This is a genomic window from Pseudomonas sp. TH39(2020), from assembly GCF_016650715.1.
GTDB lineage: Bacteria > Pseudomonadota > Gammaproteobacteria > Pseudomonadales > Pseudomonadaceae > Aquipseudomonas > Aquipseudomonas mandelii_C.
Map to the genome: position 1 here is coordinate 288,623 of NZ_JAEKFF010000007.1, position 51,378 is coordinate 340,000.

A 51,378-nucleotide genomic window follows, 5' to 3' on the forward strand; every position below is an offset into this window, starting at 1 on the left:
GGACCGGGTCAATACCGGTTTGCTGCCGGTGCAATCTGACGGGCGCGCGGCGAATGATTACAGCCGACTGGAAGGCGCGTTGAAGGTGCGCGTCTCCAAAACCGAACTGAAGGTGGGCGAGTTGCAACCCAACGTGCCAGTGCTGGCCTTCAGTGATATCCGATTGCTGCCGCCCAGTTATCAGGGTGCAAGTATCAGCTCGAACGAGATCAATGGCCTGACTGTGCAGGGCGGCCACTTGAGTTCAACCAGCCTGCGCAACGAGGCTGGCGACGAAAAGATGCAAGCCATGCTCGGTCATGTACCGCAGCGTCAGGTCAGCAGTGATGGTTTCAACTTTGCCGGCGCCGATTACGCCTTCAACGATAAACGCAGCTCGGTCAGCGCCTGGTTCGGGCAACTGGAAGATATCTACAACCAGCGTTTTCTCGGCCTCAAACACAGCGAGCCACTAGGTGACTGGATCCTGGGCGCCAACCTTGGGTATTACGATTCGCGCGAAGACGGCAAAAAATTGCTGGGCAACATCGACAACCGGGCGTTCTTCTCCTTGCTGTCGGCCAAGCGTGGCGGCCACACGTTCTATGTCGGCTATCAGGGCATGTTCGGCGACAGCGCCTTCCCGCGAGTGTTTGCCAACATCAGCCCACTGGGTAACGAGGTGCCGACCTACGAGTTCGCCTACACCGATGAGCGCTCCTGGCAGGCGCGTTACGACTACGATTTTGCGGCCCTTGGCGTGCCGGGCCTGACCAGCACCGTGCGCTACATCACCGGCAGCAATGTCGATACCGGCAAAGGGTTCGAGGGCAAGGACCGCGAGCGTGACCTGGACATTGGCTATGTGCTGCAGAGCGGCAGCCTCAAAGGCCTCGGGATCCGCGTGCGCAACGCGATGGCTCGCTCCAACTACCGCAGTGATATCGACGAAAACCGCCTGATCCTCAGCTACACATGGACGCTGCTATGAACCCTGAAAAAGAACAGCCACCGCACAAAATCGGCTTGCAGGTCACGCTGGAGCAATTGACCGAGTCCGTGCTGCAAACCGAGGAAGACATGCGCTTTGCCAATCAACTGGCGCGCACGGCAGGTGAACGGGTGAAGGCGAGTGCGCTGAGCATGCAGTCTTCGGCCGGTGTGCTGGAAGATCTGAACCTCTACATGCAGCGTCTGGATCAAGTGTTCGACGAGCTCGGCAGTCAGTCGATGCGCATCGGCGCGATTGTCGGCAGCATCCAGAACATTTCCCGTCAGACCAACCTGTTGGCGTTGAACGCAGCCATTGAGGCGGCGAGGGCGGGCAGCCATGGCCGCGGGTTTGCGGTGGTGGCCGATGAGGTGCGCAATCTCTCGCGTCAGGCTGCGGACTCCAGTGCGCAGATCCGGCAAATCGCTACGGGGCTGGAGCAGTCCGCTGAACAGGCACGCCAAGGTCTTCAGCAGTTGTCCGGCTCTACACGTCTGGGCCTGGAAAAGGCCGGCGTAGCCCTGCACTCGATGGGCGAACTGCAAAGCGGTGCGGTGGCCAGGGTCGAGGTGGTCGAACGCATCATGGCGCGCTTGGCCGGCCTGCATGATCTGGCCTTGCAGGCGAAACGAATGATCGTGTGAGTCGTGCGGTTTGCCAGTGATTACAGATTACTCGTGCAATCACCCATGACCTCGTACGTCACGCGATGGGTCTGACCTTGATGATCGACATACTCCATGGCCGCCGGCACAACCCCGCAGGCGGTCGCGGTGTTCGACACTGAAACGACCTTGGCGATGTCCAGCGGCTGTGCCGGGTTGTAGGTACCGGCGGGTTCGTTGCCGGCGGCCATGGCCGAGGTGGCGACAACGGTCAGAAACAGGCTGATCAGGGTTTTCATTTTTCCGTGCTCCGTGTTGATTCCGATACCTGAATTCTAGTCTTTGCCCGCGACGGATAAAGGGGCCAGCGTCTGATGCAGCCTTACATGAAACGTAACAGTCACCGCCCCTGGAGGGCTTATGGATCTGCTCAATAACTTGCGGGTGTTCGTCCGCGTGGTGGACTGCGCAAGTTTTACCGCCGCCGCCGATGCGCTGGACCTGTCGACCGCGCAAGTGTCGCGACTGGTGGCCGATCTGGAGCAGCACGTGCAAGCACGCTTGCTGCAACGCACCACGCGGCGACTGAGCCTGACCGAGGCCGGTGAACGCTTTTTGGTGCGCAGTCGGCAAATACTCGAAGAAATGGAGGTGGCAACGGCAGAGGCCCGCGGCGCCCATCTCAAACCGAGTGGACGGCTGCGGGTTCACAGCATGAACGCCCTGGGCGTGCTGATCACGCCATTGATCGCCCGTTACAGCGAGCTTTATCCCGATGTGGTGTTCGAGCTGACGCTGTCGCAGCGCAATCCCGATCCGCTGGAGGAAGGGCACGATGTGGTGATTTCAATTGCCCATGAACTGGCCGATTCGCAATTGGTCGCCCAGTCCATCGGGCAGATTTATAGCGTGCCCTGCGCCTCCCCGGAGTACCTGCAACGGCATGGCGTGCCGCACACACCGATGGCACTGAACGATCATCAGTGCCTGCGTATGCTCGACCCGTTGTACAGCGATGAATGGGTGTTCCGGGACGAAGAGGGCGAGCACGCCGTCAGCCCGGCCAGGACCTTTCAATGCAACGTCGCCGAGTCGATGGTCAAGGCGTCGGAATCCGGCATGGGGATCAGCCTGATTCCGTTCTATACCGCGACGCGCCCCTTGAGCGATGGCACCTTGTTGCGTTTGCTGCCGGCCTGGCGCCCTCGTGAGCGCAACGTGTATGCGGTGTACCCGTCGCGGCGTTTTCTTGATGCCAAGGTCCGGACCTGGGTGGACTTTCTCAAGGCCGAATTACCCAAGCTATTCGCTGAACACGAGACGGTGGTGAACGATCCACGGCATTGGGCCTGAAGTCGAAGGGCGTGCGAAGGGCGGTGTAGACTGAGGGCCTGTTCTCTTTCGGCAAGAAAAAGGAGTGTGCCCAGCCATGATCGGCGCCGAGTTGCTGTCACCTGAAACCCTCACGGCGGGGTGGTTGATCTATGTGCCGGTGCTGATCTGGGCCGTTGCGCGAGCACCGTGGGTCGAACTGTTCAGTGACAGTCGCCGCCAGCATCTGTTGTTCGGCACGGTGTTCGCGCTGTTCATGCTCTGGCTGGTGCGACGGGATTTCGATACCGGCGTGTCGTATCACTTCATCGGTATGACGGCAGTGACCTTACTGCTGGATTGGCCACTGGCGATCGTCGGCGCGCTGGTGGCGCAATTCGGCCTGGTGCTGCTCGGGCGGCAGGATCTGGCGGCGATGGGGGTCAACGGCGCGCTGCTGATTCTGCTGCCGGTACTGGTCACCGAATGCTGCGCCATCCTGGTGGAGCGAAAGCAGCCGCGTAATCCCTTTGTGTATATCTTCGTTTCCGGTTTCTTTGCTGCGGCGCTGTCGGCATTGCTGTGCCTGGTGTTGGCACTGTGGCTGCTGTGGTTCAACGAACGTTTTGCCATGCCCTATTGGCTGGAAGATTTTGTCGGTTATTTGTGGCTGCTGATTTTTCCGGAAGCGTTCATCAACGGCATGGTGGTCAGTGCACTGGTGGTGTTTTGCCCCGAGTGGCTGGAGACGTTCAATCGCACGCGCTACCTTTCGGCACCCTGGAAAGACGACGATCCCAAATCTTGATCCACATCAAAGGCAAAAATCACTCACGAATCCATGCTTTGGAAAACCTTCAGGAGCATCGAAATGAGTGTCTACGAATGGGCAAGGCAGGAGTTGCGTCAAAGTCTGGATGTGGCGCAGGAAGTGGGTTTTGATCCGGGGTTGAGCCTGCGTGCCTTGCTCAGTGCAGTGGTGCAACAGAGCAAGGCAGTGCGCAGCGCCGAAGACCTGGCCGATGAGTTGCGTTTTCTTGCGGAAAACCTCGATGACAGCCAGGACTACGGTTTTATGCGGCCTTGAAGATCAGTGACGCGGCTCGAAGTCTTCGCTGAACAGGTCGTCTTCGGCATCCGGGCTGACCGGAATCTTGTGTTCTTCCGACGCCCAGGCGCCCAGGTCAATCAGCTTGCAACGGTCCGAACAGAATGGCCGGAATTTGTTTTCTGGGCTCCATTCAACAGGGGCGCCGCAGGTTGGGCAATCGACGGTTGGGGTTTGGCTCATGACTGGCCTCCACGCAAAGTAAGGTAAAAGTGATGCAGGCGTTCGACCTCGCTGTGCAGCCAGGCGAGGTCGCGGTCGTTGACCACCACATCGTCGGCATGGCTCACGCGGTCCTGTCGGCTGGACTGGGCCTTGAGGATCGCCTGGACCTGTTGCTCGCTGGTCTGGTCACGCTGCAGGGTGCGCTCGATCTGTAGTTGTTCCGGGGCATCGATCACCAGAACCCGTTGGGTCATGGCGTACTGCCCGGACTCGATCAGCAGCGGCGAAACCAGAATCGCGTAAGACGATTGTGCCTTGGCCAGATGATCGGCGATTTCCTTGGCGATCAGCGGATGCAACAACGCTTCGAGCCAGCGGCGTTCCTCTGGCACTTCGAAGATCAGTTTGCGCAACGCCGCGCGATCCAGCTGCCCGTCGGCTTGCAATACGCCGGGACCGAAGTGTTCGGCGATCCTGGCCAGCGCCGGGCGCCCCGGCTCTACCACCCAACGCGCCGCGTGATCGGCGTCCACAACGTGTACGCCCAGGTCGATGAAGTGCTGGGCAGCCGCGCTTTTGCCGCTGCCGATGCCGCCGGTCAGGCCGAGAATCCAGGGTTTTTCCACAGGGGTATTCATTTCAAACCGACAAACTGCCAATAGAAGTCGGTTATTTGACCACCCCAGAGCAAGGCAATCCAGCCGGCAATTGCCAGAAAGGGTCCGAAGGGGATCGGCGTGGAGGTTTTCGCGTTGCGCAAACGCAGCAAAATCACGCCGACAACGGCGCCCACCATCGACGATAACAAGAGGGTCAGTGGCAAGATCTGCCAGCCACCCCAGGCGCCGAACATCGCTAACAACTTGAAATCACCGTGGCCCATGCCGTCCTTGCCGGTGATCAGCTTGAATAGCCAGAACACTGACCACAGCGCCATATAGCCGGCCACCGCGCCCCACAGCGCTTCATGCAAGGACACGAAAAGTCCGAAGCTGTTGATGATCAGGCCCAGCCATATCAGCGGCAGCACCAGCACATCCGGCAGCAGTTGGTGCTCGGCGTCGATCAGGCTCATCGTCAGCAACCCCCAGCTCAGGAGCAGCGCCATGCAGGCTTGCCAGCCGAAACCGAAATGCCAGGCGATGAACGCCGAGAGCAGACCGCAGGCCAGTTCGGTCAGCGGGTAGCGTTTGCTGATGGCTGCCGTGCAGTTCGAGCATCGACCCCGTAAGAACAGATAACTGAGCACCGGAATATTTTCCCAGGCGCGGATTCGATGGCCGCAATGTGGACACTGGGAATGGGGCAGCATCAGGTTGAAGGTCGGCAGCGGTGTTTCGCCCGGCAAGCCCAACACTTCACGAGCCTCCTCACGCCATTCGCGGTCAAGCATTTTTGGCAGGCGCCAGACCACCACGTTGAGAAAGCTGCCAATCAACAGACCGACCAACATGGCGGCGATCACGAAGGCCAAAGGATAGAGGGTCAGAATGTCGTTCAAGGGCATGTCAGATCGCTGAGCCGAGTTGGAAGATGGGCAGGTACATCGCAACCACCAGGCCACCGACGATAACACCCAGCACCACCATGATGAACGGCTCCATCAGGCTGGTGAGGTTATCGACCATGTTGTCCACTTCGTCCTCATAGAAACTCGCGACCTTGTCGAGCATATCGTCCAGTGCGCCGGACTCTTCGCCAATCGCGGTCATCTGGATCGCCATGTTCGGAAAGATACCGGAGGCACGCATGGAGAAGTTCAGTTGCATGCCAGTGGATACATCCTGCTTGATGCGCAGCACCGCGCGCTTGAACACGATGTTGCCGGTAGCGCCGGCCACCGAATCCAGGGCTTCCACCAGTGGCACACCTGCCGCAAAGGTAGTCGACAGCGTGCGGGCGTAACGGGCCACGGCGGACTTGTACATCAGCGTGCCAATCAGCGGCAGTTTCAGCAGCCAGGTGTCCATTCGGTCCCGAAAGCCTTGCGACGTTTTAAAGGCGCGGCGCACACCGAAGATTGTCGCGATCAGCACGCCAAGCATCGCCCACCACCAGTCCTGCATGAATTGCGAGAGGCCAATGACCATCACAGTGAAGGCTGGCAATTGGGCGCCAAACCCTTTGAACACCGATTCGAACTGCGGCACCACTTTGACCAGCAGAATCCCGGTCACAATGATCGCGACGAACACCACTGCCAGTGGGTAGGTCATGGCTTTCTTGATCTTGGCCTTGAGGCTTTCGCTCTTTTCCTTATAGGTCGCCACTCTATCCAGCAGGGTATCGAGGGCACCGGCCTGCTCGCCGGCATCGACCAGGTTGCAGTACAGCTCATCGAAATACTGAGGCTTTTTGCGCAGGGAAGCGGCGAAGCTGTTACCCGCCGCGACGTCCTGTTTTACCTCGTCAACCAGTGTGCGCATGGCCGGGTTATCGAAGCCTTCACCGATGATGTCGAAGGACTGCAACAGCGGTACCCCGGCTTTCATCATGGTTGCCATCTGCCGGGTGAACAGGGCGATGTCCTGGGCCTTGATGCGCTTGCCCAGGCTGAAAATCGAGGTGGATTTCTTGCGTACCTTGCCGGGGGTGATGCCCTGCTTGCGCAACTGGGCCTTGATCAACGCCGGATTCTGACCGCTCAATTCGCCCGTCATTTTGGTGCCTTTGCGGTCTGTGCCTTCCCAGGCATAGACGCTGATTTTTGCTGCTTTGACCGCCATATTCAGTCCTTGGTGACCCGGTTGATTTCTTCAAGGCTGGTGATGCCTTGCATGGCCTTGAGCAGGCCTGACGTGCGCAGGTCGTTGAAGCCGTCTTTACGCATCTGGATGTCGATTTCCAGTGAGTTGCCTTCGGCCATGATCAGCCGTTGCAGGTCCGGGGTGTTCTTCACCACTTCATAAATCCCTACTCGCCCTTTGTAACCGTTGTTGCAGTGATCGCAACCGACTGGCTCATAGATCGTGAATGAGCCGATGCGTTCCTCGGGGAAGCCTTCCTTGATCAGCGCTTCCCGGGGAATCTCGATGGGTTTCTTGCAATGGCTGCACAGCTTGCGCGCCAGGCGCTGGGCGATGATCAGGCTGACCGAGGTGGCAATGTTGAACCCCTGGATGCCCATGTTGTGCAGGCGTGTCAGGGTTTCAGCGGCGCTGTTGGTGTGCAGGGTCGACAGCACCAGGTGACCGGTCTGGGCGGCCTTGATGGCGATTTCGGCGGTTTCGAGGTCGCGGATCTCGCCGACCATGATCACGTCCGGATCCTGTCGCAGGAACGAGCGCAGCGCCTGGGCAAAGCCCAGTCCCTGCTTGGGATTGACGTTGACCTGGTTGATGCCTTCCATGTTGATCTCCACCGGGTCTTCGGCGGTGGAGATGTTGATGTCCACGGTGTTGAGAATGTTCAGCCCGGTGTAGAGCGACACGGTCTTGCCCGACCCGGTGGGCCCGGTCACCAGAATCATCCCCTGCGGCTGCTTGAGGGCGGCCATGTACAGTTCTTTCTGGTCGGGCTCATAGCCGAGGGCGTCGATGCCCATTTGAGCGCTGGACGGGTCGAGGATCCGGATCACCACTTTCTCGCCCCATAGGGTCGGCAGGGTATTGACCCGGAAGTCGATGGACTTGCTCTTGGACAGGCGCATCTTGATCCGCCCGTCCTGGGGTTTGCGCCGCTCGGAGATGTCGAGGCTGGCCATGACTTTCAGTCGCGAGGCGATGCGGTTGGCCAGTTGAATCGGTGGCTTGGCGACTTCACGCAGCATGCCGTCGGTGCGCATCCGCACTCGGTAGGTTTTTTCGTAGGGCTCGAAGTGCAGATCGGAAGAGCCGCTCTTGATCGCGTCGAGCAACATCTTGTGGACGAAGCGCACCACGGGCGCGTCGTCGGCGTCTTGTCCGCCAATGGAATCCTGCTTGTTGTCATCGATCGACTCGATGTCCACACCATCGAGGTCAACGTCGGCCATGTCTTCCAGGCCGGTACTATGGCTATCGAAGAATTTTTCGATGGCATCGGTGAGCTTGTCGTCCTCCACCAGAATGGCTTCGGTATTCAGCCCGGTGCTGAACTGGATGTCATTGATGGCTTGCTGATTGCTCGGGTCGGAAACGCCCACAAACAACTTGTTGCCGCGCCGCCAGAGGGGCAGGGCGTGGTGCTGGCGAATCAGCTTCTCGCTGACCAGACCCTTGGGTTGGGTTTCCTTGTCCAGACAGCTGAGGTCGAGCAAGGCCATGCCGAAATGTTCCGAAGCGATCTCGGCGACCTGGCGACTCTTCACCAGTTTGTTCTGCACCAGATAACTGACCAGGGAGATTTTGTTGCGTTGGGCTTGCTGATACGCCTGTTGCGCGCTTTTGTCAGTGAGCAGCTCGGCCAGGACCAATTGCTTGGCCAGACCGCTAAGGGCGATGTCATTCATTGGGATACCGGACGCAGACAGTTCATGACTTATAGCCTAGTCAAGGGAAGGAACCAAACCAGCGGCGTTCAGGTGACAAAAAGTGTCAGATAGTGCGGACCTTGGGTGCTGGCAAAAGCGCCGCGTTGTTCTCGCGCCCCGTTAACAGGGGATTAACGGATTGGCACGGGCTGTGCTGCGGCTAATTCAGATCATGAGATTTCGACTCATGCATGGAGCTTGTCTATGAATACTCAAAAAGGTTTTACGCTGATTGAATTGCTGATCGTGGTGGCGATCATCGGGATTCTGGCGACGTTTGCGTTGCCGGCTTATTCGAAGTATCAGGCGCGGGCCAAGGTTACGGCCGGGCTTGCTGAGATTTCTGCTTTAAAAGTGAATTTTGAAGATGTGCTGAATCAGGGGGTCAATCCGGATTTGACCAAAGTTGGCGGCACTGCAACGACCACCAATTGCACGATCTCTGCTTCGGGTACAGCCTCTGACGGCAAAGGCACCATCGGTTGCACGATTCTTAATGCGCCAGCGCCAGTTCTCAGCAAGACCATTACGCTGACCCGCGACCCGACAACCGGCTGGTCTTGTACGACCAAGGTCGCTGCCGATTATGCCCCAGGCGGCTGTGTTGCCAATTAAAAGCCTGTTCTACCACGCTTGAAATATGCCCCGTTTAAAAAACGGGGCATTTTTTTGTTAGTCCAAAGGAAAAAAGGAAAACCCCGACATTTCATGGCCTTAGGCCCACGCTGAAAACGGCAACTTGCATGTAGGAAATTTCAAACTCATGCAATTTGCATGATTTCGAAAATCAGGAGTTTTAATAACTGATTGATTTATAACGATTTATTGTCTGTCTCAAAGTTGGCACAGCGTTCGCAATATCTCCAGTAACCCTGCTGACAAGACACGCAGCAGACTTTATGAAAAACAGGAGTTACTCGTATGAAGAAGTTCGCTATCGCTGCCGCTACTGCTACCGCGCTGACCCTGACCATGGCCAACGCTGCATTTGCACAGACCACCACCACCCAAGCCCCGATGACTCTGGCGGCGGGTGAAATGACTAAGGCTAAAGAATCCACTTCCGATACCTGGATCACTACCAAAGTCAAAGCAGATCTGGTGACTGAAAAAGGCATTCCAGGCACCGACATTAAAGTCGAAACCAACAAAGGCGTAGTGTCCCTGTCATCCACCGTTGCGGTGACTGACGCTCAGAAAGCCACCGCAGTGGCTATCGCCAAGAAAATCAAAGGCGTCCAGGCGGTCTCAGCTGACGGCCTGAAAGCCGAGTAAGGCAAGACTTCTCGCCTGGACTGGGAGAAGGCGCGACAGACGGGTCGAGCAATACGTCTGCCGCTTCTGGAGAGTTCATGCGAAGGCCATAAGGATGTGGCCATTACAGGCCCCGGGCATTCGTGTCAGGGGCCTGTTCTATTTGGGAGACCTAAAACAACTGTGGGAGCGAGCCTGCTCGCGAAAGCGGACTTTCAGCCAACAGATGTGTTGAAAGTTAATCCGCCATCGCGAGCAGGCTCGCTCCCACATTGGGTTGTGGTGACTCAGTTGCCGCGCTTGCTGGTGATCTGCTTCAAACGATTACCTTCAAAACGCAGGTACTGATACATCCCGCCGTTGGGTCCATAGGTCCATTCCTCGACTTGAAACTCTTCCCGGCGGTTAGCGCTGCGCTTGTAGCCCAACAGATCACGGCTGACCGGTTCACCGCATTTCTGCAGCACTTCGCTGGACCTGTCCCCGACACTGACCAATTGACTGCCGCAGCGCAGGGTATCGGCTGCCGAGGCCTGACAGGCGGCCATCGCCAGAACCAGGCTCATCAGCCATTTCGCGCGCATCACTCGGCGTCCAGATGCAGCGGCGTAACCACTCGACCGTCACTTTCCGCTTCGCCGAGGTTGGCGTCGACGAAGTACACGCGGTCATCGGCCAACTGGCCCTTGTCGACCAGATAGTCCTTGATGCTGCTGGCGCGCTCCTGGCCCAGCTGGCGTAAGAGAACGTCGCTGGAACTCCAGAACTTGATCACGCCTTCGCGCATTTTTACCGTGCGTTCTTCCTTGCCCAGATCCTTCCACTCGGCGGGAGGCTGCGTCTTCAGGCGCGTGCGGTAGATCCCTTCCAGCAGCGAACCTTTCTCGTTATCCGGTACTTCCAGCAATGAAGCCTGAGCCGGCACCTTGTCACCGCGACGCTGGAGCATTTTGTAGTAGTTGTACTGGTATTCCCGTTCCAGACGTTGCTCGGCGATCAGCGGGCCATCGCTGCTTGCAGCAGCCGTGCCTTCGATTTCCAGGCGCAAGGCCGGACGTTCCTTGAGGGCCTGGGACAGTTTGACCAGTGAACCCTCGGCCTCCTTGCTCAGGTCGCTTGAACCCGGTGCAAACGAGACAGTGCCCAAATCTTCCGAACCCCCGCCACTGACCAGCCCGCCAATCATTTTGAACGGTGCTGCGGCGGCTTTGACGATCAGGTTGCGCAAGGTCTGCCAGACAATCGGCATGATGCTGAACTGCGGGTTGTTCAGGTCGCCAGTCACCGGCAGCTCGATGGAAATCTTGCCATCGACGTCCTTGAGCAACGCAATAGCCAGTTTCAGTGGCAGGCTCACGGCATCCGGACTGTCGACTTTCTCACCCAGTTGCAGCTGCTCGACCACCACTTTGTTTTCAGCCTTGAGCTGGCCCTTGGTGATCAGGTAATGCAGGTCGAGATTGAGCCGGCCCTTGCGGATGCGGTAACCGGCGAACTTGCCGGAGTAGGGCGTGAGCGTGGTCAGTTCAACACGTTTGAAACTGGTGGCGATGTCGAGGCTGGCCATCGGGTCGAACGGGTTGACCGAGCCCTTGATGGTAACTGGCGCATAGCGGTCGACTTTGCCTTTGATATCGACGCTGGCCGGTTTCGCCTGACGACTGTCGATGGTGCCAATTTGCCCATTGAGCTGTTGAATGGCCGTGGCGAAATTCGGGGTCAGGCTGAAGTCGGCGAAGTTGGCCGAGCCGTCGTTGATGGCAATGCCGCCAATGTGGATGCCCAGCGGTTTTTCCTTGCCGGCAGGTTTGGCTTCAGCCTTTTTGGCGCCGGAGTCGGGCGGTTGCGGAATTAGCAGATCATCGATGTTAGTGGTGCGGTCATCGTTGATCATGAAGCGCGCATAAGGCTGGAACAGGTTGACCTTGTCGATCGACAGGCTGTCGCCGTGCTGATAATTCAGGCCTTCAAGCACCAATTGTTGCCACTTGAGGAAGTCGCGGGTTTTGAGGGTGTCGAGGGTATGCAGTTGATCGACCTGAGCACGGCCGGTGACGTTGAACGCCAGCGGCTCGGTGCTTTTCAGATCGACCGCCAGATCACTGCCGAGCATGCCACTGCGCAGTTCCAGGCGAATGAACGGGTTGATATAGGACTGGGCGACGCGCAGGTCGATGTCCTTGGTTTGCACTTTTAACCTGGCACTGATTGGGGCGAGATTGACCACGCCGTCTGCCGTGAGCTTGCCTTGCTTGCCCACGCCCGTATCGAGCTTGAGGTTAAAAGGCGAGCCATTGAGGCTGTCGAAATTCTGCAGGTCCAGGTTCAGCGGGCCGATGTCCAGCGCCACGGCGGGTTGCGCCTTGCGGTCAGCCAGATGCACCTGGTAATCGCGCAGTTGCACGTCTTTGAGCAGCACCTGCCATGGCTTGCTCGGTGGCGCCGGGTCGGGTTTCGGTGAATCGGCGGCGGCCGGGGTGCTGGCCGGTTCGGCCTTGGCTTTGACGGCTTCTTTGGACGGTTGGCTGGCAAACAGTTTCTGCCAATCGAGTTGCCCGTCGGCTTCGAGGGCGGCCCAGGTTTCCAGTTTCTGGCTGCGGATCTTGCCGACCACCACTTGCTGCTTGGCCAGATCCACCGTGGTTTCGCTGATGTCCAGGCGTGCGAGCTTCGCCAGTGGTCGACCATCCGGGGCCTTGATGGCGAAGGGGGCGACGCTGACGGCGACGTTACTCATCAGCAGTTCGGTTTCCTTGCTCAGGTTGAGCTTGTAATCGGTGCTGAGGTTGAGGACGCCGTCTTCGAGATCCAGTGGCACAGCGTCACGCACATAGGGCCAAAAGGCTTTCATCTTGCCGTCGGTAATCTTCAACTTACCTTCGGAGGCAATCGGAATCAGGCTGAAGTTGCCGGTCCAGTCGATCTGGCCACCCGCCGGGCCGACAGCCACCAAGGTCATGTCGGCACTGTCTTCGGGCAGGGTGCTGAGGTTTTTCAGCTCGAAGTCGAGTTTGTCGTAGAGAAATTCGATGGGCTCGCTAGGTCGCGCATCCTGGAAGTGCACATAGCCGTCGGCCAGTTTGATGCGCTCCACGCGCAACGGGAACGGTTTGGCGTTCGGGTCGGCCGGGGTCGGTTCACTGGCGGGGATTTTGAACAGGTCAAGCAGATTGAGCTTGCCGTCCTTGCCGAAGAGTATTTCGGTCTTGGGTTTGTCGATTTCGATATCGGACAGGTGCAGCGCCTTGGTCCAGAGGCTGTCGATCTGCAGGTTGGCATACAGTCGCTCGAAGCCGACCTGTTCCTTGCCCGGCTCGCCGATGATCAGGCCCCACAGGGTGACTTCAAGGCTGAACGGGTTGAGTTCGATCCGCTGGATCGTCGCGGGCGTCGTTGCGTAACTGGCCAATTGTTGATTGGCCACCCGCAACGCGATACCCGGCAAAACAAGAAAACCCAGCAGGCTGTAGAGGGCTAGAGCGGTCAACAGAGCGCCAATAGCGCGAATCAATCCTTTGGGCATGTGCGGCTTCATCTGTCTGAATCGGAGTGCGTTGGAGTATGGCACGCGTTTCCGGTTCCGAAGTGATCATGCTTTATAGGATTTATCTGATTTTTCGGAAGAATCTCAGAGCTGCAGAATCAGCGTTTTCAGCGGCGGCTGCTCATCCATTGACGGAAAATCGCCGCCCGGTTTCATCACTGTCCACTCGCGCACCGGCCGGCCGGCTTTCTCTGCACAACGCAAAACTTGCTCGCGCCAGTCGTCCATGCTGACTTTTGCCAGGTTGTTGCAGCAGATCAGCACGCCATTGTCGGCGGTGGTCAGCAGTGCCGGCTTCAACAGGCTCTGATAGTCACGCAGCAGGTCGACGGTGCCAAAAGCGCTCTTGGCCCAGGCTGGCGGGTCCAGCAGCACCAGGTCGTACTGACGCTGTTCCAGACGTTGATAGCTCGGCAGTTTTTGCCCGCGACGCTGGCTGATCGGCAAGCCCGCCAGTTGGCGGATGGCCGGGAAATAGTCGGACTGGATGAAGTCCATGGTCGGCAACTGCGGATTGAGCAGGCCGTTCTCACGGCCGACAGCCAGGTTGCCCTCAGCGAAATCGAGGTTGCAGACTTCGCTCGCGCCACCGGCCGCAGCACTCAGGCCGACGCCACAGGTGTAGGCGAACAGGTTCAACACACTTTTGTTTTTGCTGTGCTGCTTGACCCAGCCGCGCGTGTTGCGCAGGTCGAGGAACAGCAGCGGGTCCTGGCCGGCGTGGCGGCCGCGAACCCGGTAATTCAAGCCCCATTCGTGACCGACCAAGTCTTGCAGGGCGGCTTCGTCGGCGCGATAGACAGTGTCTTCACGGTCGATGCGTGAGTTGCCCCGGGAGCGATCGTTGTAGACCAGCAGCGTTTCGAGGCCCAGGTGCTGATTGATGGTGTCGTGCAGTTGCAGCAGCGCATCTCGTTCCAGCGACTGGTGAAAGCTTTGCACCAGCAATTGAGGGCCGTAGCGATCGATCGTCAGGCCGCCGGCGCCTTCCTGGCTGCCATGGAATAGGCGATAGCAATCGGTGCCTTGCTGATGCAGCTCGGCCAGCAGGTCCTGACGACGATCGAGGGCGGCGCGCAGCGCCTGATTCAAGGAAGACATGCTGGGCGCCTTGCAGGAGGGAATTTGGCGCGGGAGTTTAACAGCTTGGCGCCAAACCGAGGTGCTGCCTTCGCGAGCAGGCTCGCTCCCACATTAGATTTGTGTCGAACTCAAAATGTGCAATCACCGAAAATCCCCTGTGGGAGCGAGCCTGCTCGCGAAGCTTTTAAGCGGTTTTCAGGTCAGCAAACCCATCCGCCGTTTGGCCCGGTGCACCGAGCCGTTACGCACCGCCCAGCGCAGCATTGGCACGCTGCGATTAACGCTGGCACGGATCAGCTTGCGTTGCAGCGGGCTCTGGCTGACGCCCAGCATGTCACTGGCCCAGTCCGGTAGCAGGTCGATCCCCGCCTTCATCATCAAACTGCCGAAAGGCCTGGCCAAACGACTGGGGGACGGGGCGTCCAACAACAGCCGTAACACCTCGCGACTGCGCTCGTCGCACAGCAGTTGTGGGCGAACTCGTTCAAGATAATCGGCGATCTCTTGCCGGGAGCGGGGCACATCACGGGCGCCGAGGCGTTCGGCGACCAGGGCGATCTCGCCGTAGTAACGGTCCTGATCAGCCAGGGACAGGTTCGGATTGCGGTAACGCAGATGGGCCGCGAGGAAGTTGCTGACCTCGGCCACGTGCACCCAGGTCAACAGATCGGGATCGCTGGCGGCGTAAGGCCGGCCATCTGGTGCCGTGCCGGTCACTTGCAGGTGGATGGTGCGGACTTTCTCGATCAGCCAGTCGGCGTCCTTTCGCGAACCGAACGTGGTGCCGGAAATGAACTGTCCGGTGCGGCGGAGTCTGCCGATCATGTCCTCGCGGAAATTCGAATGGTCCCAGACCCCGGCCAGGGCCAGTGGATGCAGGGCTTGCAGCATCAGGGCGCTGATGCCGCCGATCAGCATGCTGCTGAAGTCGCCATGCACTTGCCAGCTCACCGAATCGGGGCCGAACAGGCCGGGATCACCCTTGGGGTTTTCCAGGTCGAGTTTGCCCAGAGACAGACCGGTCAGGCTCATGATCTGGGTTTCGATGCGGGTTCGAATGAATTCCATGGCGGCTCAGTGGCGAAAAAAAGGCGCGGCCGTGATGGGCCGCGCCGGGAAGTTTAAAGCATGAAGTTACTGATTCAGGCGTTTATCGACCAGCTCCTGGACCACGCTCGGGTCAGCCAGGGTCGAGGTGTCACCCAGGCTGTCCAGTTCGTTGCAGGCGATCTTGCGCAGAATGCGCCGCATGATCTTGCCCGAACGGGTTTTCGGCAAGGCCGGCGCCCACTGGATCAGGTCCGGTTTGGCGAAGCTGCCGATTTCCTCGCTGACGTGAGCCAGCAGTTCTTTCTTCAGTTCGTCACTGGGCTCGGTGCCGTTCATGGGGGTGACGAAGGCATAGATGCCCTGACCCTTGACGTCATGCGGGTAACCAACCACCGCCGCTTCGGCGATGCTGTCGTGTAGCACGAGCGCGCTTTCCACTTCCGCGGTGCCGATGCGGTGCCCGGAGACGTTGATCACGTCGTCGATGCGCCCGGTGATCCAGTAATCACCATCCTCATCGCGCCGGGCACCGTCGCCAGTGAAGTAGTAACCGGGGTAGGGCTTGAAGTAAGTGTCGACCATTCGTTGCGGGTCGCCGTAGACGCTGCGGATCTGCGCCGGCCAGCTGGATTTGATCGCCAGCACGCCGCTGCCGGCGCCTTTGATTTCCTTGCCCACTTCATCGAGCAGCACCGGTTGCACGCCGAACATCGGTTGCGTGGCGCAGCCGGGTTTGATCCGTTGAGCGCTGACCAGAGGGCTGAGCATGATGCCGCCGGTTTCGGTCTGCCACCAGGTATCGACGATTGGACAACGCTGTTCGCCGACGGCATTGAAGTACCACTCCCATGCTTCCGGGTTGATGGGCTCACCGACACTGCCGAGTAATCTGAGGCTCGCGCGGGAAGTTTCCTTCAACGGTTCGGGGCCTTCACGCATCAGGGAGCGCAGGGCGGTCGGGGCGGTATAGAAAATGTTCACATGGTGCTTGTCGATCGCCTGCCAGAAGCGCGCGCTGCTCGGGTAACTCGGCACGCCCTCGAAGATCAGCGTGGTCGCGCCGTTGGCCAGCGGGCCGTAGACGATGTAGCTGTGGCCGGTGACCCAGCCGACATCGGCGGTGCACCAGAAGACTTCGCCGTCGCGGTAGTCGAGCACGTATTTGAAGGTCATCGCCACTTGCAGCAGGTAGCCGCCGGTGGTGTGCAGCACGCCTTTGGGTTTGCCGGTGCTGCCGGAGGTGTAGAGGATAAACAGCGGGTCTTCGGCGTCCATCGGTTCAGGCGGACAATCGTCGCTGACGTCACGCAGCGCCTGGTGATACCAGATGTCCCGGCCCTCGACCCAGTCCACTTTGCCCTGAGTGCGCTCGACCACGACGACGGTGCTGACGTTCGGGCAACTTTGCAGCGCCTTGTCGACCTTCTGCTTGAGCGGCACGACTTTACCGCCGCGCACGCCTTCATCGGCGGTGATCACGGTGCGGCAGTCGGCATCGAGAATCCGGTCACGCACAGAGTCCGGAGAGAAACCACCAAACACCACCGAATGCACTGCCCCAATGCGCGAGCAGGCGAGCATGGCGTAGGCGGCTTCGGGGATCATCGGCATGTAGATGCACACGCGGTCGCCTTTCTTCACGCCACGGCTTTTGAGTACGTTGGCCAGGCGACAGACGTTGTGATGAAGTTTTTTGTAGCTGATCTGCGCGGATTCGGCAGGGTCGTCGCCTTCCCAGATGATCGCGATTTGATCGCCGCGCTTTTCCAGGTGGCGGTCGATGCAGTTGTAACTGACGTTCAACTTGCCGCCGGCGAACCAGCTCGCCTCACCAGTTTTCAGGTTATAGCGCTGGACGGTATCCCACGGCTTACTCCAGTCGAGAAAGCGTGTGGCCTGTTCAGCCCAGAATTCACTGGGGTGTTCGATGGATTGGCGATAGAGGCGCTTATAGTCGTCTTGACTCAGATTTGCAGCCCGGCGGACGGCATCGGCTTTGGGGAACGTGCTGATATCGAACATGACGGTTCCTTATTCTTGTTTTGCGACAAGTAATAAAGATGCGCCGAGTAGCGAAAGGGTTCAAGCCGAACGCCTAATGGGGGGACTCAAAACGACTGTGGGAGCGAGCCTGCTCGCGAATACGATGGATCAGCCAACATCAATGTTGAATGAAAAACCGTATTCGCGAGCAGGCTCGCTCCCACAGGGGATAGCCTATGAGGCGTCAGATCAACCGCGGTGACGACCGCGGAAGTAGTTGATCAAGCCTTGGGTCGAAGCATCGTCAGCCGGGGTTTCTTCGCTGCCGACCAGGCGGTTGTAGACGCCTTTGCCCAGCTCTTTACCCAGCTCCACGCCCCATTGGTCGAAGGCGTTGATGCCCCAGATCACGCTTTGCACGAAGACTTTGTGTTCGTACATCGCCACCAATGCGCCGAGACGACGCGGGCTGATGCGCTCGACTACCAACGTATTGCTCGGACGGTTGCCCGGGATCACCTTGTGCGGTGCGATTTTGTGCACCTCTTCTTCGCTCATGCCTTTGTCGCGCAACTCGGCTTCGGCCTCGGCAAGGGTCTTGCCCAGCATCAGCGCCTGGCTTTGCGACAGGCAGTTGGCGTACAGCCACTGGTGGTGATCGGACACCGGGTTGAAGCTGACGATTGGCACGATGAAGTCGGCCGGGATCAGTTGGGTGCCCTGGTGCAGCAACTGGTGGTAAGCGTGTTGACCGTTGCAACCGACGCCGCCCCAGATCACCGGACCGGTGTCGGTGGAGACCGGAGTGCCGTCCTGGCGCACGCTCTTGCCGTTGGATTCCATGTCCAGCTGTTGCAAATGCTTGGTGATGTTCCGCAGGTAGTGGTCGTACGGCAGGATCGCGTGGCTTTGCGCGCCCCAGAAATTTCCGTACCACACGCCGAGCAGGGCCAGCAGCACCGGCATGTTCTGTTCGAACGGCGCGCTCTGGAAATGCTGGTCCATGGTGTAGGCACCGGACAGCAGTTCCTTGAAGTTCGACATGCCGATGGCCAGGGCAATCGGCAAACCGATGGCCGACCACAGCGAGTAACGGCCGCCAACCCAGTCCCACATCGGGAAGATGTTTTCTTCGCGGATCCCGAAGGCCACCGCCGCTGCATTGTTGCTCGAGACGGCGATGAAGTGACGGTACAGCTCGGCTTCCGAACCACCCTGCGCCAGGTACCAGGCGCGTGCGGCCTGGGCATTCTTCAGGGTTTCGAGGGTGTTGAAGGATTTCGACGAAACGATGAACAGCGTGGTTTCGGCGCGCAGTTTCATGGTCAGTTCGTGGAACTCACTGCCGTCGATGTTCGCCAGGTAATGGCAGCGCACGCCCTTCTGGGCGTAGGACAGCAGCGCTTCGGAGACCAGCTCCGGGCCGAGGAACGAGCCACCGATGCCGATATTCACCACGTCAGTGATCGGCTTCTCGGAGTAGCCGCGCCACAAACCGTCATGGATACGGCCCACGAGGTCGGTGATCTGGTTCAGGACCTTGTGCACTTCCGGCATCACGTTGACGCCGTTGACCTTCAGCTTGTCGCCGACCGGACGGCGCAGGGCTGTGTGCAGGGCGGGGCGGCCTTCGGAGGAGTTGACGATTTCGCCTTCGAACAGCGCTTTGATTGCGCCCTGGAGGTCGACTTCGTTGGCCAGGCCGACCAGCAGGTCGCGGGTCTGGGCGTTGATCAGGTTTTTCGAGTAATCGAGAAACAGGCCGCAGCTGCTGAGGGTGAATTGGGTAAAGCGCTGCGGATCGGCATTAAAGGCTTCGCGCATGCTGAAATCCTGCATGGCTTGGCGGTGGTCATTCAACGCTTGCCAGGCGGGCAGAGCGGTAACGTCTTGAGGGGTGCGGTAATACGCCATCGCTGCGGGTTTCCTTTTTACTTGAACGGCCTTTTGAACACTAAAAATACCGGAGCGCTGTGGGTGGGCGTCCGGTCAACTGCGTCGACACGATTTCATGACACAGGGCGAATACAGTAAACCTCGCGCTGCGATCTGTCTTGACTTTGTCTGACCCGTTCCCGGTACTTTTTTATACATCAAGCAGGGAACGGTCCGACAAACGGAAGGGGGGAGGGGCTAAGACTGGATCAGGCGACCTGAACCGGAATGGCATTGCTGGTATGGCTCAGTTCATTACCCGGCGCCATGTAGAGCATGCGTGGCTTGAAGTTGAGCAGCTCGGCTTCGCTGTAGTGAGCGTATGCGCAGATGATCACGCGATCACCCACCTTGGCCTTGTGTGCGGCGGCACCGTTGACCGAGATCATGCGCGAGCCTTCTTCACCACGAATCGCGTAGGTGGTGAAGCGTTCACCATTGTCGACGTTGTAGATCTGGATCTGTTCGTACTCACGAATGCCGGACAGGTCCAGCCATTCGCCGTCGATGGCGCAAGAACCCTCGTAATCGAGTACAGCGTGGGTGACTTCGGCGCGATGGAGCTTGGCTTTGAGCATGATGGCGTGCATGAGTGTTTCCCCTGGTCGGAATCGAACGGCGGGCATTGTGCCCAAGGGCTTGAGGGTCAGCAATACGGCGTGCGGAGTCACCGCCGACCCAATGTGGGAGCGAGCCTGCTCGCGATGGGGCCGTCAGATTCAACATCAATGTTGGCTGACAGTCCGCCATCGCGAGCAAGCTCGCTCCCACAGGGGAATTGCGGTGCTTTTAGGCAGTAGCGTCTAGGTTCAGGTTCAGGTGCAGGTTATCGATCAACCGCGTAGTGCCCAGGAACGCTGCCACCAGAATCACCAGGTCCCGATCTTCCGCCGTTGCCGGGCGCAAGGTCTGGGCATGACGAATTTCCAGATAGTCTGGACGCAAACCCGCTGCTTCAAGCTGCTTGATCTGCGCGCCAATCAACGCAGGGAAATCCCGTTCGCCCTGTTTGATCGTGTCGGCAATCTGGCTCAAGCCGCGATACACAACCGGCGCAACGGCCCGCTGTTCTTCGCTGAGGAAACCATTGCGCGACGACAGCGCCAGGCCATCGGCTGCACGTACCGTCGGTTCACCGATGATCTGGATCGGCATGTTCAGGTCATGCACCAGGGCGCGGATCACCGCCAATTGCTGGAAGTCTTTCTGGCCGAAGATCGCCAGGTCCGGCTGAACCATGTTGAACAGCTTGGTGACTACCGTCGCCACACCTTCGAAATGCCCGGGACGGCTGGCGCCGCAGAGGCCTTCGGAGAGTTGGGGGACGCTGACGCGGGTCTGGCCAACCATGCCGTCGGGATACATTTCTTCAACGGTTGGCGCGAACAGCAAGTGGCAACCGGCCTGGAGCAGTTTCTCCTGATCGGCTGCGAGGGTGCGCGGGTACTTGTCGAGGTCTTCGCCGGCGCCGAACTGCAACGGGTTGACGAAAATGCTCGCGACCACGAAGTCCACCCGTTGAGTGGCTTTGGTCACCAGTGCCACATGACCGCTGTGCAGGTTGCCCATGGTCGGCACGAAGCCGATGCGCTTGCCCTCACTGCGGGCACGGGCCACGGCGGCCCGCAATTCGCGTACGGTTTTTACGGTGTTCATGCAGAGAATCCGTGTTCGATACCAGGGAAAGTCGCCGCTTTGACTTCAGTGACGTACGCACCAAGCGCCGCTTGAATGTTTTGTTGCCCGGCCATGAAATTCTTCACGAACTTCGGCACACGGCCAGTAATCGACAGGCCGAGCATGTCGTGCAGAACCAGCACCTGGCCGTCGGTGGCACTGCCGGCGCCGATACCGATTACCGGAATACCCACAGCCTGGGTGATTTCCTGGGCCAGTTCACTCGGTACGCACTCGAGTAACAGCATGGCTGCACCAGCCTGTTCCAGGGCGATGGCATCGGCGCGCATCTGGCGTGCCTGGTTCTCGCTACGGCCCTGGACTTTGTAACCGCCCAGAATATTCACCGATTGTGGCGTCAGCCCCATGTGCGCGCACACCGGGATGCCGCGCTCGGCCAGCAGACGGATCGAGTCCGCCAGCCACAGCGCACCTTCTACCTTGACCATGTGCGCACCCGCCTGCATCAACAGGGCACTGTTGGTCATGGTTTGTTCGATGGTGGCGTAGGCCATGAAGGGCAGGTCGGCGAGGATCAACGCATCGGTGTTACCGCGTTTGACGGATGCCACGTGGTAAGCCATTTCAGCGGTGGTGACCGGCAGGGTGCTGTCGTGACCTTGCAAAACCATGCCAAGGGAGTCGCCCACCAGCAGCACTTCGACACCCGCCTCATTGCAGGCGTGGGCGAAGGTCGCGTCATAGCAGGTCAGCATGGTGATCTTTTCACCTTTTTGCTTGAGACCTTGCAGAGTGGTCAGGGTGATGGCTGGCATGAAAAGTTCCTCATTCAGGCGCTGTGGAAACTACTGCGAGTAACGCGCGTGATTCTTCGTTAAATACAGGCGCACGGTCTGTTGTCGTGCTTTTAAGGCCTGGATTGCGCCCTTCAACGCCGTGTTGGCGGCAGCGGGACGCCTATAGTCGTGAGGAGAACTCGGGAAGTCAATTGTGTGTGTTACCGCGTTGTTACGCGTGGGGTGTTACCGGGGTAACTGATGCGATTCAGCAACTACCGATCTCATGTTCGACACAAAACCAATGTGGGAGCGAGCCTGCTCGCGATAGCGGTGGATCAGCCAGCATCAATGTTGAATGACAGGCCGCTATCGCGAGCAGGCTCGCTCCCACAGGGGATTTTTGTCAATTTTGGAGGAGACGTTCCAGCCCGACGAACGGGCAGGCAGCGAGCAAATCACTCAGGCTGCGACCATCAGCCAGACGCAAATCCGCAGGCGCCAGTTCGGCCAGTGGATAGAGAACGAAAGCCCGTTCCTGCATATGGTAGTGGGGCACCTTGAGGCGCGGCTCGTCGATCAGCCGATCGCCAAACAGCACGATATCGAGGTCAAGCGTGCGTGGACCCCAGCGCTCAAGACGTTCGCGGCCCTGTTCGTTCTCGATGGCTTGCAGCGCATCGAGCAGGTCCAACGGTGGGAGCGTGCTGTCGAGGGCGGCGACCGCATTGGTGTATCGCGGTTGACCGGGCAGCAGCGAGTCGCTCTGATAAAACGCGGAAACCCCGATCAGTTCGGTCTGCGGCAACTGCGCCAGCGCCTCGACGGCGCTGCGCAATTGTTCGGCGGGGTCAGCCAGATTGCTGCCCATGCCGATGTAGATGCGTTCCATGGATTACTCGCCCGTGGCGCTCGGTGCGCCTGCGGTGCGTTTGCGCTTGGCGCCACCGCTGCGGCGACGTTTGCGTGGCGCGCCAGTGCCGTCATCTTTGCCGCTGAGGTCGCGGATCATGTCGCGACGTTCGCTGTCGTTGGCGTCCTGATAGTCCGTCCACCATTCGCCCAGGCCATCAGTCTGCTCACCGGCGCTTTCGCGCAGCAGCAGGAAGTCGTAACCGGCACGGAACCGCGGGTTGTCCAGCAACAGGTCGGCGCGCTTGCCGCTGCGGCGTGGCAGACGCTCCTGCATGTCCCAGATCTCGCGGATCGGCATGGTGAAGCGTTTCGGAATCGCGATGCGCTGGCACTGTTCGGCAATCAACTCGTGAGCCGCTTCCTGCATCGCCGGAATCGGCGGCATGCCACGTTCTTGCAGGCGCAATACACGGGCCGGCAGGGCAGGCCAAAGCAACGCCGCAAACAGGAACGCCGGGGTCACCGGTTTGTTCTGTTTGATCCGCAGATCAGTGTTGATCAACGCTTCGCTGATCAGCGTGTGGGTGTACGTCGGGTTGTATTCCAGCGCCTCGGCGCTGGCCGGGAACAGCGGATCGAACAGCTGCAGGTCGACCAGCATCTCGAAGGTGTCCGCGGCATGGCCGGAAAGGAACAGCTTGAGCACTTCTTCGAACAGGCGGGCCGATGGGATCTCGCGCAGCATCGGCGCCAGTTCACGGATTGGCGCGGCGCTGTGCTTTTCGATGCCGAAGTTCAGCTTGGCGGCGAAACGCACGGCTCGCAGCATCCGTACCGGATCTTCCTGGTAGCGTTGCTTCGGATCGCCGATCAGGCGGATCAGGTGATTGCGGATGTCGTGTACGCCGTTGGCGTAATCGAGGATGCGCTCGCTGACCGGATCGTAATACAAGGCGTTGATGGTGAAGTCGCGGCGTTGCGCATCTTCTTCCAGCGTGCCATAGACGTTATCGCGCAGGATGCGCCCGCTTTCGTTACGGGAAGACTGGTTGCTGTCTTCCTCTTCATCGTTTTGCGGGTGATTGGCGCGGAAGGTCGCGACTTCAATGATTTCGCGACCAAAGTGGATGTGCACCAGCTTGAAGCGGCGACCGATGATCCGCGCGTTGCGGAATTCGGCCCGCACCTGTTCAGGGGTGGCACTGGTGGCGACGTCGAAATCTTTTGGCGTGATGCCGAGCAGCATGTCACGCACACAGCCGCCGACCAGGTAAGCCTGATAACCGGCGTTCTGCAGGCGTTCGACGATGTTCACCGCGTAGCGACTGAATTGGGCCTTTTGCAGCGAATGTTGGCCGCTGTTGAGCACTTCAGGCGTACTGCGAATGTGTTGCGTATGACGCTTGGGAGAACGGAATGACTGGAACAACTTCTTCAGCATGGGATGCACTGTTTGAAGGAATATTCGGCCAAAACGAAGAATGACCGCATGATGGGCGGGGATTCTAGCATTTAGTCGGGGGATGGTGTAGGAAGCTGCGCAAGCGCTTGAAGCAGGGGCTGGTACGCATAGGCCTGTAGCAGCTGCTGAGCAGCGCGAGGCTGCGTTCGGTGCGGGCCGCGTTCGGACGAAGCCGTCGTAAAACCTGAGATTGCGGTGTGTCAGGAGAAAGCCGGTTGCCCATATTGCGACTACTGCGTAGTCGAACGCAGCCTCGCAGGCTCGGCAGCTGCTACAGGGGCAGCGTGAATGTCGAATCGCAGAAACTACAAGGGGAGCCGAAGCTCCCCAAGAAAGTAGTTGCATGCTCTATTTTTATTTTTGATTCGGGCTTTTTGTTTTTATTAAGTGCCCTCGCCATGAAGTTTTTTCTTCATGACCCTCCCAATCGGGAGCCAAGAGCAAACGGATTGCTTTGGTCGCTGTGTTGCAGTGATCTTGCGATCCAACCAGTGCAGGCTCTGTCTTGTGACAGTTTTTATTGTTCTCGGCCTGGTCGTGGGGCAAGCCCCAAATACAACGCCTCTCCAAAAGAATCAGTTAGCTACGCCTCTCGCCGTCTTGTTTTTATTGTGCGTGAGTCGATACGTCTTATTTTTATTGTCTTGTACATTGCTTGTTATTGTTCTTGTACCAAACATATAGCAGGGGGCGTGCCAACTTTTGCGAGGGCCAGCAAAACAAGGGGTTAGACCGGCTGGTGAGGTTTTCAGAGGCCAAAAAAAACCGGGGCTTCGTTACCGTAAGCCCCGGCTTCTGTTACGTGAAAAAGCTGAGGTAACAGTTTTTTCACAAAGTCACGTGTTACCCGCGCATCAGACAGGCACGGTTCAGCTCTCGCTGGCAACTCCGGTCTTGCGCCGCGGAATGCCCAGGCGCTGACGGCGTTCCCACAGGCATTTGCGACTGACACCGAGTTTGCGCGCCAACTCGGTTTCGGTCATGTGGTCCTGATGCTCGAGAACGAAGTGCTGGAAGTAGTCTTCCAGTGACAGGTCTTCGGTCGGCTCATGGCTATTGTTACCGGCGGCGCTGCCCTGTTGTGGGGGCAGGCCGATGAAATCGTCATCGTCCAGATCGCTCAGTTCGATGTCGATCCCCAGCAGCTCGGCGGAAATCTCCGGGCTCTCGCACAGGATGACGGCGCGTTCTACGGCGTTTTCCAGCTCCCGAACGTTACCCGGCCAGGAGTAGTGACGAATGGCTTGCTCGGCATCCGGAGCGAACTTCAGGTCGGTGCGGTTGACCCGCGCGCTCTGCCGCGCCAGGAACGCGGTGGCAATTTCGTTGACGTCGGCGCCGCGCTCGCGCAGGGCCGGCAGTTTCAGGGCGATCACGTGAAGGCGGTAATACAAGTCTTCACGGAACTGACCGATCTTCGCCAGGCTCTTGAGGTCCCGGTGAGTCGCGGCGATCAGACGCACATCGACTTTCTGGGACTGCACCGAACCCACACGACGAATTTCACCTTCCTGCAGCACGCGCAGCAGGCGGGCCTGGGCTTCCAGTGGCAGTTCGCCGATTTCGTCGAGGAACAAGGTGCCGCCGTCGGCCGCTTCCACCAGGCCGGCACGCCCGGCGCTGGCGCCAGTGAACGCGCCTTTTTCGTGGCCGAACAGTTCGGACTCGATCAGGCTTTCCGGAATGGCCGCGCAGTTCACCGAGATCATCGGCGCCTTGGCGCGTTTGGACAAATTGTGCAGGGCGCGCGCCACCAGTTCTTTACCGGTGCCGGATTCGCCCTGGATCAGGACATTGGAGTCGGTTGGCGCGACTTTGCGGATCTTGCTGTACAGATCCTGCATCGGCGGGCAGGAGCCGATGATGCCGATTTCGCCGTTGGTGTTATTGGCGCCCGGTTTTGCAGCGCCATTGCCGGCTTTACCGGCGACCGGTTCGCTGCTGGCTTGAACGGATTGCCGGTCACGCAGGATTCGCGCGACGGCTTGCAGCATTTCATCGTGATCGAAAGGCTTGGCGATGTAATCCACCGCGCCCATCTTCATTGAGTCAACGGCCGAACGCAGGCTGGCGTAGCTGGTCATGATCAGCACCGGAGTGCCTTGGCCGAGTTTGATCAACTCGGTGCCAGGCGCGCCAGGCAGACGCAGGTCGCTGACGATCAGGTCGAACGTGGGAATGGTGAAGCGTTCTTGTGCTTCCTGCACTGAACCGGCTTCGCTGACCTGGTACTGGTTACGTTCCAGCAGGCGGCGCAAGGCGGAGCGGATAATTGTTTCGTCTTCGACGATCAAAATGTGCGGCATTGATTCGATACTCTCGACGGTCTCAGTTCACAGCGGACGTCGCTTCGACATGACGCGGCAAGGTCACCCGGATACGGGTGCCGCGTTGGCTTTGAACATCAGCCGGGCTGTCGATGGTGATTTGTCCATAATGCTCTTCAACGATGGAATAGACCAGTGCAAGGCCCAGACCGGTGCCTTCGCCAGGATCCTTGGTGGTGAAGAAAGGTTCGAACAATCTATCCATGATGTTCTTCGGAATACCGCTGCCTTCGTCTTCCACGATCAAATCGACCGTGTGTTCGCCGGCTTCGCTTTTGACCCGCACCGCACTGCCGGGAGGCGAGGCGTCGCGGGCGTTTGAGAGCAAGTTGATCAGTACTTGTGCAAGCCGCTGCGGGTCGCCTTCGACCCAGTGATCGGGATCGCACAGGTTGTAGAACTGCACTTCGAAATTGCGTCGGTTCAGGGCCAGCAAACCGATGGCATCCTGGGCCACTTCGGCCAGACAGACGGGCTCGTCACTGTGCTGATGACTGCCGGCGTGGGCGAAGCTCATCAGCGACTGAACGATGCGCGACACGCGTTTGGTCTGCTCCAGGATCTGCCCGCTGATTTCCTTCAGTTCGCTGTCTTCTTCGCGCTCTTCGCGCAGGTTCTGCGCCAGACAGGCGATGCCGGTAATCGGGTTGCCGATTTCATGGGCCACGCCGGCAGCCAGTCGACCGATACTGGCCAGACGCTCGGAGTGCACCAGTTTGTCTTCGAGCATTTGGGTTTCGGTCAGGTCTTCCACCAGTAGAACCAGGCCGCTGTTACCCGGCGCGAGCGGTTCGTCAATCGCTGCTTTGTGCAGGTTCAGCCAGCGGGTCTGGCCGTCGAGGGCCAGGTGCTGTTTGTGTAAATGCTCGTCCGGCAGATTGATGAAGCCTTGCAGCAGCTCTTTCCATGGATCGGCAATGGTGCTCAGCCGCGAACCGACCACGCGCTGTGCGGCAATCCCGGTCAGCTCCTCCATGGCCTTGTTCCACATGAGGATTTCCTGATCCTTGGCCAGCGAGCAAACGCCCATCGGCAACTCCTGCAAGGTCTGGCGGTGATAGCGGCGCAGGGCATCGAGTTCGGCGGCAAGCCCGGTCAGGCGCGAGTGGTAATCCTCGAGGCGACTTTCGATGAAGTGGATGTCTTCGGTGACGTAGTTTTCACCGCCGGCCTTATAAGGCAGGAATGTCTCGACCATGTCCTGAGCCACGCTCGGCCCCATCAGGCCGGAGAGGTTGGCTTCGATACGGTCGCGCAAGCGGCGCAAGGCATAAGGACGGCGCTCATCGAAAGGCAGATAGAGGTCGCGCAGGGCCTGTTCGACTTCTTTCTGCGCAGCCTTGGCGCCCAAGGGTTTTGCAAGCTGCGTGGCGAACTCCTGGGGTGAGGCGGCGTGCAGTTCGCGGCGTTGCGGACGGCGCACGTTGTCCACGGCGCAGGCTTCGGCGGCGCTGGCCTCTTCGCTGCTGGCGTTGGTGAACAGCGAAATCAGGGTGAACATCAGTACGTTGGCCGCCAGCGAGGCGATCGCCGCCATGTGCCAACTGGTGTCGTCCAGCACGTAGATCATGTTCAGCAATGGTATGTAGAAGCCTTGCAGATTGCCGACCAGCGGCAGCAGCATGGTCACCAGCCACACCAGAATCCCCGCGAGCAAACCGGCGATGAAGCCACGGCGGTTGGCGGTCGGCCAGTACAGTACCGACAGCACACCTGGCAGGAACTGCAGGGTGGCGACGAAGGCGACGATGCCCAGATTCGCCAGATCCTGTTCCGCGCCCAGCAGCAGGTAGAAACCGTAACCGGCCATGATGATCGCGACGATCAGGGCCCGGCGGGTCCACTTCAGCCAGCGGTAGATATTGCCTTCGGCGGGCGGCTGATAAAGCGGCAGCACCAAGTGGTTCAGCGCCATCCCGGACAGCGCCAGGGTGGTGACAATGATCAAGCCGCTGGCCGCCGACAATCCACCGACATAAGCCAATAACGCCAGGGCCTTGTTATTGGCGGCGATGCCGATGCCCAGCGTGAAGTATTCCGGGTTGGTGGTCGCGCCGAGTTTCAGTCCGGCCCAGAGAATCAGCGGTACCGCCAGGCTCATCAACAGCAGGAACAGCGGCAAGCCCCAGCTCGCACTGACCAGCGAGCGCGGGTTGAGGTTTTCGGTAAACGTCATGTGGTACATGTGCGGCATCACAATCGCCGAGGCGAAGAACACCAGCAGCAACGTGCGCCATGGGCCTTCCTGCAATGGTGTATGCAAAGCGGCGAGGGCGGTCTGGTTTTGCAGCAGCCACAGTTCCAGCTGTTGCGGGCCGTCGAAGACGCCATACAGCGCATAGAGGCCAACGCCGCCGATGGCGATCAGTTTGATCACCGACTCGAAAGCAATCGCGAACACCAGGCCTTCGTGTTTCTCGCGGGTGGCGATGTGGCGCGAGCCAAAGAAAATCGTGAACAGCGTAATCAGTGCACAGAAGCTCAGGGCCACGCGATGTTGCACCGGCTCGCGGGTGAGGATGCCGATGGAGTCGGCCACCGCTTGAATCTGCAACGCCAGCAGCGGCAGCACGCCGATCAGCATGAAGATCGTGGTCAGTGCGCCGGCCCAGGTGCTGCGGAAGCGGAAGGCGAACAGATCGGCCAGCGACGATAGCTGATACGTGCGGGTGATTTTCAGGATCGGATACAAAAGTACGGGTGCCAGCAGAAACGCGCCGGAGACGCCTAGATAGCTGGACAAAAATCCGTAGCCGTACTGATAGGCCAGGCCCACCGTGCCATAAAACGCCCACGCACTGGCGTAAACGCCCAGCGATAGGGTGTATGTCAGCGGGTGGCGAATGATCGCCCGGGGGATCATGCCCCGTTCGCTGACCCAGGCTACGCCGAACAGCACCGCCAGGTACGCGGCGCTGATCAGGATCATCTCGGTCAGGCTAAAGCTCATCGGCATCTTTTTGGCTCTGCAGGATGAAGGTCACGACGATCAGAATCAGCCAGAGCAGATAAGGGCGATACCAGGCGCCAGTGGCGTCGATCCACCAATCCATGATGGCCGGGGAGAACAGATAAATCCCCACTACCAGGAGCAGGACCAAGCGATAGATGTACATCCCGGCCTCTCTTTTTTATGCGCGTGCCCGAAAACGTGCGGCGATGGTAACGGATGGGCGCGCCACTGCAAGTGTGATCACTGTAGTAGCGCTTCGGGCAGGTTGAGTGTTCGCGGGATCAACAAGGCATCCCAGTGGGCGATGCCCCAGTTCAGCACTTCCCGTGGTGTGGCGTAAGCCAGTTCGGCGCCGGGATTCTGCCCCAGTGCGCGCAATGCACGCAGCAACAAGGGGGTTGCCTGATCTTCGGTCAACGGCGGCGAACGATAGGACTTACCGAGCTTGTTGCCATCGGGCTGGGTGATCAGCGGGATATGCAGATAACGCGGTTGCGGCAGGCCAAGCAGTTCTTGCAGGTAGAGCTGGCGCGGTGTGGAGTCGAGCAGATCGGCACCACGGACGATATCGGTAATGCCTTGCCAGGCATCGTCCAGCACCACCGCCAATTGATAGGCGTAGAGCCCGTCGCGGCGACGAATCACGAAATCGCCGACTTCCCGGCCCAGGTGTTGGCGGTATTCGCCTTGCACCCGGTCGATGAAGTGGTATTCCAGCTCGGGGACACGCAGGCGGATCGCGGCATTTTTAGTGTCATGACCGGCGTTGCGGCACAGCCCCGGATAAATCCCGTGGTAGGGCGCAAGTGTTTTGCGTGAACAGGTGCACGCGTAGGCCAGACCGTGATTGAACAGGCGATTGAGGACTTCGGCGTAGGCATCGTGCCGGTCACTCTGTCGGACCATTTCGCCATCCCACTCGAAACCGTAGCTTTCCAGGGCCTTGAGAATGGCCGCTTGAGCGCCGGGCTCCTCCCGTGGCGGATCGAGATCTTCCATGCGCATCAGCCAGCGGCCACCCACCGAGCGCGCGTCGAGGTACGAGGCCAGCGCTGCGACCAGCGAACCGAAATGCAGATGTCCACTGGGCGTGGGGGCGAAACGCCCGATGTAGGTGGGGGAAGTCATAAAGGCGATCTATGTTGTCCGGCGTACGCAAGTCCCTGTGGGAGCGAGCCTGCTCGCGAAGGGGTCATCAGCTCCAACATTACTGTTGCCTGATACTCCGCTTTCGCGAGCAGGCTCGCTCCCACAGTTTTTGCTATCGAAGCAAATATCAGAAACAAAAACGGAGCGTTCGCACGCTCCGTTTTTCGTTCAAGTCGAGATTACTTGCCGACTTGCTTTTCCTTGATTTCCGCCAGGGTCTTGCAGTCAACGCACATGTCGGCGGTAGGGCGGGCTTCCAGTCGCTTGACGCCGATTTCGACGCCGCAGGACTCGCACCAGCCATATTCTTCGTCTTCGATCAATTGCAGCGTCTTGTCGATCTTTTTGATCAACTTGCGCTCGCGGTCGCGGGCACGCAGCTCGAGGCTGAATTCTTCTTCCTGGCTGGCACGGTCTGCCGGGTCCGGGAAGTTGGCCGCTTCGTCTTTCATGTGATCAACCGTACGGTCGACTTCCTGCATCAAGTCCTGTTTCCACTTATTCAGGATCTTGGTGAAGTGAGCGCGCATGGGCTTGCCCATGTATTCCTCGCCCTTTACTTCTTTGTAGGGTTCGAAGCCGCTGATCGTCTGGTTTTGCTGCTTTGCTTGGGTGGACATGAAATAGACCGCCTCTACTCTTGTAATCCATTGCGCAGGATTGCTCCATCACCGACACCTGCCGGCCCTGCGGCTGCAAGCGGGCGAACTTACCAGATCAAATCGGACCGCGCTACTCCCGGATGTCGAGGTAGTGGCCCGCTGTGCTTGCAAATGATTGCAAAGCCTTGTCTGGTGGCGCTGGAGACCTGATCAATTATTGATTTTAGTCAAACCTGAGACACACGCTTGAGTCGTTTGAGACCAGCGTTATATCGGTCTGACCGCTTTAGGTTCTCGCTCGTTCCTGCGCTTGGGTAGAATCAGTTTTTTTCCCCGTTGAAGGAAGGCTAATGGCTCAGTCCTACAGTGCCCGCAGTCGCGCGATCGAACCTTTCCATGTCATGGCGCTGCTGGCGCGGGCCAATGAACTGCAAGCCGCTGGCCACGACGTGATCCACCTGGAAATCGGCGAACCTGACTTCACCACCGCCGAGCCGATTATTCAGGCCGGTCAGGCCGCCCTGACGGCGGGGAAGACCCGTTACACCGCCGCGCGCGGCATTCCCGAGTTGCGTGAGGCCATTTCCGGCTTTTATCAGCAACGTTACGGTTTGAACATCAATCCGCAGCGAATCCTCATCACACCTGGCGGTTCCGGTGCGCTGCTGCTGGCCAGCGCCTTGTTGGTGGACCCGGGCAAGCACTGGCTGCTGGCGGACCCGGGATACCCGTGCAACCGACACTTTTTGCGGCTGGTGGAAGGCGCAGCGCAGCTTGTTCCTGTAGGTCCGGACGTGCGCTATCAACTGACGCCGGACCTGATTGCCCTCCATTGGGATAACGACAGCGTCGGTGCCCTGGTGGCTTCGCCAGCCAATCCGACCGGGACGATCCTGAGCCGCGATGAGCTGGCGGGCCTGTCGGCCGCGATCAAGGAGCGTCACGGTCATCTGGTGGTGGATGAGATCTATCACGGTCTGACCTACGGCACTGATGCGGCCAGCGTGCTGGAAGTCGATGACAGTGCCTTTGTACTGAATAGTTTTTCCAAGTATTTCGGGATGACCGGTTGGCGCCTCGGTTGGCTGGTGGCGCCGGAAGCGGCGGTCGGTGAGCTGGAAAAACTCGCCCAGAACCTCTACATCAGCGCCCCGAGCATGGCTCAGTACGCCGCTCTGGCCTGCTTCGAACCGGCCACGATCAGCATTCTGGAAGAACGTCGTGCCGAATTCGGTCGTCGTCGGGATTTCCTGCTGCCAGCCCTGCGAGAGTTGGGTTTTGGTATCGCCGTCGAGCCTGAAGGCGCGTTCTACTTGTATGCCGATATCAGCAAGTTCGGCGGTGATGCCTTCGCGTTCTGCCGACATTTCCTCGAAACCGAACACGTGGCGATTACTCCGGGTCTGGACTTCGGTCGTTATCAGGCCGGCCACCATGTGCGGTTTGCCTACACCCAAAGTCTTCCGCGCCTACAGGAAGCGGTCGAGCGGATTGCGCGCGGCTTGAAGAGTTGGCAAGGCTGATGCGTTTTCATCCTCCCCTCGAAGAAGGTCGTTTGATTCGTCGTTACAAGCGTTTTCTCGCCGATATCGAAACCGTTAGCGGCGAGTTGCTGACCATTCACTGCCCGAACACCGGCTCGATGCTCAATTGCCAGGTCGAAGGGGGGCAGGTCTGGTTCAGCCGTTCCAACGACCCCAAGCGCAAGTTGCCAGGCACCTGGGAAGTCGGCGAAACCCCTCAGGGGCGCATGTTTTGCGTGAATACCGGGCGGGCTAACGGCTTGATCGAAGAAGCATTGCGAGCCGGTGTCATCACCGAACTCACCGGCTTTACCGAGCTGAAGCGCGAAGTGGCCTACGGTCAGGAGAGCAGTCGCATCGATTTCCGCCTCGATTACCCGAGCGGGCCGGCTTATGTAGAAGTCAAAAGCGTGACCCTGGGCTTCGATGGTTCTTCGGTGGCGGCATTTCCCGATGCGGTGACCCAGCGCGGGGCCAAGCATTTACGCGAATTGGCCCATTTGGCGCGGGATGGAATTCGTGCGGTGCAATTGTATTGCGTCAATCTCACCGGCATCGACGCTGTGCGTCCTGCAGAAGAAATCGATTCGGCCTACGCCGCAGCCTTGCGTGAGGCGGTGTCGTGCGGGGTCGAGGTGCTGGCCTATGGCGTGCACTTGACCCACGAAGAAATGGTGGTCGATCGGCGTCTGGATGTGTTGCTCAACGGTTAAAGACTGACCCAGATCCCTTGCTCGTCTTCGCGGCAGGCGACGGTGGTCAGGGACTGCCCGGCGCAAGGACCGGCCACGCATTCGCCGTCTTCGATCAGAAACAGTGCGCCGTGGGTCGCGCACTGGATCAAGCTGTTGCTGGGGTCGAGAAACTGGTCGGGCTTCCATTCCAGTCCCACGCCACGGTGCGGGCAGCGATTGATGTAGACGTAAACCTGGCCGCCACGGCGCACGGCAAAGAGCTTCTGGCCGTCGATGTCGAAACCGCGACTGCTGGCATCGGCCAGCTCAACGCCTGCACAAAGAAACTTCATGTCTATCCTCAAGTCCTGCGGCTCGTGACTGGATATGTCCGAGCTTGACGTTCAAATGCAAGCAATTATCAAATGGCTGCCTTGCCCTTCGGGTGCAGATGCCAGGCGCCAAGGATACGTGGCCTGTCATTTTGATGCCCGGAAAAACCCTTAAAGGAAGCTGTTTATGCGCCTGAGTACCCGCGTTGCTGCGCTCTGTGTCGGACTCCTCGTCAGCCACCTCGCCGCAGCGGCCGAGTTGCCACAACGTTGGGTCAGTGCCAGTGGAGCGCTGACGGAGTGGGTCATCACGCTGGGCGGAGCGTCAAAACTGGTCGGTGTCGATACCACCAGTCAGTATCCTGACTCCCTCAAGACGCTGCCAAGAATCGGGTATCAGCGGCAACTGTCGGCGGAGGGCATCTTGAGCTTACGCCCGCAGATTTTGATCGGCACCGAAGAAATGGGACCGCCGCCGGTGCTGTCGCAGATTCGCAGTGCCGGCGTACAAATCGAACTGTTTTCGGCTAAACCGGATCTGATGACCTTGCAGGACAACTTGAAGCATTTGGGCTCGTTGCTCGGCGCTGAAGACCGGGCGGCGCGGTTGTTCGAGAGTTATCAACGGATGCTCGATCATGAAAGGGGTCGGGTCACTCAGGCACAACTGACGCAAAAAACGCCGGGCGTGCTGTTGTTGCTTGGCCACGCGGGCGGCAAACTGCTCATCGCCGGCAAGGACACCGCCGCCGATTGGTTGCTGCAACAGGCCGGTGGGCACAATCTGGCCACGCATACCGGCTACAAACCCTTTTCTGTCGAATCCCTGGTCAGTCTGGACCCTGAGGTGCTGGTGTTTGCTGATCGTGCACTGATCGGCGATGCGGCACGTGCGGCGTTGTTCAAGGAGAACCCGATCCTGTCCTCGACCCGCGCGGCCAAGGACGGGCGAGTCTTGGAGCTTGATCCGACTTTGTTGGTCGGGGGATTGGGGTCGCGGCTACCCCCTTCGTTGAAAAAACTGTCTGACGCCTTTTACCCCGATTCGGCCGGCCAATGACCATCCTGGTTAAACCCCGCGCTTTATTCATCGGTCTGATCCTGCTGTGTGTGCTGGCCATCTGGCTGTCGTTGGCGCTTGGGCCGGTGAGCTTGCCGTTGTTCGACACCTTGCGTGCAGCCCTGCGGCTGGTGGGGGTGCCGATCGCGCCCGACGGGTTGGAGCAGGCCGAGCTGATCCTCGGGCAGATTCGTTTGCCGCGAACCTTGTTGGGTTTGGCTGTGGGGGGTGTATTGGCACTGTCCGGAGTGGCGATGCAGGGGTTGTTTCGAAATCCTCTGGCCGATCCGGGGCTGGTCGGCGTCTCCAGCGGCGCGGCATTGGGCGCAGCAATTGCGATCGTCGGTGGTTCTGTGTTCGGCGGTCTGCCTGAATCCTTCGGGCCGTATCTGTTATCGCTGTGCGCGTTTCTCGGCGGGCTCGGCGTGACGGCGTTGGTGTATCGACTGGGCCGGCGCAATGGGCAGACCCATGTCGCGACCATGCTGTTGGCCGGTATTGCGTTGACTGCGCTGGCCGGCTCCACCGTGGGGCTGTTCACCTATCTGGCGGATGACGCGACGCTGCGCACCCTGACGTTCTGGAACCTGGGCAGCCTCAATGGCGCCAGCTATTCGCGGCTCTGGCCGCTACTGCTGATCAGTGCCGGCGTGGCGCTGTGGCTGCCGCGCCGGGCCAAAGCCTTGAATGCGTTGTTGCTGGGTGAGTCGGAGGCCGGTCACCTGGGCATCGACGTCGAAGGGCTCAAGCGCGAATTGGTGTTTTGCACGGCGTTGGGTGTCGGTGCCGCGGTGGCCGCAGCGGGGATGATCGGGTTTGTGGGTCTGGTGGTGCCGCATCTGGTGCGACTGCTGGCCGGGCCGGATCATCGTGTGCTATTGCCAGCGTCAGTATTGGCGGGTGCCAGTCTTTTGTTGTTTGCCGATCTAGTGGCGCGACTGGCCCTGGCGCCGGCCGAATTGCCGATCGGGATTGTCACGGCTTTCATCGGTGCGCCGTTCTTTCTGTATTTATTGCTCAGAGGGCGTGCCTGATGTTGCGAACGCAAAATCTGCAAATCCGTCGGGGCCGAAAGATTGTCCTGACGGACGTCACGCTTGAGCTCAAACCGGGCGAAGTTCTCGGCGTGCTGGGGCCGAATGGCGCCGGCAAAAGCACTTTGCTCGGCGCCTTGTGCGGCGAATTACAGGCTCATCATGGCAGCGTCTGGCTCGACGAGCGCGAGTTGAGCGACTGGGCGGGGACGGCGCGAGCGCAGCGCTTGGCGGTATTGCCGCAGGTGTCGACCCTGGACTTCGCCTTTCGTGTCGAAGAGGTGGTCGGCATGGGCCGCTTGCCCCATCAAAGCGGTCGGGTCCGCGATGACGAGATCGTCGCTGCCGCATTGCACGCTGCCGATGCCGGACATTTGAGTGGCCGCAGCTATCTGGCCTTGTCCGGTGGCGAACGTCAGCGGGTGCATCTGGCGCGGGTTCTGGCGCAGCTCTGGCCGGGCGAAGCAGGGCAAACGTTGTTGCTCGATGAGCCAACGTCGATGCTCGACCCGCTTCATCAGCACACCACGTTGCAAGCCGTGCGCGAGTTCGCCAATAGAGGCGCGGCGGTGCTGGTGATCCTGCATGATCTGAACCTGGCAGCGCGCTATTGTGATCGTCTGTTACTGCTCGAAGGCGGACGCCCTGTGGCACTCGATACGCCGGAGCAGGTGTTGCGCCCGGAACCACTGAAGGCAGTGTTCGGGCTGGAAGTGCTCGTGCAGCAGCACCCGGAACGTGGGCATCCGCTGATCATCGCCCGCTGAGTTTTTTATGGAGTGAAGACATGCGTGGGATTTTAATGCTGACCTTGCTGTTGCTGAGTGCTTGTCAGCATGTTTCGACTCCGCCGCCGGTTGTCGGCGAGATCCGGGACTTACGCAGCGGTCAGGCCCTCACGGCAGAGGAACTGGTTAAACGGTTGGAAAAGCCCTCGAGGCTGATCGTGGGCGAGCAACATGACAATCGCGATCACCATGAACTGCAGTTGTGGTTATTGCAGTCGCTGGGTGAGCGGCGACCTCAAGGCAGTCTGCTGCTGGAAATGCTCACGCCGGATCAACAGTCGCGTGTCGATGACGTTCGTCACTCCCCGACACCACCGACGGATTTGCCCGGTGCATTGGCCTGGCAGTCTGGCTGGGACTGGAATCTGTACGGGCCGATCGTTCGCTTCGCGCTGCCCCAGCCATACCCGTTGCTGGCAGCCAATCTGGACATGCTTGAAGTCCGTGCCGTTTACGCCAATCCTCCGACATTGAGTGGTTCGCGCTCCAACGCAGCTTCAGTCAAGGACGAGCTACTGAAGCAAGTCAGCGACTCCCACTGTGGTCTGCTGCCTCAATCGCAGATGCCGGCGATGCTGGCGGTTCAGCAGCAACGTGACCGACGGATGGCCGAGCGCCTGCTGGCGGCACCCACGCCTTCACTGCTGTTTGCCGGTGCTTACCATGCGCGCAAGGATGTCGGCGTGCCGATTCATGTGCTTGATCTGGGAGAGCCTCAGGCGCCTGTGGTGTTGATGCTGGCGGAGCAGGGTAGCGAGGTCACACCGGTCATGGCTGATTACGTCTGGTACACGCCTGCCACGCCGCCGCAGGATTACTGCGCGCAAATGCGTAAGCAATTTGGCAAGTGATCGAACGACTTTTCTCCAGGCAAAAAAAAGACCCGGCAAGAGCCGGGTCAAATAACCGTGATTAGCCTGATGAGGAGATATCTGAGAGTCCGAACCAAGGGCTTTTCAAATATCGACCAGTCTCGCGACCAGTTGTGGTAATCATAGCGATTCTCATTACCAAGTCAACCGCTGAGCTCTCGATTTTTTGAGATGTGCTTTCCGTTCGCTGGAAACCCCCGTAATCATTGGGTTTCAGCCTGTGCGGTTGAGCGAGCTCAGTTGAATGATCTGCTTGTTCAGCAGGTCGATACGTCGGGCCATGCTCTCGATCAGGCTATGGGCGATCTTCGGATTGCTTTGGGTCAGGCTGAGAAACTGATCCTTGGGAATCAGCATGACAGTGCTGGGTTCGCTGGTGATCACGCTGGCATTACGCTTCTCGCCGGTAAACACCGCCATGGCGCCAAAAATCTCGTCCTTGGGTATATCGCCAACTTTATAGCCGTCGACAAAGGCTTCGGCATGGCCATCGATGATGACGAACACGTGATCCGGCTCATCGCCCTGACGGATCAACACTTCGCCACTGGCCACGCGCTGAAAACCATTGGTGCTTCGAAACTCGGGTTGTTTCAGGCGGGCGACGGCGTCGGACAGCAGGGCCGACTGACCGGCCATGTATTGAAGGAACAGTTCCGAACGCTCCGGGTCGGCGTAGATATGCTGAAAAACCTCGGATCGCAGATAAGGCGTCAGTGCCAAAGGGCTATCGCTGCGAAAGCGGCAGCGCGGCAGCTCTGTACCCTGACGCAAGCCGATCAGATCTCCCTCGTGCAGATAGAACAATGCCCGCTCGTCGATGCACCCATGCAGCAGGCCATTTTTCAACACAAACAGTTGATTGCCGGGTAACAGGGCTGCCAGATCATCGACGGCTGAAAATTCCAGGGTCGGTCCGCACGGCATCAAACCTTCCAGCAGCCGGACGGGAATATGTTGCAGTCGGTTGATCAGCGCGTCGGCGTAAGCCGGTTGTTCCCCAAGTAGGTACATGGCTGCTGCGTCCGTTCAGTTCTTGTGACGTGACGAGATAGCTTCCAGCTGTTTGTTCAAGGCGTCCTTGCGCTCGGCGGGAATGTCATTCCAGTGCACATCCATCAGGGCACCTTCGATGGCATACAACAACACCTTGGACGCCCGAAACCCGCGCGTGCGCACGGCCCGATAAGCATCCACCGCTCCCAGGCGACGCAAGTCCGAGGCGCTGTGGATGCCCACGGCATGCAGCCACTGCGCCGACGTCTTGCCAAGATTCTTCAGGTGCTGCAGTTCATCATTCATCAAGCCTCCTTGCGACGGCCGAACGGTGCGTGGGCGAGCTTCTCAGGAGTGTAGCCATCAGTAGGAAAAGCGTGATTGTTTGGTCGGTTTCGACGCAAAAGCTTCTAAGAAGCGAAGTCTTAAAGCTGCGTGAAAGTCCGCGAGCGCGGAGGAGGAGAGGGCAGTGGAATCAGGATTCCGGGCAAAATATGCCTACGTTCAGCGCAATGCGGGGGCGCCGAACGAGTCAGTTAAAAGTCGCTTTTAGCGGGTGCGATAACGCAGGCGTGTACCGAAATTCATCGACATCAGGATCTCGTCAGCACTCAGCTCTGGCGGGAAGTAGGCGCCGGAGATCTGTGCATGAGCAAGGCTCGCGCCTTCCAGGGAGGCGTTGCGAAAGTCGATGCCGCGCAAGTCGGCGGAGCGGAAATAGGCATCGGTAAAGTCGACGCCGTCGGCGTTCAGTTCACGCAGATCCAGCCCCCGGAAATCGCCACCGACCATGTCGATAGGTCCGTCTTTTGGGCGCTCGTTGTTGAAGCCAGTGATGTCGTCTTTGTGCAGCAACGCATAAAGCGGGGTGTCGAGAAGTTTCGGCTGGCTCATGTCAGATCACCTGTTGGTTTTATGACGCCAGTATAGTGCCACTATTTGGCAGCCGTGAAGCCGGCGAAGGCTTCACGGCTGAAATAGTTTCTTACAGGCCCGGCAGGCGCTGGCGAATCTGTGCAACGACGGTGTCGAGGGTTCCGCTTTCATTGGTCTGAACGCGTTTGCTGCAGAGAATCTCTGCTGGCGTCAGAGCCTCTCGAGTGGCTTGTTGGGCTTCGATAACCACCAGGTTGGCGTCGGACGGGTCCTTTTTGTCTGCCTGACGCAGGGCCAGCCAGCTCTCGATCACTGCTTGCGGCGCATTGCAATCGAGGATCAGGAATGGCGCGCCGGTGGCTTCGGCAATTTTCGCTGCGCCGTCACGCTGGTCGCGTTTGAGGTACGTCGCATCGATCACCACGGGGAAGCCAGCACGCAGGATCACGGCGGCAATTTCATGCAGGCGGGTGTAAGTGGCGGCGCTGGCGTCGGCGCTATAGATGCCGGCCTGAGGGTCGTTTGGCACGGTTTGTTCGCCGAACAGACGTTTGCGCTCTACATCGGAACGCAGGCGAATGGCGCCCAACGCTTCCACCAGACGCATGGCCACGTGGCTCTTGCCGACGGCAGAAACACCGTGGGTGATGGCCATGAAGCGCGAAGGAATGGTGCTGTAGCTTTCCGCCAGGTTGGCGTAGTTGCGGTACTGGCGCAGGGTGGTGGCTCGCTGCACCGGGTCGGCCTCGGCTGGCATGCTGAAAAGGCTGACCTTGGCGCGAACCAGTGCGCGGTAGGCTTTATAGAAGTTCAGCAACTCAAGACCCTGGTAATCGCCGGTCAATTCCAGGTATTGGCTGATGAAACGACGCGCCAGACTTTTCAGGCCACGGTCTTCCAGGTCCATCGCCAGGAAACCGGTGTCGGCGTAAACGTCGGTGAAGCGGAACGGTTCGTTGAACTCGATGCAATCGAAGATCACGACCTTGCCGTCGATCACGGTGGCGTTGCCCAAGTGGATGTCACCGTGGCATTCGCGGATGAAACCTTCGGTCTTGCGCTGGGCGAACAGTGGCTTGAGGCGTTCGAAGCTGCTTTCAGCCCAGGCTTGCAGCGCATCCAGTTGCAGCAGATCGGCCTTGTCGCTGAGGAACGGGCGGATCTGCTCGAAGTTCTGGCGTACCGGTGCCATCACGCTATCCGGAGTGCCGGCTTCGTGTTCGGCAGGCACTTTCGGTGCGCTGAGGTGGAATTGGGCAATCTGCGCGGCCATCTCGTCGATGTGAGCAGTGGTCAATTCGCCATTGGCTTGCAGGGTGCTGAGTAACCCGCTTTGTGGGAATTGACGCATCTTCAGTGCGTAATCGACAACCGGACCCTCGCCGCCCAATTGTGGCGCTTCGGCGCTGCCGGTGATGGGCAATACTTCGAGGTACAAATCGTTGGTCAGTCGCTGGTTAAGACGCAGCTCTTCCCCGCAAAAATGCTTGCGAGCGTCGAGGTTGGTGAAATCCAGGAAGCCGAAATTCACGGGCTTCTTCACTTTATAAGCAAAGGGGCCAGTGAGGATTACCCAGGAAATATGGGTTTCGATGACCTGGAACCCGTCTACGGGATGCGGGTAGAGGGCCGGGTTTTGCAGGGCAGCGATCAGGGACTGGCTCACAGGCGATCCTTCAGAGTCTGGGGAAAATTCACGGCCGTCATTATGGCCGCAAGTCCGTCTGACGCAAACCTCGGAGGGCTCCTGTTGAGTATGAATAAAGTGCGTATAATCCGCCGCCATGACTCGTACTCGATCCCCCCGCACCCCAAAAAAACCACCTTCCAAGGGCCTGCGCCCCTGGCTGGGCTGGGCCCTTAAACTCAGTCTGGTCGGCCTGGTGGTGCTCGCCGGATTCGCGGTTTACCTCGACGCGATCGTCCAGGAGAAGTTCTCCGGTAAGCGCTGGACCATCCCGGCCAAGGTGTACGCGCGCCCGCTCGAGCTGTTTACCGGCCAAAAGTTGAGCAAGGAAGACTTCCTCACCGAGCTCGACGCCTTGGGCTACCGACGCGAAGCCGTGAGCAATGGCCCCGGCGCGGCAGCGGTCAGTGGCAACACCGTCGACTTGAATACCCGTGGCTTCCAGTTCTATGAAGGCCTGGAGAAACCTCAGCCTGTGCGTGTGCGCTTCTCCGGCGACTACGTGGCCGAACTCTCGGCGACGAACGGTTCGAAGCTTTCTGTGGTGCGCCTTGAGCCGCTGCTGATCGGCGGGATTTACCCGAAGAATCTCGAAGATCGCATTCTGATCAAAATCGATCAGGTCCCGCCCTACCTGCTGGAAACCCTGGTTGCGGTGGAAGACCGGGATTTCTATAGCCACTGGGGCGTGTCGCCCAAGTCGATTGCCCGCGCCGTCTACGTCAACACCTCTGGCGGCAAGATGACCCAGGGCGGCAGTACGTTGACACAACAGTTGGTCAAGAACTTCTACCTGACCAGCGAACGCAGCCTGACCCGTAAACTCACCGAAGCCATGATGGCGATGTTGCTTGAGCTGCATTACGACAAACGAGAGATTCTTGAGGCTTACCTCAATGAAGTGTTCGTCGGTCAGGATGGTCAGCGCGCAGTGCATGGCTTCGGCTTGGCAAGCCAGTTTTTCTTCGGGCAACCGTTGTCCGAGCTGAAACTGCATCAAGTCGCGATGCTGGTGGGCATGGTCAAGGGGCCGTCCTATTACAACCCGCGTCGCAACCCTGAACGGGCGCTGGAACGGCGCAATCTGGTGCTCGATGTACTTGAGCAACAAGGCGTTGCCACCGCCGAGCAAGTGGCTGCCGCGAAGAACATGCCACTGGGCGTGACGACTCGCGGCAAGCTGGCGGACAGCTCGTTCCCTGGCTTCCTCGATCTGGTCAAGCGTCAGCTGCGCGAAGACTATCGCGACGAAGACTTGACCGAAGAAGGTCTGCGGATCTTCACCAGTTTCGATCCGATCCTGCAAATGAAAGCCGAAGCGTCGGTCAACGACACCTTCAAGAGACTCTCCGGACGCAAGGGTTCCGATGAGGTTGAAGCGGCCATGGTCGTGACCAACCCGGAAACCGGTGAAGTCCAGGCCATGATCGGCAGTCGTCAGGCGAGTTTTGCCGGATTCAACCGTGCGCTGGACGCTGTACGACCGATCGGGTCTTTGATCAAACCGGCGGTTTATCTGACAGCCCTTGAGAAGCCGAGCCAGTACACCTTGACCAGTTGGCTGTCGGACGATTCTTTCTCGGTCAAAGGCGCGGACGGTCAAGTCTGGAAACCGCAGAACTACGATCGCCGTTCCCATGGCACCGTGTTCCTGTATCAGGGCCTGGCGCATTCCTACAACCTGTCGACCGCGCGTCTCGGGTTGGCAGTGGGCGTGCCGAATGTCCTCAAGACCCTGGCGCGTCTCGGTGTGAGTCGCGAATTTCCGGCGTTCCCGTCGATGTTGTTGGGCGCTGGCGGTCTGACCCCGATCGAAGTGGCGACGATGTACCAGACCCTGGCCAACGGTGGTTTCAATACGCCGATGCGCGGGATCCGTAGCGTATTGACCGCTGAAGGCGAACCGCTCAAGCGTTATCCGTTCCAGATTCAGCAGCGTTTCGATCCGGCCTCCATTTACCTGATCCAGAGCGCCATGCAGCGGGTCATGCGGGAAGGTACCGGCAGTTCGGTTTACAACGTGTTGCCCAAAACCCTGACCCTGGCCGGCAAGACCGGCACCAGTAACGATTCGCGGGACAGCTGGTTTGCCGGTTTCAGTCAGGACCTGCTGGCAGTGGTCTGGCTGGGTCGCGATGACAACGGCAAGACTCCGTTCACCGGCGCCACCGGTGCGCTACAGGTCTGGACCAGTTTCATGCGCAAGGCCGATCCGTTGCCGCTGGACATGCCGCAGCCAGACAACATTGTTCAGGCCTGGGTCGATTCGCGTACCGGACAAGGCTCTGATGCCAACTGCCCAGGTGCCGTGCAGATGCCGTATATTCGCGGCAGCGAACCGCCTCCCGGTGCCGCTTGCGGTGGCGAAAGCCCTGTTTCCGGCGAAACGGTGATGGATTGGGTCAAGGGCTGGATGAATTAAGCAAAGAGGGTTTCAAGTGAACAAGTGGTTGATTCCAGCGGTTACCGCCGTGGCTTTGCTCAGCGGTTGCTCCTCCGTACAACGCGGGTCGATTCCGGTTGTGGATTCCGGTAGCGCCGTTTCGAACAGTGAACGGGTTTCGGCGAATGGCGGTTTCCGTCAGACGACGACTAAACGTCCTGCGCAAGCCCAGACACAGGCAATTCCACAAGGTGATACCGGCGTCGTCGTGATGGTGCCAGGTGGCGGGGCGGTGACGTCGGCACCGATCAGCACTGCGCCGATCACGCCAGGCCCGATTACCCCGGGGCCGATCGATACCGCGCCGGTCCAGTCGGCACCGGTCAATCAGGGCAGCTACAGCATGCCGTCGACGCCGAGCGGGATTCCTTCGGCGAGTTCCGGTGGCTTGTCTGCCGACGAGCAATTGGACGGTCCGGTTCTGGCCTTGCTGACTACCGCTCAGCAACAACAGGCGAGCGGTGATCTCAACGGGGCTTCCTCCAGCCTCGAGCGCGCCCAGCGTGTTGCGCCGCGTGAGCCGCAAGTGCTTTATCGTCTGGCTCAGGTGCGTATGGCTCAAGGCGATGCGCCACAAGCCGAGCAGTTTGCTCGTCGTGGCCTGACCTTCGCCAACGGTCGTCCGGCACTTCAGGCCAGCCTGTGGGGATTGATCGCTCAGGCGCGTGAGAAACAGGGTGATTCTGCTGGTGCAGCATTGGCCCGTCAGAAGGCCAAGGTTTCGCTGTGATGGATGCGCGCTTTCCGAAGATTGCCGAACAGTTGCTATTGATCGAGCGCGAGCTGCGGGTTCAGGGTTGGTGGGACGAGGTCTCGCCCTCCGCCGAAGCGCTTTCCAGTGTCGAACCATTCTCGGTCGATACGCTGGATTTCGAGCAGTGGCTGCAATGGATCTTCCTTCCGCGGATGAAGGTGATCCTCGAGCAGGATCTGCCCTTGCCAAACGCTTCGGGAATTCAGGAGATGGCCGAAATGGTCTTCGCCGCCCGCAATGTTCAAGGCAGGGATCGGCAACTGCAGATCTTGCTCAAAGAGTTCGATCTGCTGATCACCGCCTCTCGCTGAATCCGATCCTTTGTAGGAGCCGAGCTTGCTCGCGATAGCGGTGCAACAGTCAGCAGATCTGTTGAATGTTTTGCCCTCATCGCGAGCAAGCTCGGCTTCTACAGTCGTCTACTGGCAGTTATCCGCAATTTGTTTCTGTGCTTCGCTAATGCGCTCCTGCCGCTGCTGGTCGGTCAGGCGGCGCATCTCGCCTTCGACATCCTCCCGTATTCGCGGATTGTTCTGCAGTTGAGCCAGGTTCGTCCGCGCCTGTTCGCAGAATGCCTTTAGCTGGGCTTGCTGTTCGCTGACCTGCTTTTTCACTTTTTTGTCGATGGCCTGTTGATCGCCAATGGCACCGCTGGGTGGCGGTGGGGACTGGTTGCTGGCAGGCGAGGAGGGCGTGACCACGGTGGTGGCTTCCCGGCCTTGGGGCGGCTGGGCGTCGAAGTGGGTAACGCCCTGGGCGTCGACCCATTTGTAGATTTGACCTGCCATGCATAAAGGGCTGATCAACAGACTGATCGTGAAGAAGATCGTTCGCATGCCTTTTCCTTGTCATAGGTTGCGCAATTGAAGCTAACACAGTTGCTGTTTAGCGGTTTTTTCTTGCTTTCTCATGTGCTTACTTCAATAAAGCACATAGACGACTTGACTTGGAGAGGACGAAACAGAAGAATCCAAAGTCCGCTGTAGAGGGACTGCCAGAAGCAGGCCCGCTCAGCAGATCATGAGGCGCACATCCGCGCCGACCTGTTACACCCGCAACGCGTTACCTCGCGCTGGGTGGGAAAGGCCCGCAACACTTGGGACGATCCCAATACTTGCTCAGTCAGTGCTGACGTAGTCGGCGACCACCGTCGCTCATGCTCTGCTGAGAAGTAAACCTATTAAGACCCGTCCTCTGTTATGTGGGCGGTATTCTGGCGTTTTAGAGGTGAACAACGTGGAGCTTTTATCTGGCGGTGAGATGATCGTCCGCTTTTTGCGTGACGAAGGCGTCAAGTATATCTATGGGTACCCGGGTGGTGCCGCATTGCATATCTATGACGCGCTGTTCAAAGAACCAGCCGTTCAACATATTCTCGTACGTCATGAGCAGGCTGCCACTCACATGGCTGACGGCTATGCGCGCGCAACCGGCAAGGCTGGCGTCGTACTGGTGACTTCAGGTCCCGGCGCGACCAACGTGATTACCGGTATTGCCACCGCGTACATGGACTCGATCCCGATGGTGATCCTGACCGCCCAGGTGCCTAGCACCATGGTGGGCACCGATGCATTCCAGGAAACCGACATGATCGGTATCTCCCGGCCGATCGTGAAGCACAGCTTCATGATCAAGCACGCGTCGGAAATCCCGGAAGTCATGAAAAAGGCCTTCTACCTGGCGCAGTCCGGTCGTCCTGGTCCTGTCGTTGTCGACATTCCGAAAGACATGACCAACCCGGCCGAGAAATTCGAATACATTTTTCCGAAAAAAGCCAAGCTGCGTTCCTACAGCCCGGCGGTCCGTGGTCACTCGGGGCAGATCCGCAAAGCCGTGGAAATGCTGTTGGCGGCCAAGCGGCCGATCATCTATGCGGGCGGTGGCGTCATTCTGGGTAACGGCTCCGAGCCGTTGACCGAGTTGGCGCAACTGCTGAACGCGCCGGTCACCAATACCTTGATGGGCCTTGGCGCCTATCCGGGTAGCGACCGCCAGTTCCTTGGCATGCTCGGTATGCATGGTAGCTACACCGCCAACCTGGCGATGCACCATGCGGACGTGATCATGGCAGTCGGCGCGCGTTTCGATGACCGTGTTATCAACGGCGCGTCGAAGTTCTGCCCAAGTGCCAAGATCATCCACATCGATATCGACCCGGCTTCGATCTCCAAGACCATCAAGGCCGACGTTCCTATCGTAGGTCCGGTGGAAAGTGTATTGACCGAAATGGTCGCTACCTTCAAGGAAATCGGCGAGACCCCTAATAAGGACTCGGTCGCTGCCTGGTGGAAGCAAGTTGAAGAGTGGCGCGGTGATCGCGACATGTTCCCTTACAACAAGGGTGACGGCAGCATCATCAAGCCGCAGACCGTGATTGAAACTCTGTACGAAGTGACCAAGGGCGATGCCTATGTGGCTTCCGACGTGGGTCAGCACCAAATGTTCGCGGCGCAGTACTACCGCTTCAACAAGCCAAATCGCTGGATCAACTCCGGTGGTCTGGGCACGATGGGCTTCGGTTTCCCGGCAGCAATGGGCGTGAAACTGAGCTTCCCGGACGCTGATGTGGCGTGTGTGACCGGTGAAGGCAGCATCCAGATGAATATCCAGGAGCTGTCGACCTGCTTGCAGCATGACTTGCCGGTGAAAATCATCCTGCTCAACAACGGTGTGCTCGGCATGGTCCGTCAGTGGCAGGACATGAGCTATGGCGCGCGTCACTCACACTCCTACATGGAATCGTTGCCGGACTTCGTCAAGTTGGCTGAAGCCTACGGTCACGTCGGTATGCGCATCACGGATTTGAAAGATTTGAAGCCGATGATGGAGCAAGCGTTCGCCATGAAGGATCGCCTTGTGTTCATCGACATCAAAGTCGACGCTGGCGAGCACGTCTACCCGATGCAGATCAAAGACGGCTCCATGCGCGATATGTGGCTGAGCAAGACGGAGCGTACATAATCATGCGGCACATTATTTCCTTGCTTCTGGAAAACGAACCGGGTGCTCTGTCTCGTGTAGTCGGCCTGTTCTCGCAGCGCAACTACAACATCGAAAGCCTGACCGTGGCACCTACCGAAGACCCGACCCTGTCGCGTCTGACGCTGACCACGGTTGGTCACGATGAAGTTATCGAGCAGATCACCAAAAACCTGAACAAGTTGATCGAAGTGGTCAAGCTGGTCGACCTGTCGGAGAGTGCTCACATCGAGCGCGAACTGATGCTGGTCAAGGTCAAGGCTACCGGTGCCCAGCGCGCCGAGATCAAACGCACTACCGATATTTATCGTGGGCAGATCGTTGACGTCAGCGCTAGCGTGTATACCGTTCAATTGACCGGTACCAGCGATAAGCTCGACAGCTTCATTCAGTCCATTGGCACCGCCTCGATTCTGGAGACCGTCCGCAGCGGCGTAACCGGTATTGCCCGCGGCGACAAAGTACTCAGCATCTAAACCAAATTAGCGAATGGCCTGAACGGCCTGGATATATAGGGGAATTTCATGAAAGTTTATTACGAAAAAGACTGCGACCTGTCGATCATCCAGGGCAAGAAAGTTGCCATCATCGGTTACGGTTCCCAGGGCCACGCTCAAGCGTGCAACCTGAAAGACTCCGGCGTTGACGTTACTGTTGGTCTGCGTAAAGGTTCGGCGACTGTTGCCAAAGCCGAAGCTCACGGCCTGAAAGTGACCGACGTTGCTTCCGCTGTTGCGGCTGCCGACCTGGTCATGATCCTGACCCCGGACGAGTTCCAGTCCGCTCTGTACAAGAACGAAATCGAGCCGAACATCAAGAAAGGCGCCACCCTGGCCTTCTCCCACGGCTTCGCGATCCACTACAACCAGGTTGTTCCGCGCGCTGACCTCGACGTGATCATGATCGCGCCGAAAGCTCCGGGCCACACCGTGCGTTCCGAATTCGTCAAAGGCGGCGGTATCCCTGACCTGATCGCTATCTATCAGGATGCTTCCGGCAACGCCAAAAACGTTGCACTGTCCTACGCCGCTGGCGTTGGTGGCGGTCGTACCGGCATCATCGAAACAACCTTCAAGGACGAGACTGAAACCGACCTGTTCGGCGAACAAGCCGTTCTGTGCGGCGGTACCGTTGAACTGGTTAAAGCCGGTTTCGAAACCCTGGTTGAAGCTGGCTACGCGCCGGAAATGGCCTACTTCGAATGCCTGCACGAACTGAAGCTGATCGTTGACCTCATGTACGAAGGCGGTATCGCCAACATGAACTACTCGATCTCCAACAACGCTGAATACGGCGAGTACGTGACGGGTCCGGAAGTGATCAACGCCGAATCCCGTCAGGCCATGCGCAACGCCCTGAAACGTATTCAGGACGGCGAATACGCCAAGATGTTCATCAGCGAAGGCGCTACCGGCTATCCTTCGATGACCGCCAAGCGTCGTAACAACGCCGCTCACGGTATCGAAATCATCGGCGAGCAATTGCGCTCCATGATGCCGTGGATCGGTGCCAACAAGATCGTCGACAAAGCTAAAAACTAAGTCGCGCACTTGTACAAAAAAAACGCGGCCTAGGCCGCGTTTTTTCGTTTGGGTGGCTGGTTCTGGTATAAAGCTGCATCGTTTGCGGCCGAACCGTCGTCCCAGACACCTGTCCAAACTTTCCACCCCGTTGCAAGGTAATGTCCATGAGCGAACGTCCCGAAGAGCCAAACCAGGCTTCTGACGCCGAAAGCCTGCTGCCCATCGATGAGCACATCGAGGAAGGGCATGACGCTGAAGGTCGTAAAGTCCGGCATCGTGGTATCTATCTTCTGCCGAATCTGTTTACCACTGCGAATCTGTTCGCAGGGTTTTATTCCATCATCAACTCGATGAGCGCCCAGAGCGCCTTGAGTGCCGGTGATTCGATAGGTGCAAGCAAGTATTTTGCTTTTGCAGCGATCGCGATTTTTGTCGCGATGGTGCTCGACGGCCTCGATGGTCGCGTTGCCCGTATGACCAATACCCAGAGCGCCTTCGGTGCCGAGTACGACTCGTTGTCGGACATGGTCGCCTTTGGTGTCGCGCCGGCATTGCTGGCGTTCGGTTGGGCCTTGGGCGATATGGGTAAGGTCGGCTGGATGGTTGCCTTCATTTATGTAGCAGGTGCGGCGTTGCGTCTGGCGCGTTTCAATACCCAGGTCGGCACTGCGGACAAGCGCTACTTCATTGGTCTGGCCAGTCCGGCTGCTGCTGGTGTGGTTGCAGGCATCGTCTGGGCGTTCAGTGATTACGGCATTCAGGGCTCGAAGATGTCCTTCCTGGTTGCGCTGATGGTCGCTGCCGCCGGCATGCTGATGGTCAGCAACATCAAGTACAACAGCTTCAAGGAGCTGGACTTGAAGGGACGTGTACCTTTCGTGGCCATCCTCGCGGTGGTGTTGGTGTTTGCCGTAGTGTTCAGTGATCCGCCGCGCATCCTGCTGCTGGTTTTCCTCGCTTATGCAGCCTCTGGCCCGGTTCAATATCTGTTACGTCTTCGTCGGCACAAAAACGCCGAGTGATGTAATTTCCCTCATACTCCGCAGTCTATGGGTGCATCTGTCCTCCAATGCTGCGGAGTTGTCATGCTGATCAAAATCCCCAAAACGTCTGACTGCCATGAGTCGGACGTCACGCCTGAATCCTTCTATCTATCTCGTCGCAATGTTCTCGGTGCCGCCGTTGCCGGTTTGGCCGTGAGCAGCCTGCCGCGTTGGGTCAGTGCTGCAGATGCTGCGCGTTATGCGGATGTCGAGCCTGGCACGGCGCCTTCCTGGTTTACCGAAAAACTGCCTGCTACCAAATGGGGGGCGGTCAACGTCAAGGATGAGGCGATCACGCCATTCAAGGACGCAACCCATTACAACAACTTCTATGAGTTCGGCACCGATAAAGGTGATCCTGCCGCCAACGCCGGCGCGCTGAAAACCGAACCTTGGAGTGTGGTGGTGGACGGGGAGGTGGGCAAGCCGGGACGGTACGCACTGGAAGACTTCATGAAGCCTTATCAGTTGGAAGAGCGCATCTACCGTCTTCGCTGTGTGGAGGCTTGGTCGATGGTTATTCCATGGATCGGGTTTCCCATCTCGGCCCTGCTCAAGGAAGTCGAACCGACTTCCAAAGCCAAATTCATTCGCTTCGAAACCCTGGAAGATCCCAAGAGCATGCCCGGGCAACGTTCCGGTTTTGCCTTGATCGATTGGCCATATGTGGAAGGGCTGCGTCTGGATGAGGCGATGAATCCGTTGGCGATTCTTGCCGTGGGTATGTACGGGCGGGAGCTGCCTAATCAGAACGGCGCGCCTCTGCGTTTGGTGGTGCCGTGGAAATACGGCTTTAAGAGCATCAAATCCATCGTGCGGATCAGTTTGGTGAGTGAGCAGCCGAAAACCACCTGGCAGAGCATTGCCTCGGATGAGTATGGTTTTTATGCGAACGTAAATCCTGCGGTCGACCATCCGCGTTGGACTCAGGCGCGTGAGCGGCGTTTGCCGAGCGGGCTGTTCAAGCCCAATGTGCGGGACACGCAGATGTTCAATGGCTACTCGGATGAAGTCGCCTCCTTATATACAGGGCTCGATTTGCGGAAGAACTACTGATGCGATTTCCGTTTTGGCGAATTGGCGTCTTTATAGCTGCAGCGGTCTGGCCGCTGCTTTGGTTGTATCAGGCCTGGGAGGATGTGCTGGGGCCTGATCCGGGCAAGGTGCTGGTTGACCGGTTGGGGCTGGGGACGCTTGTCCTGCTGATCATTACGTTAAGCATGACACCTGTGCAGAAGCTTACCGGTTGGGCGGGGTGGGTTGCTGTCCGGCGGCAACTGGGGTTGTGGTGCTTCGCTTATGTGGTTTTGCATTTGAGTGGGTATACGGCGTTCATCCTCGGCTTTGATTGGTCGCAGTTGGGTGTCGAGTTGCGCAAACGGCCGTACATTATTGTCGGGACGCTTGGGTTTCTGTGTTTATTGGCCTTGGCGGTGACCTCAAATCGCTATAGTCAGCGGCGTTTGGGGTCTAGCTGGAAGAAATTACATCGTCTTGCCTATGTGGTTCTCGGGCTTGGATTGCTGCATATGTTGTGGATCGTGCGCGCTGATCTTAAGGAGTGGGCGGTTTAC

50 protein-coding genes (2 of these 50 only partly in view) are annotated in these 51,378 nt (G+C 58.8%); 22 read left to right on the top strand and 28 right to left on the bottom strand.

From position 1 onward, the window contains the following. A protein-coding gene (locus JFU47_RS21725; RefSeq protein WP_201185552.1) for an OprD family porin crosses the window boundary here: on the top strand, window positions 1–970 show its 3' portion. It extends 299 nt beyond the left edge of the window; the window shows 970 of its 1,269 coding nt (coding positions 300–1,269); its start codon lies beyond the left edge, outside the window; it ends in the stop codon at window positions 968–970. A gap of 194 nt (window positions 971–1,164) precedes the next feature. Next, window positions 1,165–1,614, top strand: coding sequence for a methyl-accepting chemotaxis protein (locus JFU47_RS21730; RefSeq protein WP_446739646.1), 450 nt, complete (start codon window positions 1,165–1,167; stop codon window positions 1,612–1,614). A 20-nt stretch (window positions 1,615–1,634) separates the two neighbouring features. Here the strand turns inward: JFU47_RS21730 and JFU47_RS21735 are convergent, their stop codons facing one another. Continuing rightward, on the bottom strand, window positions 1,635–1,874 hold the full coding sequence (locus JFU47_RS21735; RefSeq protein ID WP_201185556.1) for a DUF2790 domain-containing protein: 240 nt from the start codon (window positions 1,872–1,874) through the stop codon (window positions 1,635–1,637). A gap of 121 nt (window positions 1,875–1,995) precedes the next feature. Between JFU47_RS21735 and JFU47_RS21740 the strand changes: the two genes are divergently transcribed. The 3 genes from JFU47_RS21740 (at window position 1,996) to JFU47_RS21750 (ending at window position 3,973) form a co-directional block, all read left to right on the top strand. After that, on the top strand, window positions 1,996–2,928 hold the full coding sequence (locus JFU47_RS21740) for a LysR family transcriptional regulator (protein WP_201185559.1): 933 nt from the start codon (window positions 1,996–1,998) through the stop codon (window positions 2,926–2,928). Between the two features lie 76 nt (window positions 2,929–3,004). Continuing rightward, a complete protein-coding gene (locus JFU47_RS21745) occupies window positions 3,005–3,694 on the top strand; it encodes an energy-coupling factor ABC transporter permease (protein WP_201185569.1) in 690 nt (229 codons plus the stop codon). 63 nt (window positions 3,695–3,757) lie between these two features. Then, complete coding sequence (locus JFU47_RS21750) at window positions 3,758–3,973, top strand: hypothetical protein (protein ID WP_140681079.1); 216 nt, start codon at window positions 3,758–3,760, stop codon at window positions 3,971–3,973. Window positions 3,974–3,976: 3 nt separating this feature from the next. On the opposite strand, the gene yacG is transcribed toward JFU47_RS21750, so the two are convergent. The 5 genes from yacG to pilB are packed head-to-tail and all read right to left on the bottom strand — an operon-like array spanning window position 3,977 to window position 8,588. Next, window positions 3,977–4,177 carry a DNA gyrase inhibitor YacG gene (yacG, locus tag JFU47_RS21755; RefSeq protein WP_140681081.1) on the bottom strand — a complete coding sequence of 67 codons (201 nt, stop codon included), beginning with the start codon at window positions 4,175–4,177 and terminating at the stop codon, window positions 3,977–3,979. Beyond that, on the bottom strand, window positions 4,174–4,797 hold the full coding sequence (gene coaE, locus JFU47_RS21760; protein ID WP_201185571.1) for a dephospho-CoA kinase: 624 nt from the start codon (window positions 4,795–4,797) through the stop codon (window positions 4,174–4,176). The genes yacG and coaE overlap by 4 nt, the downstream gene beginning before the upstream one ends. Continuing rightward, on the bottom strand, window positions 4,794–5,666 hold the full coding sequence (locus JFU47_RS21765) for a prepilin peptidase (protein ID WP_201185573.1): 873 nt from the start codon (window positions 5,664–5,666) through the stop codon (window positions 4,794–4,796). The genes coaE and JFU47_RS21765 overlap by 4 nt, the downstream gene beginning before the upstream one ends. Before the next feature lies 1 nt (window position 5,667). Then, window positions 5,668–6,885, bottom strand: a complete 1,218-nt coding sequence (locus JFU47_RS21770; RefSeq protein ID WP_201185575.1) for a type II secretion system F family protein — start codon at window positions 6,883–6,885, stop codon at window positions 5,668–5,670. Window positions 6,886–6,887: 2 nt separating this feature from the next. After that, complete coding sequence (gene pilB, locus JFU47_RS21775; RefSeq protein ID WP_201185577.1) at window positions 6,888–8,588, bottom strand: type IV-A pilus assembly ATPase PilB; 1,701 nt, start codon at window positions 8,586–8,588, stop codon at window positions 6,888–6,890. A gap of 225 nt (window positions 8,589–8,813) precedes the next feature. Between pilB and JFU47_RS21780 the strand changes: the two genes are divergently transcribed. Both JFU47_RS21780 and JFU47_RS21785 read left to right on the top strand, forming a co-directional pair. After that, window positions 8,814–9,224 carry a pilin gene (locus JFU47_RS21780; protein WP_201185584.1) on the top strand — a complete coding sequence of 137 codons (411 nt, stop codon included), beginning with the start codon at window positions 8,814–8,816 and terminating at the stop codon, window positions 9,222–9,224. Between the two features lie 306 nt (window positions 9,225–9,530). Then, window positions 9,531–9,884: a BON domain-containing protein gene (locus JFU47_RS21785; protein ID WP_201185586.1), complete on the top strand. Its 354-nt coding sequence runs from the start codon at window positions 9,531–9,533 to the stop codon at window positions 9,882–9,884. 266 nt (window positions 9,885–10,150) lie between these two features. Here the strand turns inward: JFU47_RS21785 and JFU47_RS21790 are convergent, their stop codons facing one another. The 16 genes from JFU47_RS21790 to dksA all read right to left on the bottom strand — a co-directional run bounded on the left by JFU47_RS21790 (window position 10,151) and on the right by dksA (window position 31,238). After that, entirely contained in the window at window positions 10,151–10,447 is a 297-nt protein-coding gene (locus JFU47_RS21790; RefSeq protein ID WP_201185588.1) for a DUF2845 domain-containing protein, read from the bottom strand. Beyond that, complete coding sequence (locus JFU47_RS21795; protein WP_201185590.1) at window positions 10,447–13,386, bottom strand: DUF748 domain-containing protein; 2,940 nt, start codon at window positions 13,384–13,386, stop codon at window positions 10,447–10,449. Before JFU47_RS21795 ends, JFU47_RS21790 begins: the two co-directional genes overlap by 1 nt. Before the next feature lie 105 nt (window positions 13,387–13,491). Beyond that, a complete protein-coding gene (locus JFU47_RS21800; RefSeq protein WP_140893779.1) occupies window positions 13,492–14,508 on the bottom strand; it encodes a class I SAM-dependent rRNA methyltransferase in 1,017 nt (338 codons plus the stop codon). A gap of 177 nt (window positions 14,509–14,685) precedes the next feature. Beyond that, window positions 14,686–15,558, bottom strand: coding sequence for an oxygenase MpaB family protein (locus tag JFU47_RS21805; RefSeq protein ID WP_201185592.1), 873 nt, complete (start codon window positions 15,556–15,558; stop codon window positions 14,686–14,688). A gap of 66 nt (window positions 15,559–15,624) precedes the next feature. Further along, window positions 15,625–17,562, bottom strand: coding sequence for an acetate--CoA ligase (gene acs / locus JFU47_RS21810; RefSeq protein WP_201185594.1), 1,938 nt, complete (start codon window positions 17,560–17,562; stop codon window positions 15,625–15,627). A gap of 210 nt (window positions 17,563–17,772) precedes the next feature. After that, window positions 17,773–19,437 (bottom strand): glucose-6-phosphate isomerase, encoded by a 1,665-nt coding sequence (gene pgi / locus JFU47_RS21815; RefSeq protein WP_140681103.1) that lies wholly within the window; start codon window positions 19,435–19,437, stop codon window positions 17,773–17,775. A gap of 230 nt (window positions 19,438–19,667) precedes the next feature. After that, on the bottom strand, window positions 19,668–20,048 hold the full coding sequence (gene panD / locus JFU47_RS21820; RefSeq protein ID WP_003228271.1) for an aspartate 1-decarboxylase: 381 nt from the start codon (window positions 20,046–20,048) through the stop codon (window positions 19,668–19,670). A 199-nt stretch (window positions 20,049–20,247) separates the two neighbouring features. Next, the gene (panC, locus tag JFU47_RS21825) at window positions 20,248–21,114 is read right to left on the bottom strand and encodes a pantoate--beta-alanine ligase (RefSeq protein ID WP_201185597.1); all 867 of its coding nucleotides are present in this window, start codon (window positions 21,112–21,114) and stop codon (window positions 20,248–20,250) included. Further along, a complete protein-coding gene (gene panB, locus JFU47_RS21830) occupies window positions 21,111–21,911 on the bottom strand; it encodes a 3-methyl-2-oxobutanoate hydroxymethyltransferase (protein ID WP_140681107.1) in 801 nt (266 codons plus the stop codon). Before panB ends, panC begins: the two co-directional genes overlap by 4 nt. Before the next feature lie 367 nt (window positions 21,912–22,278). Further along, complete coding sequence (folK, locus tag JFU47_RS21835) at window positions 22,279–22,764, bottom strand: 2-amino-4-hydroxy-6-hydroxymethyldihydropteridine diphosphokinase (RefSeq protein WP_140681109.1); 486 nt, start codon at window positions 22,762–22,764, stop codon at window positions 22,279–22,281. A 3-nt stretch (window positions 22,765–22,767) separates the two neighbouring features. Then, a complete protein-coding gene (locus JFU47_RS21840) occupies window positions 22,768–24,168 on the bottom strand; it encodes a polynucleotide adenylyltransferase PcnB (protein WP_008153304.1) in 1,401 nt (466 codons plus the stop codon). An 890-nt stretch (window positions 24,169–25,058) separates the two neighbouring features. Then, the gene (locus JFU47_RS21845) at window positions 25,059–26,495 is read right to left on the bottom strand and encodes a sigma-54-dependent transcriptional regulator (protein WP_201185599.1); all 1,437 of its coding nucleotides are present in this window, start codon (window positions 26,493–26,495) and stop codon (window positions 25,059–25,061) included. A 22-nt stretch (window positions 26,496–26,517) separates the two neighbouring features. Further along, window positions 26,518–29,472: a sensor histidine kinase gene (locus JFU47_RS21850; RefSeq protein WP_161990842.1), complete on the bottom strand. Its 2,955-nt coding sequence runs from the start codon at window positions 29,470–29,472 to the stop codon at window positions 26,518–26,520. Next, window positions 29,456–29,632, bottom strand: coding sequence for a hypothetical protein (locus JFU47_RS21855; RefSeq protein WP_003176118.1), 177 nt, complete (start codon window positions 29,630–29,632; stop codon window positions 29,456–29,458). Before JFU47_RS21855 ends, JFU47_RS21850 begins: the two co-directional genes overlap by 17 nt. A gap of 77 nt (window positions 29,633–29,709) precedes the next feature. Then, a complete protein-coding gene (gene gluQRS, locus JFU47_RS21860) occupies window positions 29,710–30,597 on the bottom strand; it encodes a tRNA glutamyl-Q(34) synthetase GluQRS (RefSeq protein ID WP_201185602.1) in 888 nt (295 codons plus the stop codon). A gap of 200 nt (window positions 30,598–30,797) precedes the next feature. Continuing rightward, on the bottom strand, window positions 30,798–31,238 hold the full coding sequence (gene dksA / locus JFU47_RS21865; protein ID WP_201185610.1) for an RNA polymerase-binding protein DksA: 441 nt from the start codon (window positions 31,236–31,238) through the stop codon (window positions 30,798–30,800). Between the two features lie 332 nt (window positions 31,239–31,570). On the opposite strand from dksA, the gene JFU47_RS21870 reads away from it, so the two are divergent. After that, a complete protein-coding gene (locus JFU47_RS21870) occupies window positions 31,571–32,743 on the top strand; it encodes a pyridoxal phosphate-dependent aminotransferase (RefSeq protein WP_201185612.1) in 1,173 nt (390 codons plus the stop codon). Further along, the gene (gene sfsA, locus JFU47_RS21875) at window positions 32,743–33,456 is read left to right on the top strand and encodes a DNA/RNA nuclease SfsA (protein WP_201185614.1); all 714 of its coding nucleotides are present in this window, start codon (window positions 32,743–32,745) and stop codon (window positions 33,454–33,456) included. Before JFU47_RS21870 ends, sfsA begins: the two co-directional genes overlap by 1 nt. Here sfsA and JFU47_RS21880 read toward each other — a convergent pair. Next, entirely contained in the window at window positions 33,453–33,770 is a 318-nt protein-coding gene (locus tag JFU47_RS21880; protein ID WP_008153288.1) for a Rieske (2Fe-2S) protein, read from the bottom strand. The genes sfsA and JFU47_RS21880 overlap by 4 nt on opposite strands. Before the next feature lie 166 nt (window positions 33,771–33,936). Here JFU47_RS21880 and JFU47_RS21885 point away from each other — a divergent pair, with 166 nt between their 5' ends. From JFU47_RS21885 to JFU47_RS21900, 4 genes are read left to right on the top strand one after another with little or no spacing between them, the layout of a single operon-like run. Beyond that, on the top strand, window positions 33,937–34,809 hold the full coding sequence (locus JFU47_RS21885) for a heme/hemin ABC transporter substrate-binding protein (RefSeq protein ID WP_201185615.1): 873 nt from the start codon (window positions 33,937–33,939) through the stop codon (window positions 34,807–34,809). Between the two features lie 50 nt (window positions 34,810–34,859). Then, complete coding sequence (locus JFU47_RS21890; RefSeq protein ID WP_161990846.1) at window positions 34,860–35,843, top strand: FecCD family ABC transporter permease; 984 nt, start codon at window positions 34,860–34,862, stop codon at window positions 35,841–35,843. Continuing rightward, on the top strand, window positions 35,843–36,610 hold the full coding sequence (locus JFU47_RS21895) for a heme ABC transporter ATP-binding protein (protein WP_201185618.1): 768 nt from the start codon (window positions 35,843–35,845) through the stop codon (window positions 36,608–36,610). Before JFU47_RS21890 ends, JFU47_RS21895 begins: the two co-directional genes overlap by 1 nt. Before the next feature lie 20 nt (window positions 36,611–36,630). Continuing rightward, on the top strand, window positions 36,631–37,482 hold the full coding sequence (locus JFU47_RS21900) for a ChaN family lipoprotein (protein WP_201185627.1): 852 nt from the start codon (window positions 36,631–36,633) through the stop codon (window positions 37,480–37,482). 234 nt (window positions 37,483–37,716) lie between these two features. Here the strand turns inward: JFU47_RS21900 and JFU47_RS21905 are convergent, their stop codons facing one another. The 4 genes from JFU47_RS21905 to JFU47_RS21920 form a co-directional block, all read right to left on the bottom strand. Further along, entirely contained in the window at window positions 37,717–38,517 is an 801-nt protein-coding gene (locus tag JFU47_RS21905) for a Crp/Fnr family transcriptional regulator (RefSeq protein WP_123367830.1), read from the bottom strand. 15 nt (window positions 38,518–38,532) lie between these two features. Beyond that, window positions 38,533–38,805: a TfoX/Sxy family protein gene (locus tag JFU47_RS21910; RefSeq protein WP_003228231.1), complete on the bottom strand. Its 273-nt coding sequence runs from the start codon at window positions 38,803–38,805 to the stop codon at window positions 38,533–38,535. A 243-nt stretch (window positions 38,806–39,048) separates the two neighbouring features. Next, window positions 39,049–39,393, bottom strand: coding sequence for a pentapeptide repeat-containing protein (locus JFU47_RS21915; RefSeq protein ID WP_008015079.1), 345 nt, complete (start codon window positions 39,391–39,393; stop codon window positions 39,049–39,051). 91 nt (window positions 39,394–39,484) lie between these two features. Further along, entirely contained in the window at window positions 39,485–41,041 is a 1,557-nt protein-coding gene (locus tag JFU47_RS21920; RefSeq protein ID WP_201185630.1) for an AAA family ATPase, read from the bottom strand. A gap of 118 nt (window positions 41,042–41,159) precedes the next feature. On the opposite strand from JFU47_RS21920, the gene mrcB reads away from it, so the two are divergent. The 3 genes from mrcB to JFU47_RS21935 are packed head-to-tail and all read left to right on the top strand — an operon-like array spanning window position 41,160 to window position 44,570. After that, window positions 41,160–43,484 carry a penicillin-binding protein 1B gene (gene mrcB, locus JFU47_RS21925; protein ID WP_140681135.1) on the top strand — a complete coding sequence of 775 codons (2,325 nt, stop codon included), beginning with the start codon at window positions 41,160–41,162 and terminating at the stop codon, window positions 43,482–43,484. Between the two features lie 16 nt (window positions 43,485–43,500). Further along, complete coding sequence (locus JFU47_RS21930; RefSeq protein ID WP_140681138.1) at window positions 43,501–44,235, top strand: tetratricopeptide repeat protein; 735 nt, start codon at window positions 43,501–43,503, stop codon at window positions 44,233–44,235. Then, window positions 44,235–44,570, top strand: a complete 336-nt coding sequence (locus JFU47_RS21935) for a YqcC family protein (RefSeq protein WP_201187308.1) — start codon at window positions 44,235–44,237, stop codon at window positions 44,568–44,570. Before JFU47_RS21930 ends, JFU47_RS21935 begins: the two co-directional genes overlap by 1 nt. 108 nt (window positions 44,571–44,678) lie before the next feature. Here JFU47_RS21935 and JFU47_RS21940 read toward each other — a convergent pair whose 3' ends face one another. Then, window positions 44,679–45,095 carry a DUF4124 domain-containing protein gene (locus tag JFU47_RS21940; RefSeq protein WP_140893791.1) on the bottom strand — a complete coding sequence of 139 codons (417 nt, stop codon included), beginning with the start codon at window positions 45,093–45,095 and terminating at the stop codon, window positions 44,679–44,681. 400 nt (window positions 45,096–45,495) lie between these two features. On the opposite strand from JFU47_RS21940, the gene JFU47_RS21945 reads away from it, so the two are divergent. The 6 genes from JFU47_RS21945 to msrQ form a co-directional block, all read left to right on the top strand. Continuing rightward, window positions 45,496–47,220 carry an acetolactate synthase 3 large subunit gene (locus JFU47_RS21945; RefSeq protein ID WP_140893792.1) on the top strand — a complete coding sequence of 575 codons (1,725 nt, stop codon included), beginning with the start codon at window positions 45,496–45,498 and terminating at the stop codon, window positions 47,218–47,220. A 2-nt stretch (window positions 47,221–47,222) separates the two neighbouring features. Next, complete coding sequence (gene ilvN, locus JFU47_RS21950; RefSeq protein WP_003176102.1) at window positions 47,223–47,714, top strand: acetolactate synthase small subunit; 492 nt, start codon at window positions 47,223–47,225, stop codon at window positions 47,712–47,714. 48 nt (window positions 47,715–47,762) lie between these two features. Next, on the top strand, window positions 47,763–48,779 hold the full coding sequence (gene ilvC / locus JFU47_RS21955) for a ketol-acid reductoisomerase (RefSeq protein WP_007948647.1): 1,017 nt from the start codon (window positions 47,763–47,765) through the stop codon (window positions 48,777–48,779). A 146-nt stretch (window positions 48,780–48,925) separates the two neighbouring features. Continuing rightward, window positions 48,926–49,783: a CDP-diacylglycerol--serine O-phosphatidyltransferase gene (pssA, locus tag JFU47_RS21960; RefSeq protein ID WP_056746100.1), complete on the top strand. Its 858-nt coding sequence runs from the start codon at window positions 48,926–48,928 to the stop codon at window positions 49,781–49,783. 63 nt (window positions 49,784–49,846) lie between these two features. Continuing rightward, the gene (gene msrP, locus JFU47_RS21965) at window positions 49,847–50,860 is read left to right on the top strand and encodes a protein-methionine-sulfoxide reductase catalytic subunit MsrP (RefSeq protein ID WP_201185640.1); all 1,014 of its coding nucleotides are present in this window, start codon (window positions 49,847–49,849) and stop codon (window positions 50,858–50,860) included. Further along, on the top strand, window positions 50,860–51,378 hold the 5' portion of the coding sequence (gene msrQ, locus JFU47_RS21970) for a protein-methionine-sulfoxide reductase heme-binding subunit MsrQ (RefSeq protein WP_201185641.1). 102 nt of this gene lie beyond the right edge of the window; the window shows 519 of its 621 coding nt (coding positions 1–519); the start codon lies at window positions 50,860–50,862; its stop codon lies off the right edge, out of view. The genes msrP and msrQ overlap by 1 nt, the downstream gene beginning before the upstream one ends.

What these genes read in the sequence shown, in the direction of transcription:
- JFU47_RS21730 (WP_446739646.1), top strand. Translation starts at nt 1,165, where the DNA reads ATGCAGCGTCTGGATCAAGTGTTCGACGAGCTCGGCAGTCAGTCGATG.
- JFU47_RS21735 (WP_201185556.1), bottom strand. Translation starts at nt 1,874, where the DNA reads ATGAAAACCCTGATCAGCCTGTTTCTGACCGTTGTCGCCACCTCGGCC.
- JFU47_RS21740 (WP_201185559.1), top strand. Translation starts at nt 1,996, where the DNA reads ATGGATCTGCTCAATAACTTGCGGGTGTTCGTCCGCGTGGTGGACTGC.
- JFU47_RS21745 (WP_201185569.1), top strand. Translation starts at nt 3,005, where the DNA reads ATGATCGGCGCCGAGTTGCTGTCACCTGAAACCCTCACGGCGGGGTGG.
- JFU47_RS21750 (WP_140681079.1), top strand. Translation starts at nt 3,758, where the DNA reads ATGAGTGTCTACGAATGGGCAAGGCAGGAGTTGCGTCAAAGTCTGGAT.
- yacG (WP_140681081.1), bottom strand. Translation starts at nt 4,177, where the DNA reads ATGAGCCAAACCCCAACCGTCGATTGCCCAACCTGCGGCGCCCCTGTT.
- coaE (WP_201185571.1), bottom strand. Translation starts at nt 4,797, where the DNA reads ATGAATACCCCTGTGGAAAAACCCTGGATTCTCGGCCTGACCGGCGGC.
- JFU47_RS21765 (WP_201185573.1), bottom strand. Translation starts at nt 5,666, where the DNA reads ATGCCCTTGAACGACATTCTGACCCTCTATCCTTTGGCCTTCGTGATC.
- JFU47_RS21770 (WP_201185575.1), bottom strand. Translation starts at nt 6,885, where the DNA reads ATGGCGGTCAAAGCAGCAAAAATCAGCGTCTATGCCTGGGAAGGCACA.
- pilB (WP_201185577.1), bottom strand. Translation starts at nt 8,588, where the DNA reads ATGAATGACATCGCCCTTAGCGGTCTGGCCAAGCAATTGGTCCTGGCC.
- JFU47_RS21780 (WP_201185584.1), top strand. Translation starts at nt 8,814, where the DNA reads ATGAATACTCAAAAAGGTTTTACGCTGATTGAATTGCTGATCGTGGTG.
- JFU47_RS21785 (WP_201185586.1), top strand. Translation starts at nt 9,531, where the DNA reads ATGAAGAAGTTCGCTATCGCTGCCGCTACTGCTACCGCGCTGACCCTG.
- JFU47_RS21790 (WP_201185588.1), bottom strand. Translation starts at nt 10,447, where the DNA reads ATGCGCGCGAAATGGCTGATGAGCCTGGTTCTGGCGATGGCCGCCTGT.
- JFU47_RS21795 (WP_201185590.1), bottom strand. Translation starts at nt 13,386, where the DNA reads ATGCCCAAAGGATTGATTCGCGCTATTGGCGCTCTGTTGACCGCTCTA.
- JFU47_RS21800 (WP_140893779.1), bottom strand. Translation starts at nt 14,508, where the DNA reads ATGTCTTCCTTGAATCAGGCGCTGCGCGCCGCCCTCGATCGTCGTCAG.
- JFU47_RS21805 (WP_201185592.1), bottom strand. Translation starts at nt 15,558, where the DNA reads ATGGAATTCATTCGAACCCGCATCGAAACCCAGATCATGAGCCTGACC.
- acs (WP_201185594.1), bottom strand. Translation starts at nt 17,562, where the DNA reads ATGTTCGATATCAGCACGTTCCCCAAAGCCGATGCCGTCCGCCGGGCT.
- pgi (WP_140681103.1), bottom strand. Translation starts at nt 19,437, where the DNA reads ATGGCGTATTACCGCACCCCTCAAGACGTTACCGCTCTGCCCGCCTGG.
- panD (WP_003228271.1), bottom strand. Translation starts at nt 20,048, where the DNA reads ATGCACGCCATCATGCTCAAAGCCAAGCTCCATCGCGCCGAAGTCACC.
- panC (WP_201185597.1), bottom strand. Translation starts at nt 21,114, where the DNA reads ATGAACACCGTAAAAACCGTACGCGAATTGCGGGCCGCCGTGGCCCGT.
- panB (WP_140681107.1), bottom strand. Translation starts at nt 21,911, where the DNA reads ATGCCAGCCATCACCCTGACCACTCTGCAAGGTCTCAAGCAAAAAGGT.
- folK (WP_140681109.1), bottom strand. Translation starts at nt 22,764, where the DNA reads ATGGAACGCATCTACATCGGCATGGGCAGCAATCTGGCTGACCCCGCC.
- JFU47_RS21840 (WP_008153304.1), bottom strand. Translation starts at nt 24,168, where the DNA reads ATGCTGAAGAAGTTGTTCCAGTCATTCCGTTCTCCCAAGCGTCATACG.
- JFU47_RS21845 (WP_201185599.1), bottom strand. Translation starts at nt 26,495, where the DNA reads ATGCCGCACATTTTGATCGTCGAAGACGAAACAATTATCCGCTCCGCC.
- JFU47_RS21850 (WP_161990842.1), bottom strand. Translation starts at nt 29,472, where the DNA reads ATGCCGATGAGCTTTAGCCTGACCGAGATGATCCTGATCAGCGCCGCG.
- JFU47_RS21855 (WP_003176118.1), bottom strand. Translation starts at nt 29,632, where the DNA reads ATGTACATCTATCGCTTGGTCCTGCTCCTGGTAGTGGGGATTTATCTG.
- gluQRS (WP_201185602.1), bottom strand. Translation starts at nt 30,597, where the DNA reads ATGACTTCCCCCACCTACATCGGGCGTTTCGCCCCCACGCCCAGTGGA.
- dksA (WP_201185610.1), bottom strand. Translation starts at nt 31,238, where the DNA reads ATGTCCACCCAAGCAAAGCAGCAAAACCAGACGATCAGCGGCTTCGAA.
- JFU47_RS21870 (WP_201185612.1), top strand. Translation starts at nt 31,571, where the DNA reads ATGGCTCAGTCCTACAGTGCCCGCAGTCGCGCGATCGAACCTTTCCAT.
- sfsA (WP_201185614.1), top strand. Translation starts at nt 32,743, where the DNA reads ATGCGTTTTCATCCTCCCCTCGAAGAAGGTCGTTTGATTCGTCGTTAC.
- JFU47_RS21880 (WP_008153288.1), bottom strand. Translation starts at nt 33,770, where the DNA reads ATGAAGTTTCTTTGTGCAGGCGTTGAGCTGGCCGATGCCAGCAGTCGC.
- JFU47_RS21885 (WP_201185615.1), top strand. Translation starts at nt 33,937, where the DNA reads ATGCGCCTGAGTACCCGCGTTGCTGCGCTCTGTGTCGGACTCCTCGTC.
- JFU47_RS21895 (WP_201185618.1), top strand. Translation starts at nt 35,843, where the DNA reads ATGTTGCGAACGCAAAATCTGCAAATCCGTCGGGGCCGAAAGATTGTC.
- JFU47_RS21900 (WP_201185627.1), top strand. Translation starts at nt 36,631, where the DNA reads ATGCGTGGGATTTTAATGCTGACCTTGCTGTTGCTGAGTGCTTGTCAG.
- JFU47_RS21905 (WP_123367830.1), bottom strand. Translation starts at nt 38,517, where the DNA reads ATGTACCTACTTGGGGAACAACCGGCTTACGCCGACGCGCTGATCAAC.
- JFU47_RS21910 (WP_003228231.1), bottom strand. Translation starts at nt 38,805, where the DNA reads ATGAATGATGAACTGCAGCACCTGAAGAATCTTGGCAAGACGTCGGCG.
- JFU47_RS21915 (WP_008015079.1), bottom strand. Translation starts at nt 39,393, where the DNA reads ATGAGCCAGCCGAAACTTCTCGACACCCCGCTTTATGCGTTGCTGCAC.
- mrcB (WP_140681135.1), top strand. Translation starts at nt 41,160, where the DNA reads ATGACTCGTACTCGATCCCCCCGCACCCCAAAAAAACCACCTTCCAAG.
- JFU47_RS21935 (WP_201187308.1), top strand. Translation starts at nt 44,235, where the DNA reads ATGGATGCGCGCTTTCCGAAGATTGCCGAACAGTTGCTATTGATCGAG.
- JFU47_RS21940 (WP_140893791.1), bottom strand. Translation starts at nt 45,095, where the DNA reads ATGCGAACGATCTTCTTCACGATCAGTCTGTTGATCAGCCCTTTATGC.
- ilvN (WP_003176102.1), top strand. Translation starts at nt 47,223, where the DNA reads ATGCGGCACATTATTTCCTTGCTTCTGGAAAACGAACCGGGTGCTCTG.
- ilvC (WP_007948647.1), top strand. Translation starts at nt 47,763, where the DNA reads ATGAAAGTTTATTACGAAAAAGACTGCGACCTGTCGATCATCCAGGGC.
- pssA (WP_056746100.1), top strand. Translation starts at nt 48,926, where the DNA reads ATGAGCGAACGTCCCGAAGAGCCAAACCAGGCTTCTGACGCCGAAAGC.
- msrP (WP_201185640.1), top strand. Translation starts at nt 49,847, where the DNA reads ATGCTGATCAAAATCCCCAAAACGTCTGACTGCCATGAGTCGGACGTC.